The 54,943-nt window shown below is 71.4% G+C and carries 51 protein-coding genes, 1 other RNA gene and 6 pseudogenes (2 of these 58 only partly in view); 25 read left to right on the plus strand and 33 right to left on the minus strand.

Going from position 1 to position 54,943, the window contains the following annotated elements; translation table 11 throughout:
- The 4 genes and pseudogenes from ACZ5NH_RS08810 to ACZ5NH_RS08825 form a co-directional block, all read right to left on the minus strand.
- Nucleotides 1–1,266: the 5' portion of an MFS transporter gene (locus ACZ5NH_RS08810; protein WP_468773688.1), read on the minus strand. It extends 144 nt beyond the left edge of the window; the window shows 1,266 of its 1,410 coding nt (coding positions 1–1,266); its start codon is at nt 1,264–1,266; the stop codon falls past the left edge of the window.
- A 128-nt stretch (nt 1,267–1,394) separates the two neighbouring features.
- Nucleotides 1,395–1,475: pseudogene (locus ACZ5NH_RS08815) on the minus strand (glutamine synthetase); the annotation flags it as partial.
- Between the two features lie 223 nt (nt 1,476–1,698).
- Nucleotides 1,699–1,857, minus strand: a complete 159-nt coding sequence (locus tag ACZ5NH_RS08820; RefSeq protein WP_451553360.1) for a hypothetical protein — start codon at nt 1,855–1,857, stop codon at nt 1,699–1,701.
- A gap of 421 nt (nt 1,858–2,278) precedes the next feature.
- A complete protein-coding gene (locus ACZ5NH_RS08825) occupies nt 2,279–3,940 on the minus strand; it encodes an alkaline phosphatase family protein (protein WP_468773691.1) in 1,662 nt (553 codons plus the stop codon).
- A gap of 477 nt (nt 3,941–4,417) precedes the next feature.
- Between ACZ5NH_RS08825 and ACZ5NH_RS08830 the strand changes: the two genes are divergently transcribed.
- Nucleotides 4,418–4,762 carry a hypothetical protein gene (locus ACZ5NH_RS08830; protein ID WP_468773692.1) on the plus strand — a complete coding sequence of 115 codons (345 nt, stop codon included), beginning with the start codon at nt 4,418–4,420 and terminating at the stop codon, nt 4,760–4,762.
- Between the two features lie 72 nt (nt 4,763–4,834).
- Here the strand turns inward: ACZ5NH_RS08830 and ACZ5NH_RS08835 are convergent, their stop codons facing one another.
- Nucleotides 4,835–5,803: a ferritin family protein gene (locus ACZ5NH_RS08835; protein WP_468773693.1), complete on the minus strand. Its 969-nt coding sequence runs from the start codon at nt 5,801–5,803 to the stop codon at nt 4,835–4,837.
- An 850-nt stretch (nt 5,804–6,653) separates the two neighbouring features.
- Complete coding sequence (gene glnA, locus ACZ5NH_RS08840; protein ID WP_451553356.1) at nt 6,654–8,015, minus strand: type I glutamate--ammonia ligase; 1,362 nt, start codon at nt 8,013–8,015, stop codon at nt 6,654–6,656.
- Between the two features lie 324 nt (nt 8,016–8,339).
- On the opposite strand from glnA, the gene ACZ5NH_RS08845 reads away from it, so the two are divergent.
- Nucleotides 8,340–9,524, plus strand: a complete 1,185-nt coding sequence (locus tag ACZ5NH_RS08845; RefSeq protein ID WP_468773696.1) for a globin domain-containing protein — start codon at nt 8,340–8,342, stop codon at nt 9,522–9,524.
- Between the two features lie 384 nt (nt 9,525–9,908).
- Here ACZ5NH_RS08845 and ACZ5NH_RS08850 read toward each other — a convergent pair whose 3' ends face one another.
- On the minus strand, nt 9,909–10,361 hold the full coding sequence (locus ACZ5NH_RS08850; protein WP_388621706.1) for an RrF2 family transcriptional regulator: 453 nt from the start codon (nt 10,359–10,361) through the stop codon (nt 9,909–9,911).
- Between the two features lie 151 nt (nt 10,362–10,512).
- Here ACZ5NH_RS08850 and ACZ5NH_RS08855 point away from each other — a divergent pair, with 151 nt between their 5' ends.
- From ACZ5NH_RS08855 to ACZ5NH_RS08865, 3 genes are all read left to right on the plus strand, one after another.
- Nucleotides 10,513–11,190: a DUF3105 domain-containing protein gene (locus ACZ5NH_RS08855; RefSeq protein ID WP_450980835.1), complete on the plus strand. Its 678-nt coding sequence runs from the start codon at nt 10,513–10,515 to the stop codon at nt 11,188–11,190.
- Nucleotides 11,190–11,825, plus strand: a complete 636-nt coding sequence (locus ACZ5NH_RS08860; RefSeq protein ID WP_451553352.1) for a DUF305 domain-containing protein — start codon at nt 11,190–11,192, stop codon at nt 11,823–11,825. The genes ACZ5NH_RS08855 and ACZ5NH_RS08860 overlap by 1 nt, the downstream gene beginning before the upstream one ends.
- 256 nt (nt 11,826–12,081) lie before the next feature.
- Entirely contained in the window at nt 12,082–14,019 is a 1,938-nt protein-coding gene (locus ACZ5NH_RS08865; RefSeq protein ID WP_468773698.1) for a S53 family peptidase, read from the plus strand.
- Between the two features lie 77 nt (nt 14,020–14,096).
- Here ACZ5NH_RS08865 and ACZ5NH_RS08870 read toward each other — a convergent pair whose 3' ends face one another.
- Nucleotides 14,097–14,384 (minus strand): DUF397 domain-containing protein, encoded by a 288-nt coding sequence (locus ACZ5NH_RS08870; RefSeq protein WP_468773700.1) that lies wholly within the window; start codon nt 14,382–14,384, stop codon nt 14,097–14,099.
- Complete coding sequence (locus ACZ5NH_RS08875; RefSeq protein ID WP_468773701.1) at nt 14,356–15,219, minus strand: helix-turn-helix domain-containing protein; 864 nt, start codon at nt 15,217–15,219, stop codon at nt 14,356–14,358. Before ACZ5NH_RS08875 ends, ACZ5NH_RS08870 begins: the two co-directional genes overlap by 29 nt.
- A gap of 112 nt (nt 15,220–15,331) precedes the next feature.
- Here ACZ5NH_RS08875 and ACZ5NH_RS08880 point away from each other — a divergent pair, with 112 nt between their 5' ends.
- Both ACZ5NH_RS08880 and ACZ5NH_RS08885 read left to right on the plus strand, forming a co-directional pair.
- Entirely contained in the window at nt 15,332–15,556 is a 225-nt protein-coding gene (locus ACZ5NH_RS08880) for a hypothetical protein (RefSeq protein WP_468773703.1), read from the plus strand.
- Complete coding sequence (locus ACZ5NH_RS08885; RefSeq protein ID WP_468773704.1) at nt 15,553–15,909, plus strand: ATP-binding protein; 357 nt, start codon at nt 15,553–15,555, stop codon at nt 15,907–15,909. Before ACZ5NH_RS08880 ends, ACZ5NH_RS08885 begins: the two co-directional genes overlap by 4 nt.
- Before the next feature lie 1,064 nt (nt 15,910–16,973).
- On the opposite strand, the gene ACZ5NH_RS08890 is transcribed toward ACZ5NH_RS08885, so the two are convergent.
- The 4 genes from ACZ5NH_RS08890 to ACZ5NH_RS08905 all read right to left on the minus strand — a co-directional run bounded on the left by ACZ5NH_RS08890 (nt 16,974) and on the right by ACZ5NH_RS08905 (nt 21,867).
- Entirely contained in the window at nt 16,974–18,197 is a 1,224-nt protein-coding gene (locus ACZ5NH_RS08890) for an MFS transporter (RefSeq protein WP_468773706.1), read from the minus strand.
- 121 nt (nt 18,198–18,318) lie between these two features.
- A complete protein-coding gene (locus ACZ5NH_RS08895; protein WP_468773708.1) occupies nt 18,319–19,368 on the minus strand; it encodes an endonuclease/exonuclease/phosphatase family protein in 1,050 nt (349 codons plus the stop codon).
- Nucleotides 19,369–19,556: 188 nt separating this feature from the next.
- On the minus strand, nt 19,557–20,186 hold the full coding sequence (locus tag ACZ5NH_RS08900) for a TetR/AcrR family transcriptional regulator (RefSeq protein ID WP_388621724.1): 630 nt from the start codon (nt 20,184–20,186) through the stop codon (nt 19,557–19,559).
- Nucleotides 20,187–20,280: 94 nt separating this feature from the next.
- Nucleotides 20,281–21,867, minus strand: a complete 1,587-nt coding sequence (locus ACZ5NH_RS08905) for an MFS transporter (protein ID WP_468773710.1) — start codon at nt 21,865–21,867, stop codon at nt 20,281–20,283.
- Nucleotides 21,868–22,064: 197 nt separating this feature from the next.
- Between ACZ5NH_RS08905 and panB the strand changes: the two genes are divergently transcribed.
- The 3 genes from panB to ACZ5NH_RS08920 all read left to right on the plus strand — a co-directional run bounded on the left by panB (nt 22,065) and on the right by ACZ5NH_RS08920 (nt 24,981).
- A complete protein-coding gene (gene panB / locus ACZ5NH_RS08910; RefSeq protein ID WP_450980846.1) occupies nt 22,065–22,931 on the plus strand; it encodes a 3-methyl-2-oxobutanoate hydroxymethyltransferase in 867 nt (288 codons plus the stop codon).
- Nucleotides 22,932–23,140: 209 nt separating this feature from the next.
- Nucleotides 23,141–24,166, plus strand: a complete 1,026-nt coding sequence (locus ACZ5NH_RS08915; protein ID WP_451553345.1) for an ATP-binding cassette domain-containing protein — start codon at nt 23,141–23,143, stop codon at nt 24,164–24,166.
- Entirely contained in the window at nt 24,163–24,981 is an 819-nt protein-coding gene (locus tag ACZ5NH_RS08920; RefSeq protein WP_468773713.1) for an ABC transporter permease, read from the plus strand. Before ACZ5NH_RS08915 ends, ACZ5NH_RS08920 begins: the two co-directional genes overlap by 4 nt.
- An 18-nt stretch (nt 24,982–24,999) precedes the next feature.
- On the opposite strand, the gene ACZ5NH_RS08925 is transcribed toward ACZ5NH_RS08920, so the two are convergent.
- Nucleotides 25,000–28,263 (minus strand): BTAD domain-containing putative transcriptional regulator, encoded by a 3,264-nt coding sequence (locus ACZ5NH_RS08925; protein WP_468773714.1) that lies wholly within the window; start codon nt 28,261–28,263, stop codon nt 25,000–25,002.
- 14 nt (nt 28,264–28,277) lie between these two features.
- Complete coding sequence (locus ACZ5NH_RS08930; protein WP_468773717.1) at nt 28,278–28,754, minus strand: DUF6578 domain-containing protein; 477 nt, start codon at nt 28,752–28,754, stop codon at nt 28,278–28,280.
- Between the two features lie 107 nt (nt 28,755–28,861).
- On the opposite strand from ACZ5NH_RS08930, the gene ACZ5NH_RS08935 reads away from it, so the two are divergent.
- Nucleotides 28,862–29,662 carry a site-2 protease family protein gene (locus ACZ5NH_RS08935; RefSeq protein ID WP_388621736.1) on the plus strand — a complete coding sequence of 267 codons (801 nt, stop codon included), beginning with the start codon at nt 28,862–28,864 and terminating at the stop codon, nt 29,660–29,662.
- On the opposite strand, the gene ACZ5NH_RS08940 is transcribed toward ACZ5NH_RS08935, so the two are convergent.
- Both ACZ5NH_RS08940 and npdG read right to left on the minus strand, forming a co-directional pair.
- Entirely contained in the window at nt 29,652–29,894 is a 243-nt protein-coding gene (locus tag ACZ5NH_RS08940) for a hypothetical protein (protein ID WP_468773719.1), read from the minus strand. The genes ACZ5NH_RS08935 and ACZ5NH_RS08940 overlap by 11 nt on opposite strands.
- 4 nt (nt 29,895–29,898) lie before the next feature.
- Nucleotides 29,899–30,612: an NADPH-dependent F420 reductase gene (gene npdG, locus ACZ5NH_RS08945; RefSeq protein ID WP_388621740.1), complete on the minus strand. Its 714-nt coding sequence runs from the start codon at nt 30,610–30,612 to the stop codon at nt 29,899–29,901.
- 410 nt (nt 30,613–31,022) lie between these two features.
- Here npdG and ACZ5NH_RS08950 point away from each other — a divergent pair, with 410 nt between their 5' ends.
- Nucleotides 31,023–31,625, plus strand: a complete 603-nt coding sequence (locus ACZ5NH_RS08950) for a hypothetical protein (protein ID WP_468773721.1) — start codon at nt 31,023–31,025, stop codon at nt 31,623–31,625.
- Nucleotides 31,626–31,696: 71 nt separating this feature from the next.
- The gene (locus ACZ5NH_RS08955) at nt 31,697–32,974 is read left to right on the plus strand and encodes an MFS transporter (protein ID WP_468773723.1); all 1,278 of its coding nucleotides are present in this window, start codon (nt 31,697–31,699) and stop codon (nt 32,972–32,974) included.
- Here the strand turns inward: ACZ5NH_RS08955 and ACZ5NH_RS08960 are convergent, their stop codons facing one another.
- Nucleotides 32,975–33,208 (minus strand): hypothetical protein, encoded by a 234-nt coding sequence (locus ACZ5NH_RS08960; protein ID WP_468773725.1) that lies wholly within the window; start codon nt 33,206–33,208, stop codon nt 32,975–32,977.
- Nucleotides 33,209–33,265: 57 nt separating this feature from the next.
- Between ACZ5NH_RS08960 and map the strand changes: the two genes are divergently transcribed.
- Together map and ACZ5NH_RS08970 are read left to right on the plus strand one after the other, a co-directional pair.
- On the plus strand, nt 33,266–34,123 hold the full coding sequence (gene map / locus ACZ5NH_RS08965; protein WP_388621748.1) for a type I methionyl aminopeptidase: 858 nt from the start codon (nt 33,266–33,268) through the stop codon (nt 34,121–34,123).
- Between the two features lie 104 nt (nt 34,124–34,227).
- Nucleotides 34,228–34,878 carry a biliverdin-producing heme oxygenase gene (locus ACZ5NH_RS08970; RefSeq protein ID WP_468773727.1) on the plus strand — a complete coding sequence of 217 codons (651 nt, stop codon included), beginning with the start codon at nt 34,228–34,230 and terminating at the stop codon, nt 34,876–34,878.
- Between the two features lie 13 nt (nt 34,879–34,891).
- Here ACZ5NH_RS08970 and ACZ5NH_RS08975 read toward each other — a convergent pair whose 3' ends face one another.
- Entirely contained in the window at nt 34,892–35,536 is a 645-nt protein-coding gene (locus ACZ5NH_RS08975) for a PhzF family phenazine biosynthesis protein (RefSeq protein WP_388621752.1), read from the minus strand.
- A complete protein-coding gene (locus tag ACZ5NH_RS08980; protein ID WP_468773728.1) occupies nt 35,529–36,410 on the minus strand; it encodes a hypothetical protein in 882 nt (293 codons plus the stop codon). Before ACZ5NH_RS08980 ends, ACZ5NH_RS08975 begins: the two co-directional genes overlap by 8 nt.
- A gap of 94 nt (nt 36,411–36,504) precedes the next feature.
- Here ACZ5NH_RS08980 and ACZ5NH_RS08985 point away from each other — a divergent pair.
- Nucleotides 36,505–37,035, plus strand: a pseudogene (locus tag ACZ5NH_RS08985) (FTR1 family iron permease); the annotation flags it as partial.
- Nucleotides 36,995–37,987, plus strand: coding sequence for an SCO2278 family lipoprotein (locus ACZ5NH_RS08990; RefSeq protein WP_468773730.1), 993 nt, complete (start codon nt 36,995–36,997; stop codon nt 37,985–37,987). The pseudogene ACZ5NH_RS08985 and the gene ACZ5NH_RS08990, both read left to right, overlap by 41 nt.
- A gap of 29 nt (nt 37,988–38,016) precedes the next feature.
- Here the strand turns inward: ACZ5NH_RS08990 and ACZ5NH_RS08995 are convergent, their stop codons facing one another.
- The 5 genes from ACZ5NH_RS08995 to ACZ5NH_RS09015 form a co-directional block, all read right to left on the minus strand.
- On the minus strand, nt 38,017–38,751 hold the full coding sequence (locus ACZ5NH_RS08995) for a bifunctional DNA primase/polymerase (protein ID WP_468773732.1): 735 nt from the start codon (nt 38,749–38,751) through the stop codon (nt 38,017–38,019).
- A 49-nt stretch (nt 38,752–38,800) separates the two neighbouring features.
- A complete protein-coding gene (locus ACZ5NH_RS09000) occupies nt 38,801–39,445 on the minus strand; it encodes a TetR/AcrR family transcriptional regulator (RefSeq protein WP_468773734.1) in 645 nt (214 codons plus the stop codon).
- A gap of 26 nt (nt 39,446–39,471) precedes the next feature.
- Complete coding sequence (locus ACZ5NH_RS09005; RefSeq protein WP_468773736.1) at nt 39,472–40,461, minus strand: small ribosomal subunit Rsm22 family protein; 990 nt, start codon at nt 40,459–40,461, stop codon at nt 39,472–39,474.
- An 80-nt stretch (nt 40,462–40,541) separates the two neighbouring features.
- The gene (locus ACZ5NH_RS09010) at nt 40,542–41,723 is read right to left on the minus strand and encodes a serine hydrolase domain-containing protein (protein ID WP_388621773.1); all 1,182 of its coding nucleotides are present in this window, start codon (nt 41,721–41,723) and stop codon (nt 40,542–40,544) included.
- A complete protein-coding gene (locus ACZ5NH_RS09015; protein ID WP_468773738.1) occupies nt 41,663–42,967 on the minus strand; it encodes a multidrug effflux MFS transporter in 1,305 nt (434 codons plus the stop codon). The genes ACZ5NH_RS09010 and ACZ5NH_RS09015 overlap by 61 nt, the downstream gene beginning before the upstream one ends.
- Nucleotides 42,968–43,071: 104 nt before the next feature.
- Here ACZ5NH_RS09015 and ACZ5NH_RS09020 point away from each other — a divergent pair, with 104 nt between their 5' ends.
- The gene (locus tag ACZ5NH_RS09020; protein WP_388622329.1) at nt 43,072–44,085 is read left to right on the plus strand and encodes a Gfo/Idh/MocA family protein; all 1,014 of its coding nucleotides are present in this window, start codon (nt 43,072–43,074) and stop codon (nt 44,083–44,085) included.
- A gap of 94 nt (nt 44,086–44,179) precedes the next feature.
- A complete protein-coding gene (locus ACZ5NH_RS09025) occupies nt 44,180–44,938 on the plus strand; it encodes an SDR family oxidoreductase (protein ID WP_468773740.1) in 759 nt (252 codons plus the stop codon).
- A gap of 221 nt (nt 44,939–45,159) precedes the next feature.
- Here the strand turns inward: ACZ5NH_RS09025 and ACZ5NH_RS09030 are convergent, their stop codons facing one another.
- Nucleotides 45,160–46,377 carry a D-alanyl-D-alanine carboxypeptidase family protein gene (locus ACZ5NH_RS09030; protein WP_468773742.1) on the minus strand — a complete coding sequence of 406 codons (1,218 nt, stop codon included), beginning with the start codon at nt 46,375–46,377 and terminating at the stop codon, nt 45,160–45,162.
- A gap of 250 nt (nt 46,378–46,627) precedes the next feature.
- On the opposite strand from ACZ5NH_RS09030, the pseudogene ACZ5NH_RS09035 reads away from it, so the two are divergent.
- Together ACZ5NH_RS09035 and ACZ5NH_RS09040 are read left to right on the plus strand one after the other, a co-directional pair.
- A pseudogene (locus tag ACZ5NH_RS09035) lies at nt 46,628–46,828 on the plus strand (ABC transporter permease); the annotation flags it as partial.
- Nucleotides 46,829–46,905: 77 nt separating this feature from the next.
- Nucleotides 46,906–47,633 (plus strand): annotated as a pseudogene (locus ACZ5NH_RS09040) (ABC transporter ATP-binding protein).
- Nucleotides 47,634–47,654: 21 nt separating this feature from the next.
- On the opposite strand, the gene ACZ5NH_RS09045 reads toward ACZ5NH_RS09040, so the two are convergent.
- Together ACZ5NH_RS09045 and ACZ5NH_RS09050 are read right to left on the minus strand one after the other, a co-directional pair.
- Nucleotides 47,655–48,638: an aldo/keto reductase gene (locus ACZ5NH_RS09045; RefSeq protein ID WP_468773744.1), complete on the minus strand. Its 984-nt coding sequence runs from the start codon at nt 48,636–48,638 to the stop codon at nt 47,655–47,657.
- A gap of 52 nt (nt 48,639–48,690) precedes the next feature.
- Nucleotides 48,691–49,017 carry a nuclear transport factor 2-like protein gene (locus tag ACZ5NH_RS09050; protein ID WP_468773746.1) on the minus strand — a complete coding sequence of 109 codons (327 nt, stop codon included), beginning with the start codon at nt 49,015–49,017 and terminating at the stop codon, nt 48,691–48,693.
- Between the two features lie 139 nt (nt 49,018–49,156).
- Between ACZ5NH_RS09050 and ACZ5NH_RS09055 the strand changes: the two genes are divergently transcribed.
- Together ACZ5NH_RS09055 and ACZ5NH_RS09060 are read left to right on the plus strand one after the other, a co-directional pair.
- A complete protein-coding gene (locus ACZ5NH_RS09055) occupies nt 49,157–49,702 on the plus strand; it encodes a DoxX family protein (protein ID WP_468773748.1) in 546 nt (181 codons plus the stop codon).
- Between the two features lie 223 nt (nt 49,703–49,925).
- Nucleotides 49,926–50,279 (plus strand): MazG-like family protein, encoded by a 354-nt coding sequence (locus tag ACZ5NH_RS09060; RefSeq protein ID WP_388621783.1) that lies wholly within the window; start codon nt 49,926–49,928, stop codon nt 50,277–50,279.
- 253 nt (nt 50,280–50,532) lie between these two features.
- Here the strand turns inward: ACZ5NH_RS09060 and rnpB are convergent.
- From rnpB to ACZ5NH_RS09080, 4 genes and pseudogenes are all read right to left on the minus strand, one after another.
- Nucleotides 50,533–50,935, minus strand: an RNA gene (rnpB, locus tag ACZ5NH_RS09065) — RNase P RNA component class A.
- A gap of 118 nt (nt 50,936–51,053) precedes the next feature.
- A pseudogene (locus ACZ5NH_RS09070) lies at nt 51,054–51,833 on the minus strand (DMT family transporter); the annotation flags it as partial.
- Between the two features lie 22 nt (nt 51,834–51,855).
- On the minus strand, nt 51,856–52,677 hold the full coding sequence (locus tag ACZ5NH_RS09075; RefSeq protein ID WP_450980882.1) for an AraC family transcriptional regulator: 822 nt from the start codon (nt 52,675–52,677) through the stop codon (nt 51,856–51,858).
- 112 nt (nt 52,678–52,789) lie between these two features.
- Nucleotides 52,790–53,209, minus strand: a pseudogene (locus ACZ5NH_RS09080) (RNB domain-containing ribonuclease); the annotation flags it as partial.
- Between the two features lie 74 nt (nt 53,210–53,283).
- Between ACZ5NH_RS09080 and yaaA the strand changes: the two are divergent.
- Entirely contained in the window at nt 53,284–54,066 is a 783-nt protein-coding gene (yaaA, locus tag ACZ5NH_RS09085; RefSeq protein ID WP_468774227.1) for a peroxide stress protein YaaA, read from the plus strand.
- Between the two features lie 69 nt (nt 54,067–54,135).
- Complete coding sequence (gene eda, locus ACZ5NH_RS09090) at nt 54,136–54,807, plus strand: bifunctional 4-hydroxy-2-oxoglutarate aldolase/2-dehydro-3-deoxy-phosphogluconate aldolase (protein WP_388621787.1); 672 nt, start codon at nt 54,136–54,138, stop codon at nt 54,805–54,807.
- Here the strand turns inward: eda and ACZ5NH_RS09095 are convergent.
- A protein-coding gene (locus ACZ5NH_RS09095; protein WP_468773751.1) for a bifunctional RNase H/acid phosphatase crosses the window boundary here: on the minus strand, nt 54,779–54,943 show its 3' end. Its footprint extends 1,011 nt past the window's final position; 165 of the gene's 1,176 nt are visible here — the last part of the coding sequence; its start codon lies beyond the right edge, outside the window — the gene reads right to left on this strand; the stop codon is at nt 54,779–54,781. The two genes, eda and ACZ5NH_RS09095, sit on opposite strands and share 29 nt — an antisense overlap.

The raw sequence follows: 54,943 nt of genomic DNA on the forward strand, positions 1-54,943 counted from the left end.
GGCGCTGCCGATCTGACGGGTGGTGTTGAACAGGGCGGAGGCGGCCCCCGCGTATGCCGGCGGTGCGGCGCCCATCACGGTGGCGGTCGAGCCGGTGAGGGCGAAGGACGTGCCGAACCCGGTGGCCATCATCGGGGCCACCAGCAGGGCGTAGGCCGGACGGGGTCCCGCCGCCGCCCAGCCGGCCAGCCCCAGGGCGCCCAGGAGCATCCCGGAGACCACCAGGGGGCGATCGCCGGTGCGGCGGCTCAGCCGTCCGGACAGGACGGAGGCGAACATGGTCATCGCCACCGCCGGGAACAGCGCCAGACCGGTCTCCAGGGCGCTGAGGCCGCGCCGGCGCTGGAAGTCCAGGCTGGCGGTGAACACCATGCCGTAGAAGGCGAAGTTGAACAGCAGGCCGACGACGGCGGCACCGCCCATCGGGCGCGATCGCAGCAGACACAGCGGAAGGGCGGGAGACCGGGCGACCCGCTCACGCAGGGCGAACGCCGCGACGGCCAGCACGGTCAGGCCCAGCCCGGCGAGTACGGCGGGATCGGACCAGCCGCGCCGTCCGGCCTCGTTCAGCGCGGCGGTCAGCAGGGCCACCGCCGCGACGACGGTGCACTGTGCCGGCCAGTCCAGGGCCCGGGCGGCGTTGCGCGGCGAGGGCGCGACGTACCGCAGTGTCAGCAGCAGGCAGGCCGCGCCGACGGGCAGATTGATGAGGAAGACCCACCGCCAGCCCACCGTGGACACCAGCAGCCCGCCGAGCAGCGGTCCGGCGGAGGCCGCGATGCCCGCCATCGACCCCCACAGCCCGAAGGCGCGCGAGCGCGCCGCCGGCGCCGGATAGGCCTGCTGGAGCAGGGCGAGGGAGCCGGGCACAATCAGCGCGGCGCCGCCCCCTTCCACCAGGCGCGCAGCCACGAGGACGGCGGCGCTCGGCGCGAGCGCGCAGGCGGCCGAGGACACCGTGAACAGCGCGACACCGCAGCAGAAGACGCGCCGGTTGCCCAGCCGGTCGCCCAGCGCGCCGCCGGTCATCAGGAGCCCGGCGAAGACCAGGGTGTACCCGTCCGTGATCCACTGGATACCGGTGAGCGAGGCCGACAGCTCCCGGCCCACCACCGGCACGGCCACGTTGATGATCGTGACGTCCAGGATGACCATGAAGTACCCGGCGCACACGGCCAGCAGCGGCGCCGGGGACCGCCGGGCGACCGCCGAGGCCGGTCCGGTGCGCCCGGGCGCACCGCCGCCCGCCGGCTCCGCGAAGGGCACGTCGCCGACTCCGTCCTGTCCGCGGAAATCCCTGAGCAGTGAGCATGCTAGGGCGCTCGGAGCGGCGAATCGACGATCTCCGGCCCTCCCACGGCCCGGGTGTCGGCGTGCTTCCCTCTGACCTGCCGCTACAGCACCGGCAGGTTCTTCCGCAGCTCGAAGGCGGTGACCTCGGAGCGGTACTCCTCCCACTCCTGGAAGTGACGTCGACCCGAACCGACCTCATGCCATCGACGTGGGCGCAGCCCTGACCTGTGCTCGCGGGGTGGTCATTGGTTGTTGATGGTCGCCGTGGGCCACCCTTCGACGGCCCACAGACGGCCCAGCCCTCACCTCGCGGCCCGATGGTCCACGGATGTGCGTGGTTGTCCGCCGGTGTACGCAGGCGTTGTCACTCAGTTAGACACTCACACGGAAGGCGTGGCGCCAGTTTCAGTCGCCTGCGAACCACAGATAGCTGCCTCGGGTGACCGCGCACTGTTGCAGCATCGTGGCGAGGTCGTCCAGTGCGGCGAGCTGACGCTCATCACCGCACCGCTGCCTTAGATCGTGGATGTCCCGGAGGGCGACTGCGGCCTCCTGCTCGTTCATCAACGTATCCCCGTACGGATCGATGGCAGTGAGCCTCCCGGATACCCCAAGGAGTTGGAGCGAGCCGAGTGCATCGGCCAGCGCGTCGCCGTGTCCGTAGGAGCTCCGCAGGAGCGTTGCGCGGGACTTCCGCCAGTTGTTGCGGGCCGGCCGTGCTGAGTGCAGCTCCAGATCAATCCCCATGCTTCATGATGCACACGCTGTGCCGCTGCACAGCCACAACTGATCACAGGCGGCCGTGACCTGCGGGCGCCTAACCGATCAGTGCCCTGACCTGCTGTTGAGTTGTCGGCACCTGTCGACGTTGGTCACCATTGAGCGCCCTTCCACGGCCCTAGGACGGCCCGGAAGGGCGCTCGCGCTTGAGCACCGCTTTAGGAGTTCGATCCGAGCCCGCCCACTCGGGGTCGTCGGCAGGCGGTCAGCGGACTGGCAGCGACTTGGTGTGCTCCTTCTGCACGGCCTGCAGGCTCTGCGGGTCAAGGCCGAGCAGGGTGAGGATGGTCGGCGCGATCTGGGCGGTCTCGACCTGGCCGGCCCTGGTCATGCCGGCCCTGGTGCCGGCACCGGAGATGACGAGCGGGACGTTCAGGTCGTCGGCGTGGGCGCCGCCGTGCTCAGCGATCTTCTTCTGGCCGCCGGTGTAGACCACGCCGTACTTGGCGATGCCGAACAGGTCCGGCACCCGAGCGTCACCGGGCTTGACGCCGAAGTACGCGGCGGTTTCCCTGCCCGCATAGACCTTGCTGAGGCCGCCGCTGGTGAACGCCTTGGCCCTGCCGTTGATGTCGTTGCCCTGGCCGCTCTGCACGAGCAGGTACTGCTTGGCGAACGACGTGGCCGCTTCGGACCGGTCGTTGAGCCACAGCAGCATGCCGTCGTCGTCGACGGAGTGCGCGACGAGGTCGCCGGCGCCCGGGTGGGCGGCCTTCCAGGCGGCGTTGAGCCCGTCGAGCAGCGGGCCGTCGTCGATACGGGTCAGGGCCTTGGGGTCGGTCGGCGACTGGCCGTGCTTGGCGGACAGGATGACGTCGGTGCTGGAGGCCAGGCCCTTGGCCTTGATCTCCTTGATCATCGCGCCGACCTCGGTGTCGACGAAGTCGAGGTTGCGCTGCAGAAGCGGGCCGGGGACGCCCTTGGTGGCGTAGCCGCCCTTCAGGCCGTCGGAGGAGGGGAGCTTCTGGGCGGTGGAGACCGACTGGAAGTTCATGCCGAAGACCGCCGGGGTGCCGACCTTGTGGGCGCCGGAGTGGTCGTAGCCGTCGATCTCGTTGAGGACGGCCTTGGCCTTGTAGTTGTCGTACTGCTCGGTGGCCTTGTTGTCGGTGGTCCAGTCGTTGCCGGCCGGGTAACCGACCGCGTCGCTGTTGATCTCCGGGGAGAACTGGTCCTGGATGCCGTCGCCGGAGGGGCCGTTGAGGATGTCGTAGGCGATGTGCTTGTCCGACCAGGCGGTGCGCAGACCGGCCTTGCGGGCCACGTTGAAGACGGTGTTCACCTGCAGGTAGGAGTGCGGGTAGACCGGCTTGCAGGTGGTGGGGTCGACCGGCAGCTTGCTCGGGTCGATGAGGCTCGCCGCGTCGCCCGTCATCTTCAGGATGCTGCCCGGCAGTCCGGTCAGGCCCTGGCCGGCGTCGATGGACGCCTTGTTCTTGTCGAGGTCCTCGGTGAGGTCCACCTCGGTGCCGGGCTTGGCGTTCTTGCAGTCGGTGGTGCCGGCCGGGAGCAGGGCGTGGTTGTACGTGTCGTCGTAGTACACCCCGGTGGTGCCCGGACCGCCGCCGGTGACCTGGGCGGTCATGCCGGGGAAGGAATCGGAGGGCGTGGTGGTGTGCGCGTTGGTGTACTGCACGCCGCCGTGCACCAGGTGGGCCAGTGCCGAGTCGGGGTGCTGTGCGACGTACCAGGTCAGGTCGGACTGGTGCAATCCATCGACGGACAGCAGAAGGACGTGCTTGGCGGCGGCCTTCCTGGCCGCCGCTGAAGAGTGGTCGGGCAGCTCCGACGCCGCGGCGAGGGAACCTCCGGCGAGGGTCACCGCGGCGCCGAGGATGGCCGCGAGTCGTATGGAACGGCGGTTCACGGGTGCTTGCTCCACTAGTCGTTGACGCGGGGGTGGCACCTGCAGGTGTATGTGTCATACATGTATCTGTGGGGGCAAAAGGCTGAACAGGCATGAACGAATGAGTGGTTAGCTGGAGTTCTTCCGCTGTTCTTACGGTGTTCTTGGTGACGGGAGCCCGTGAGACTCCCGTCGCCCGCCTCGCGGGCATCGTGTCAGATACCAGGCGCGAGCTGGGCCGGTGTCCGTAACGCTCCCTTCTGCGTCACTCGTCTGCATCGTCGGGGGTGACAGCGAGCAGCAATCCGCCGAGGCTGGACATGACACAAGTGCGGCGCGTTGCCGATCCTCACGCCTGACCGTACGACCTTGGATACGGCGCCTCAAACACGCACTGCCGATGGAAGTAAGAGGTGCCGTCGCATGTCACACCGCGCTGTGAGGGGGCGGGAGGCCACGTGGGTGGCCAGGTCGGCGGGGGCCCTACTGTGCCTCGCGGTGGCCGTCATCCATGTCAAGGATCAAGGCGGCGTCACGACGACGAGGGAGCCCCACTACATCGGTGTCGCCTACCACGTCCTGGAGATCGCGGCCGTGGTCGCTGCCGCGCTGCTTCTCGCCGGCATCGTCCGATCGGGGTGGCTGCTGGCGGCCGGGGTCGCCGCGGGCCCCCTGCTGGGATACATCCTCTCCAGGGGGCCGGGGCTGCCCCACTACAGCGACGACATCGGCAACTGGACGGAACCGCTCGGGCTGGTCAGCCTGGCCGTCGAAGGAGCCCTTCTCCTTTTGTCGGTTCCGCTCCTGGCGCGAAGTTTGCTACACCGCAGAACCTTGTACTAGGGCTGCGCGGTGCGACTTGGCCGAGCCGGCGGCCGGGTGCGGACGCACCCGGCCCACCAGGTGAGGCCCAGGTCAGCGCAGTTCGTTGAGTGCCTGCTGGAAGGCGGTCGCGTGTTTGGCCTCGTCGGCGGCTGTGTCGCGGAAGTAGGTGGCAACGGCAGCGTCACCGAAGGTCGCGGCTCGATTGGCGAACCCGGGGTACAGCGTGGTTGCTTCGTTGCGCTCCCCGGTGATGGCCTTGCTCAGGTTCGTCTTCGTCGTGCGGACCAGCCCGGCCAGGACCGCTTCGCCGGCGAAGTGCTCGTGCAGCTCGACCCCGGCGGTGCCTTCGAACAACCGGGCCAGTGCCGGGTTGCGGCTCTGCCGCGCCTGGGCGGCGTAGAGCATGTACTTGGCGTGGGCGAGCGCCTCGCCGTGCATGGCGGTGTCGAGGTTGGTCCGGGTGCGGGCCGCTTTCACCTGCGGAAGGCCGGCGGGCACGGACACCGTGTTGGCCGTCGGCGGCGCCGGGACGGTGCCGCGGCCGGTGGTCACCGCTGTCAGCGCGATGCGGTAGGCGTCGCGGTGGCGGCCCTCGTCGGCGGCGATCTCGGTGAACAGCTTGGCGGCCGCGAGGTCCCCGTCGGCGCGGGCCTGACTGGCGAAGCCGCGGTACATCACCTGGTGTTCGTACGTCTCGCCGTTGATGGCCTGGCGCAGGTTGGACGCGTTCGTGCCGACCGTGCCGGCCAGGGTGGCGGCCTGGTGCAGGTGCTCGTTCAGCTCCGTCTGCGCGGTGCTGCTAAAGAGCCGGCCGACGGCCGGGTGGCCCTGGCGGTCGGCCTCAGCGCCGAAAAGGCTGTAGGAGGCGTAGGCGAACGCTTCACCCTTCATGGCGGTGGTGAGGTCGGAGAGCGTCTGTGCGCGGAGAGCCTGGGTCACGGTGTGTGTGGCCCGCTGCTGGGCGCTTGGCCTGGCGAAAGCAACAGCCGTAGCCGCCTGGGACGCGGCGGTCAGCGTGCATACGCCGACCAGGAGCGTACGTATCGAATGGCGGACCATGATGTCTCCTTCGAGGGCGCGTTTGGAGTAAGGGCTCCCCTTCCTCATTGCGGCCCGCACAGGTGTGCCCCGCCCCTTCACGTAGCCCCTTCGGGTGAGTGCACACAGTGACCACAAATCCGACGTTTACCGCGTTTTACCTGGTCAAATACATGATCGGAGTATCCGCCCTCGATCGGTTCTTCGCTGATGCTGTGCTCCGCCGCCGCGCGTCAGCTGAAGCCGATCCGAGGCGTCGTCTAGGCCTGCGGCTGGGCACGATGGCCCTGCGGTGATCGAACTCCCCGGTCTACCCGTGGAGCGCGCCACTGTACGAACGACTGTGAGGCCAGAGGCCGCGTCTGCTCGGCTCTGCCTGGGTCGACGATGTGCGGGATGGGAGCACCCTCACGCACGCCACTACGGACCCGCGGCCGGGAACGGCGCTCCCTCCATCCCGGTGCCGGCCGATCCCCCGCCGGAGGCATCGTTCTGACCGTGGCCGGTCTCGTGCGGCACTCGACTCGTGGTCTTCGGCTCGCTGCTATGCGCGCGGCACCGGCCGGGCTGGAGCGGGGCGGGGACAGGAGCGCAGGCCCGGCCGGGGGACGGGCCTGCGCGGTGAGCGGAGCGAGCCGCCTCGATCGATGAAGCGAAAGTTCGAACAGCTCACTGCGAAGCAGCGGTAGCTGGATCTCTGGGACGCCCTGAAGCAACGCATGGCCGGAGCTCCCAGGATGGCTGCAGGGCGTCGGAGATTTACTCTGACGGCCCAGAGACGGCCCAGAGGCTGTGAGACACAGCGGGGCCGACGGTCCGCGACCGTCGGCCCCAAGGGATCATCTCGGCGGAAACCCGCCCTGACCTGCCCCTACAGCACCGGCAGGTTCTTCCGCAGCTCGAAGGCCGTGACCTCCGAGCGGTACTCCTCCCATTCCGAGCGCTTGTTGCGCAGGAAGAAGTCGAAGACGTGTTCGCCGAGGGTTTCGGCGACCAGGTCGCTGCGTTCCATGAGGGTCAGGGACTCGCCGAGGTTCTGCGGGAGGGGCTCGATGCCCATCGCGCGGCGCTCGGCGTCGGAGAGGGCCCAGACGTCGTCCTCGGCGCCCGGCGGGAGCTCGTAGCCCTCCTCGATGCCCTTCAGGCCCGCGGCCAGGAGCACGGCGTAGGCCAGGTAGGGGTTGGCGCCCGAGTCCAGGGAGCGGACCTCGACGCGGGCCGAGCCGGTCTTGCCGGGCTTGTACATGGGGACGCGGACCAGGGCGCTGCGGTTGTTGTGGCCCCAGCAGATGTACGACGGGGCCTCGCCGCCGGCGCCGGCCGTGCGCTCGGAGCCGCCCCAGATGCGCTTGTAGGAGTTCACCCACTGGTTGGTGACCGCGGAGATCTCCGCCGCGTGCTTGAGCAGGCCCGCGATGAAGGAGCGGCCGACCTTGGAGAGCTGGTACTCGGCGCCGGACTCGTAGAACGCGTTGCGGTCGCCCTCGAAGAGGGACAGGTGGGTGTGCATGCCGGAGCCCGGGTGCTCTGAGAAGGGCTTCGGCATGAACGTCGCCTGCACCCCCTGCTCCAGCGCCACCTGCTTCATGACCAGGCGGAACGTCATGATGTTGTCCGCCGTGGAGAGCGCGTCGGCGTAGCGCAGATCGATCTCCTGCTGGCCCGGCGCGCCCTCGTGGTGGGAGAACTCCACCGAGATGCCCATCGACTCCAGCATGGTGATCGCCTGGCGGCGGAAGTCCATGCCGACGTTGGTGGGCGTGTGGTCGAAGTAGCCCGAGTTGTCGGCCGGGGTGGGGCGGGAGCCGTCCAGCGGGCGGTCCTTCAGCAGGAAGAACTCGATCTCGGGGTGGGTGTAGAAGGTGAAGCCCAGGTCGGAGGTGCGGGCCAGGGCGCGCTTGAGCACATAGCGGGGGTCCGCGAAGGACGGGGAGCCGTCCGGCATGAGGATGTCGCAGAACATCCGGGCGGTGCCGGGGGTCTCCGCGCGCCACGGCAGGACCTGGAAGGTGGAGGGGTCCGGCTTGGCGATCATGTCGGACTCGTAGACGCGGGCGAAGCCCTCGATGGCCGAGCCGTCGAAGCCGATGCCCTCGTCGAAGGCCTGCTCCAGCTCGGCGGGGGCCACGGCGACGGACTTGAGGAAGCCCAGCACGTCCGTGAACCACAGGCGTACGAACCGGATGTCGCGCTCCTCCAACGTACGGAGCACGAACTCCTGCTGCTTGTCCATCTTCCGCTACCCCATCCTTGCTGGTCAGGCCGCCTGTCCCCCGTCCTGCGGGAGGCGGTCGGGCACCTGAGCATCCCACCACAACACCATTTCATGCGCGTTGCGGACCTTGATCGCGGATACGTCTTCGGCCTGAACGCCTCTCGTACGGCAGATGTACTGCCACTCGCCCATCTTGCCTGCTCGGACCGGTATGCGTAATGGCCGATCCGCTTCGGACGTGAGGGAAAGCACGTCTCGATAATTTGCATTTCAGATGCAACTTTTCATAGCGTTTCGATCAGCCGGGATGTGAAGAGATCCGACGAGATCCGAGGAGATCCGATGCTGACCGAACAGTCCGCAGCCACCGTCCGCGCCACGCTTCCCGCCGTCGGCGCGGCCATCGGCGAGATCACCGAGCGCTTTTACGCCCGCCTCTTCGCCGCCCACCCCGAACTGCTGCGGGACCTGTTCAACCGCGGCAACCAGGCCTCCGGCGCCCAGAAGCAGGCCCTCGCCGGATCCATCGCCGCCTTCGCCACGCACCTGGTCGACAACCCGGACCAGCGGCCGGACGCGATGCTCAGCCGCATCGCGCACAAGCACGCCTCCCTGGGTGTGGCCCCCGAGCACTACCCGATCGTGCACGAGCACCTCTTCGCCGCCCTCGCCGAGGTCCTCGGCGAGGCCGTCACGCCCGAGGTCGCCGCCGCCTGGACCGAGGTCTACTGGCTGATGGCCAACGCGCTCATCGCCATCGAGAAGCGGCTGTACGAGGAGAGCGGCAGCACCGAGCGCCGGCCCTGGGAGGTCGTGGAGCGCATCGAGGAGACGGCGGACGTCGTCACCTTCCGGCTGCGCCCGGCCGACGGCGGCCCGGTGAGCGACTTCCGCGCCGGCCAGTACGTCTCCGTCCAGGTCGAGCTGCCCGACGGCGCCCGGCAGATACGGCAGTACAGCCTCTCCGGCGCGCCCGGCGAGTCGCTCCGCCAGTTCAGCGTCAAGCGGGTGACCGGCGACGACGCCCCCGACGGCGAGGTCTCGAACCACCTCCACGCGGGCGTGCGCGCCGGTGACGTCCTGGACCTGTCCGAGCCGTACGGCGACCTCGTCCTGGACGCCGGTGCCGACACCCCCGTGCTGCTCGCCTCCGCCGGCATCGGCGTGACCCCCATGATCGCGATGCTGGCCGACCTCGCGGCGGGCGGCCACGGCGGCCCGGTCACCGTCGTCCACGGCGACCGCTCCCCCGCCGACCACGCCCTGCGCACCGACCACGAGACGTACGCCGGGAAGCTCGCGGACGCGTCCGTGCACTTCTTCTACGAGCGGGACGCCGAGCCGGGCACCCGCGCCGGCCTGGTCGACCTCGCCGACATCGCCGTACCGGCCGGCACGCGCGCGTACCTGTGCGGCCCGCTGCCCTTCATGCGCGCGGTGCGCACCCAGCTGATCGAGAAGGGCGTGGCCCCGGCCGACATCCACTACGAGGTGTTCGGCCCGGACCTGTGGCTGGCCCAGGGCTGAGCAGCGGCAGTTCCAGCGGCACGCCTGCGGCCCTACGGCCTCCGGATCACCGGGGCGGGGGCGCGGGCGCGAGACCAGGGCCCGAGAGGTGCCCATGCCCGAGGTGGGGCGACGCAGTGACCGGCGTCGCCCCACCATCACGAACCGGCCCTCGAACCAGCGGTCGAGGTGGGCCAGGCAGGCAGACGACAGGTTCCGCGCGTTCATAGCCGACCCGGACTCCGTCGTCGTCCTGCTCGATCGCGTTGACCGAGCCGGCGAGGACTTGGCGGACCACATCCGCCGTACGCGCGTGCGGGATGCGGGTCAACTCGTGCTTCGGCACTTCCAGTTCACCGGCGATATCCCCAGGCCTTCCAGCGCGTCGACTTTCGGCCACCGGCGTCAACCGCCCCGCGGCCCCCGGGAGATGCCCAGCAGCAGCGGGCCCGTCGGGTCGGTGACGAGTTCGTCGATCGTGACCGGGTCCAGCGCCGCGTAGAACGCCTCCTGGGCCCTGCGCAGCGCACCGCGCAGGCGGCAGGCGGAGTTCAGCGGGCACGGGGCCGTACCCGCCGTACCCTCGCAGTCGACCACGTCGCCCTCCCCCTCGAAGGTGCGCACCACCGCGCCGACCGAGGCGGAACGGCCCTTGGCGGTGAGGGCGAGGCCACCGCCCCGGCCGCGCCGGGCGTCGACGAGGCCCAGGTGCTGGAGTTCGGCGACGACCTTCGCGGCGTGCGTGTAGGGCACGTCCATGTCCGCCGCGACCTGGCGGGTGGTGGGCGTGGCCTCGGCAGCCACGGCCAGTCGCATCAGGACGCGCAGGGCCAGGTCGGTGGAGCGCAGAAGCCGCATATCACAAGCCTAGGTAATGCGCATCCACGGTTCAAATTATTGCTCGGCCGCCTCTTTGCCGCGCCCTGCCTTCGGAAGTCGCCCCCTTCCCCACTACGATCAGCGGGCCCCACCCTTCCCGTTGCCGGCCCTTTTCCCCAAAGGACACCTCATGGGTTCCGCCAAGAACAGCAGCGCGGCGCGCAAGGCGCGCATCGAGGAGATGCGCCGTGCCGAGCGTGCGCGCGAGCGCCGCAACCGCGTGCTGACCATCGCCGCGAGCGTGGTGGTCGTCGCCGGCCTCGTGGTCGGCGGTGTCGTCCTCGTGAACTCCCAGTCCGGGAAGAAGAAGGACACGGCGAGCGACTCCAAGGCCGCCGGGAGTTCCGGTGACTCCGGGCAGTGGACCACGGACAAGGACGGCGTGAAGGTCTGGTCCGGCAAGCTGGCGCGGACGCACGTGCAGACCAAGGTGTCGTACCCGATGCACCCCCCGGTCGGCGGCAACCACAACCCGGTCTGGGCGACCTGTGACGGCACCGTCTACACCAAGCCGCTGCAGGACGAGAACGCCGTGCACTCGCTGGAGCACGGCGCGGTGTGGGTGACGTACACCAGCAAGGCGAGCAAGGCCGACGTCGACGCGCTGGCGGCGAAGGTGAAGAAGACGCCGTACTCGCTGATGAGCCCGTACGAGAACCAGGCGGCGCCGCTGATCCTGTCGGCCTGGGGCCACCAGGTGACCGTCAAGAGCGCCGGCGACCCCGAGGTGGACAAGTTCTTCGCCACCTACGTCCAGGGCAAGCAGACCCCCGAGCCGGGCGCCGCCTGCACCAGCGGGGCGATGTAGTGAAGCGCCGGCACGTGGGCTGGATCGCCGGGGCCGCGGCGGCGGCGCTCGTGGCGGCCGGCGCGATCACCTACGCGGTCGCCGAGGACACGAGCGGCGGTTCGGCCGTGCGGACGCCGACCGCCGAATCGGCGGACGCCGGTTTCGCCCGGGACATGGCGGTCCACCACCAGCAGGCCGTCGAGATGTCGTACATCGTCCGGGACCGCACGAAGAACACGGAAGTGCGGCGGCTCGCCTACGACATCGCGCAGACGCAGGCCAACCAGCGCGGCATGCTGCTCGGCTGGCTGGACCTGTGGGAGCTGCCGAAGGTGTCGGCGAAACCGCCCATGGCCTGGATGGGCATGGGCGACATGCCCGAGCGCGGGGACGGCTCGCTGATGCCGGGCATGGCGACGAACACGGAGCTGAGGAAGCTCCAGTCGCTGAACGGCAAGCAGGCTGAGATCCTCTACCTCCAGCTGATGACGGACCACCACAAGGGCGGGATCCACATGGCCGAGGGCTGTGTCGCCAAGTGCACCGTCGGCGTGGAGAAGCGGCTCGCGCAGGGCATGGTCGACGCGCAGCAGTCCGAGCTCCAGGTGATGGCCCAGATGCTCAAGGAGCGGGGCGCCAAACCGCGTTCGTGAACGGAGCGGAACCGCGCTCGTGAACAGCGGGCAAGCCGTTTCGTAATCCGCCCGTAAGGATAAAAGCCGCAAATCGCCCTACCTGACGGTTACTTGAGCTTCTCTTGACCATTCCGTTCCCCTGGCATGAACGGTTCATCGAAAGAGTGACCCCCATCGTGTGATCCATACGGTCGGCCGAACCGCCGCGGGCCGGCACGCGGATGCATGACGTATCGACCACTACATGCATGCGAACCGCATCGCAGGGGGTTCTATGAGATCCAACCGCGCCAAGCTGCGCGCCATGAGCATGGCAGCGACACTGCCCATGGTCGCCGGCGCGCTGGCGCTGGGCATACCCGCGGCACACGCTGCGGACAGCCCCGCTCGTGAGGCACTGAAGGGCACCAAGCCGCTGTGGGCCACGGCCAAGGCGGACAAGGGCGCGACCTCGAACAGCGCCCAGGTGAACGCCCGGGTCTACCTGGCCGGCAAGAACGCGGCGGGCCTCGCCGGCTACGCCAAGGCCGTGTCCGACCCCAGCTCGCCGCTCTACGGCAAGTACCTGAGCGCCAAGAAGGCGCAGGCCGCCTTCGGGGCCACCAAGGCCCAGGTGGCCGCCGTCAAGTCCTGGCTGACGTCGGCCGGCCTGAAGGTCACCGAGGTCACCCAGCACTACGTCGCCGTCTCCGGTGACGTGGCCGCCGCCGAGAAGGCGTTCGGCACCCAGCTGCACAACTACGCCAAGGGCTCGGCGACTTACCGCGCCCCGGCGCAGACGGCAACCGTGCCGGAGGGCCTCAAGGGCACCGTCCTGACCGTCACCGGCCTGGACAACGCCCCGCACAAGGCCAACCACGACGACCAGCTCCCGCCGCCGGACGCCGTGTTCAAGAACTCCGGGCCGTTCTCCTCGTACTTCGGCTCGAACATCGCGACGACCCTCCCGGACGCGTACGGCGGCAAGATCCCGTACGCGATCAAGGGCTACACCGGCAAGCAGCTGCGCGCCGCCTACGGCGCGGGCGACTACACCGGCAAGGGCGTCCGCGTCGCGATCACGGACGCCTACGCGTCCCCGACGATCGCCTACGACGCGGGCACGTACGCGGTCAAGCACGGTGACGCGGCCTGGAAGACCAGCCAGCTGCACCAGGCACTGCCGAAGAACTACACCAAGACCAAGGAGTGCGGCGCGGCCGGCTGGTACGGCGAGGAGACCCTCGACGTCGAGGCCGTGCACGCGGTGGCTCCGGACGCCGACGTCACGTACGTCGGTGCGGCCTCCTGCTACGACGACGACCTGCTGGACTCGCTCAGCAAGGTCGTGGACAACCACCTGGCCGACATCGTCTCCAACTCCTGGGGCGACATCGAGGCCAACCAGACCCCGGACCTCGCGGCCGCCTACGACCAGGTCTTCCAGCTGGGCGCGGTGCAGGGCATCGGCTTCTACTTCTCCTCCGGTGACAACGGCGACGAGGTCGCCCACACCGGCACGAAGCAGGTCGACACCCCCGCCAACTCCGCCTGGGTGACGGCGGTCGGCGGTACGTCCCTGGCCGTGGGCAAGGGTGACACGTACGAGTGGGAGACCGGCTGGGGCACCGAGAAGGCGACCCTGTCGGCCGACGGCAAGAGCTGGACCAACTTCCCCGGCGCCTTCACCTCGGGCGCGGGCGGCGGCACCAGCAAGACGGTCGCCGAGCCGTACTACCAGAAGGGCGTCGTCCCGGACTCGCTCGCCAAGGCCAACAGCGCCGACGGCAACCGCGTCGTCCCGGACATCGCGGCCATCGCCGACCCGAACACCGGCTTCCTGGTCGGCCAGACCCAGACCTTCCCGGACGGATCGCAGCAGTACAGCGAGTACCGCATCGGCGGCACCTCGCTCGCCGCTCCGGTCATCGCGGCGGTCCAGGCCCTGGCCCAGGAGGCCCGCGGCGGCAAGGCGATCGGCTTCGCCAACCCGACGATCTACGCCAAGTACAACAAGGGTGTCTTCCACGACGTCACGGACAACCCGACCGGCTCCGGCCTGGCGGTCGCCCGCGTGGACTTCGCCAACGGCTTCGACGCGTCGGGCGGCCTGCTGTACTCGGCCCGCAGCCTCGGCAAGGACAGCTCCCTGTCGGCGGTCAAGGGCTACGACGACGTGACGGGCGTCGGCTCGCCGGCGAACGGGTACGTGCAGTCGTACAAGAGGCACTGACACAGCGCTGACGCTCCGCTGAGGGGCGGGGGGCGTGGGGTCCTGAGGACCTCACGCCCCCTTTGCTGTGCGTTGCTTTACGCGGACTTCGACTTCAGTGCGGTGATGAAGGGGGCCCAGGCGGTGGGGGGAAGGAAGAGGACCGGGCCGCTGGGGGTCTTGGAGTCGCGGACGGGGACTAGGGCAGGAATGTTGTCGGCTACTTCGACACAGTTGCCGCCGTCACTGTTGCTGTGGCTCGACTTTCGCCAGAGGGCGGCACCGGGGAAGTCGCTCGCGATCTCGACGCAATCTCCGCCGTCACCATTGCTGTAGCTGCTCTTGAACCAGAGAGCGTCACTCAAGTCGATCCGGTTGCTTGCCATTTCGGTAATCCTCTGCCGCTGCCTTGATCATGGCGAGGGACGTGTCTGGTGACAGCGCGACGGCCCTGAGCCGATCGTATGCCTTGCGGTACTGCTTCACGAGGGCCGGATCGTCGATGGTGTCCCCGCTGTACGACGCCTCGACGTAGAGCAGCGGCGGCGCGTCCGGAAAGGTCATGACCTTGATGGAGGCGGCCATCAGGGGATACGCACCGCACGTCCGCAGGACGATTTGCGGTGTGATCCGGCGCCGCTCGGCCAATTCCACGACCCGGTCCAACTGCTCGGCCGTCTCCAGCGATGGAAGGACCGGGTCCCTGATCAGCGACTCGTGCAGGATCGCCCAGTACTCCGGGGTGGAGTGGTCCTCCTCGAAGAGGCGGGCACGAGCGAGCCGGGCGGTCACCTTCTCCTCGACCCACTCGTCGGAGGTCGCCGGGTGGGCCGACCGGACCAGCGCTCGTGCATACGGCGCCGTCTGGAGCAGCCCAGGAAAGGTGATGGGGCACCATTCCTCAATGGATTCCGCGTACTTCTCGGCCTCCAGGACCTTCTCGAAGTACGCGGCATGGGGCCCTCGCCGCGCCTTCCGCACATCCTCGCAATGCCGCTCGAAGAACCCGTCGGTCTTCAGGACCCGATCCGCATGCCGGGCCAAATCCAACGGCATCCTCCGCTCGCCGCGCTCGATGTCGCTGAGGTAGGTCTTGCCGTAGAAGCTGCCTTCGAGGAACGCCTCCAGCGACAGCCCCGCCGCCTCCCTCTTCCAGCGCAACTCCGCGCCGTAGAAGGTCGGGACGCTCATCGAGCCGTCGATGTCCTTGCGCCGTGCCATCGCTCACCTTTCGCTGCGCCGGTCGCGAACGCGAAACCACTTTTACGGTAGCCAGCAGAGGGACAGTCTGTGAGGAGTCCGTCACACACCGCACAGAAGGGCGCAGGAGTCCATGCCCGACCACCGCTCCCCCACCGCCTACGACGTCACCCTCTGCGTGGAGGAACTCCGCTCGGCCCTCACCCTGCACGGCATCACGCTCCCGTCGCTCCGCGTGGATCTGCCGAGTTTCGCGGGCACGTACGCCCGGCCCGCCGGACTCGTCACGCTCGGGAACTGCAACACGGCCACGGCGCGGGCACTGGCCGCCGCGCTCAGGAAGACGGCGGGCCGGTGAGGACGGTGCTCGAACTCCGCCTGCTCGCCACGCCGAAGGCCGCGCCGGAGCTGCGGCACCGGCTCCGTGAGCACAGGTACGACATCCGGCTGTGCGCGACGGAGTTGCTGACGAACGTCATCGACCACCTGGGCGAGGGCACACCGGTGACCGTACGCGTCATCGGTACGGCGGCGGATCACGGCCGTACCCGCATCGAGGTGACCGACCCCGCGCCGGGTGCCCTGCCTGTTCTGCTGTCCGCCACGGAGGCGGAGGAGTCGGGGCGCGGCTTGGCACTGCTCGCGGCGCTCGCCGAGCGGTGGGGCGTGGAGCAGTGGGCGGACAGGAAGACGGTCTGGTGCGAGCTATGAAGTTGCCGTGGGGCCGCCCGCTTCTTGGCCAGTGTCGTGCTTCCGCGAGGTGCGTCAAGGGCGCTATGCGTCGGCTTCGCCGATGGCCCTCCGGGCCACCCTTGACACACCTCACTCCAGCACGGGGAAGAAGCGAGCGAGCAGCCCGGGAAAGTGGCCGCCTTACCGGTACCGGCCCCTTGGGTCAGCTGAGCACGCGCCCTGGGTTACGGGGTCGCGCTCGCGCCTCGCCTGCACGCCGGGTCGGCTAGGCGGCTTGCGGCCGGTGGGTGGGGCGCCCTCGGGGGGCGGCGGCACGCCGGGGCGGCATAGCGGCAAACGGCCGGTGGGTGGGGCGCCCTCGGAGGTGGCGGCACGCCGGGCAGGCTCAGCGACTTACGGCCAATAGGCGGCGCGCCCCCGGCCGACGGCGGCAGCCGGATGGACTCAGCGACTTGTGGTTGGGGGTGGGGGTGGCGGCGGTGGGGAGTCACATCCGTCCCATGGGTCACGCGCAGGCAGTGATTGGCAGATCTGGTCCACTCCTTACCGCCTCTCGACCGCCTGACCTGGGACTTCGGAGCGCCCCTTGGCTCAAATCTTCCAATCACCGCCGGGGCCACGCCGATTGGGCCTCCGTCGCAACTCGGGAGAGCCGCCGATCGCCACCGATCCCACCCGGCGGTCGCCGCCAAGCCCACCCGGCGTGCATGCGAGGCGCGACCGCGCACCCCACCCACGAACCCGCAAGCCGCTGAACCGGCCCGGCGTGCATGCGAGGCGCGACCGCGGCCCCCGCCGACGGGGTCCGGTCAGCGCCCTCGGGGCCGGTGCCGGTCGGGGCCACCGCTCTTTCGGGGCCGCTCGCTCGCTTCTTTCCCGGGCTGGAGTGAGGTGTGTCAAGGGTGGCCCGGAGGGCCATCGCCGAAGGCGACGCGAATGCGCCCTTGACTCACCTCACGGAAGCCCGACAATCGCCGAGAAGCGAGCGGCCCAACGGCAACTGGCAAGCCTGGCCCGGCGGCAGCCGACCCGTCGCTCGCCTCCCGGCCGACCGCGTCGGGTGGGCGGGTGGGCAAACGAGGTCAGTGGTGCAACACCCCCGACTCCTCCGGCAAGTGGGCGGCAACCACCCTCTCCCGCCCCACCGACGGAGTCCCCCGGCGGCGGTCCACCGCGTACGCCACGCTCGCCACGCCCAGCCCCAGCACCGCCAGCATCGCGCCGGCCAGCGCCGGGGACGTCGTACCGAAGCCCGCCGCGAGCGCCAGGCCGCCGGTCCAGGCGCCGCCGGCGTTGGCCAGGTTGAAGGCCGCCTGGTTGGCGGAGGATGCCAGGGACGGGGCCGCCGCAGCCTTCTCCATCACCATCAGCTGCAGCGGCGAACCCGTGATGAACGCCGCCATACCCAGCAGCGTCACCGCCAGCGCCGCGCTCCACTCCGCCCGCATCAGCACCGGGAACAGCAGCAGCACGACACCCAGTGACGCCAGCCCGCCGAACAGCGTCCCCCGCAGCGAGTGGTCCGCCAGGCGGCCGCCCAGCAGGTTGCCCGCCGTGGCGCCCACCCCGAACAGGGCCAGGAGCAGCGTCACGCTGCCCTCCGCGAACCCGGCCGACTCCGTCAGCATCGGGGTCACGTAGCTGTACGCCGCGAAGAGCGCGCCGAAGCCCGCCACCGTCGTACCCAGTGCCAGCCAGACCGGCACGGACCTGAGCGCGGCCAACTCGCCGCGCAGGCCCGTCGACGAGGCGGCCTGCCCCCGGTCGTGCGGGATCAGCAGCGCCAGCGACGCGATCGCCGCCAGGCCGATCGCGCTCACGCCCAGGAAGGTGGCCCGCCAGCCCAGGTGCTGGCCCATCAGCGTGGCCACCGGCACGCCCGCGATGTTGGCGACGGTCAGGCCGAGGAACATCAGGGAGACCGAGCGGGCCTTGCGCTCCGGCGGGACCATGGTCGTGGCGACGACCGCTCCTACGCCGAAGAAGGCACCGTGCGGCAGGCCGCTGAGGAAGCGGGCAGCCAGCAGCGAGTCGTTGCCGGGGGCGAACGCCGAGAGCGCGTTGCCCGCGACGAACAGCGCCATCAGGGCGATCAGCACCGTGCGGCGGGACATGCGGGCCGTGAGCGCGGCCAGCAGCGGGGCGCCGATCACCACGCCCAGCGCGTACGCCGACACCAGGTGCCCGGCGGTGGGGATCGAGATGTGCAGGTCGTCCGCGACGTCGGGCAGCAGGCCCATCATCACGAACTCGGTCGTACCTATGCCGAAAGCGCCGACGGCCAGAGCGAGCAGGGCCAGGGGCATGAAGGGCCTGTGCCTTTCAACGTGAGAGTCGACTCGACGTGAGAGTCAACGAGAGCGGAGTTCCGTCACAGCATATGTTCAGCTACGGAACAAAGCCTCTCAGGCCCAGTATTCCAGCGGGTTACGACGACGTGTCCAGCTTCACACGCGCAGCCACCGGCAGATGGTCGCTGCCGGTGCGCGGCAGGGTCCAGGAGCTCTCCGGTTCGACACCCTTGACCATGATCTGGTCGATCCGCGCCATCGGGAACGCCGCCGGCCAGCTGAACCCGAAGCCGCTGCCCGCCGCGCCCTGCGTGGAGCGCATCTGGGAGGTGACGGCGTTGAGCGAACGGTCGTTCATCGTGCCGTTCAGGTCACCGAGCAGCACCACCCGCTTCAGCGGCTCGTCGGCGATGGCCTCGCCGAGCGCGTCGGCGCTCTTGTCGCGCTCCCGGGCGGTGAACCCGGCCTTCACCTTCACCCGCACCGAGGGCATGTGGGCGACGTACACGGCGACGGGGCCCTGCGGGGTGGCGACGGTGGCCCGCATCGCGCGCTTCCAGCCGAGCTTGATGTCCACCGCCCGCACATCGCTCATCGGGTACTTGCTCCACAGGCCGACCGTGCCCTCGACCCCGTGGTACTTGAAGGTCGGCGCGAGCGCCTTCTCGTAGGTGGACACGGCCGTCCCCGGGACCTCCTCCAGGGCGAGGACGTCGGCGCCGGAGGCGGCCACCTCGCGGGCGGTCCCGGCGGGGTCGGGGTTCTCGGCGTTGACGTTGTGGGTCGCCACCATCAGGTCGCCGCCCGAACCGGTCTTGTCGGTGAGCAGCCCGCCGAAGAGGTTCAGCCACACGATCGCCGGAAGGAGTACGGCGATCAGCGCGGTCGCCGACCTCCGCAGCAGCCCGAGGAGCAGCAGCACCGGGATGGCGAGGCCCAGCCACGGCAGAAACGTCTCGGTGAGGCTGCCGAGGTTGCCCACCCGGTTCGGGATGCGCGAGTGCAGCAGCATCACCAGGGCGAGCAGGAGGGCGAGGACCGCGAGGACGATGCCCCGGCGCCAGATGAGTGGGTCGCCGCGCCAGCCGGCGAGCAGGCGGTGCAGCAGGCGCCGAAGCCGGGATCCGGGCCGCTCGGGCCCCGAGCCGCCGTTGTCCGTCTCCGTCATGTACGCCTGCTGCGCCATACCGTCTGCCTCACTGCCTGCCGTGCACACCGTCGTTCCCCCCGTGTTCTTCCGACCCTAGGGGATGATCGGCTCCGCTCCCGCCGTCCCATGACGGCCGTACGGAAGACGAGGACGAAGGAAGCGGGACAGAGAGTTCCGTTACCCCCGGGGCACCAGGGGTTTGTGACGAAACGCGCACATAAGTGCTACGAGGCTGTCGAGCTGACGGGCCGTAGGCCTTCCAGGACCGTGTCGACGATGTGTTCCGCCAGGCCCTCGGGCAGGTCGCCCTCGGGGCGCAGGACGGTGCGTACGAGCATGGGGCCGACGAACAGGTCGTTGGCCAGGTCCAGGTCGACGTCCGGCCGCAGTTCGCCGTTCTCCCGGCCCCGGCGCAGCACCTCCATCCCGAGTTCGCGGCGCGGCGCGATGACACTGGCCTGGTACGCCGACCAGACCTTCGGGCTGTGCTTCATCTGCGCGTAGACGTTGTGCAGGAGCGCCGAGGAGCGGTGCACGAGTCCGCGCTGGCGCATGGACTCCAGCAGCACGACGAGGTCGTCCCGCAGGGAGATGCCGGGGAGTTCGGGGTCGGGGGGTTCGGCGGCCCGTACGACGTCGACGAACAGTTCCTCCTTGCCGCTCCAGCGGCGGTAGATGGTGGCCTTGCCGACCCCTGCCGTGCGCGCGACGCGTTCCATGGAGAGTTCGGCGAGCGGTACGCCGTCCTCCAGGAGCTTCATCACGCTTTCCAGAATGGTCCGTTCCAGGGCCTCGCTGCGGGGGCGTCCCCGCACGGGCCCGTCCGGTCGCGGCCGGCTCTCGGCAAGGCTCACGTCGTCCGTCCTCTCAGTCTGCTGAGGGAATTGTCCCGCAGCCACCTCCCTCCCCCGTGGAATCCCGGTCCGAACCGTGGCCGGTCGGTCCACGTCAGTCCGCGGCCGCGACCAACTCCGCCTCGCGTTCGTCCGCTTGAGCGGCGGGCGGCTTGCCGGGCAGGAACAGGGCCGTCACCACGGCGCCGATCAGCGCGACACCCACTCCGCACAGGGCGGTGACGTGCATGGCGTGCAGGAACGCGTCGTCGGCCGGGGTGACCAGAGCCTTGCCCCGCGGGCCGAGCTTGCCGGCGATGCCGAGGGTGGCCTCGATGGACTCGGCCGCCTTGTCGCGCAGGGCGGGCGGCAGCATGCCGAGCTTGCCCTCGATGCCGTTCCGGTAGGACGTGGCGAGCACCGAGCCGAGTACGGCGATGCCGAGTGCGCCGCCGACCTGGCGGAAGGTGTTGCTGAGCGCGGAGGCGGAGCCCGCCTTCTCGCGCGGCAGCGCCTGCATGATGACGACCGAGGTCGGCGTCATGATGTGCGCCATGCCGGTGCCCATGAGGAAGAAGACGACCTCCAGGATCCAGATCGGGGTGTCGGCCTGGAACGTGGCGAACGCGGCCAGCGTGGCGGCGATCAGCACCAGGCCGGCGGTGGTGGTGGCCTTGTTGCCGAACCGGTCGACCAGCAGCCGCGCGCGCGGCGCGAAGATCAGCTGGGAGCAGGCGAGCGGCAGCATCAGCACACCGGACTCCAGCGGCGAGTAGCCGCGCACGCTCTGGGTGTAGAAGACACCGAAGAACGTGACGCCCATCAGCGCGAAGAAGACCAGCGCGATGGCGCTCATGGCGGCCGAGAAGGCCTTGTTCTTGAAGTAGGTGACGTCGAGCGACGGGTGGTCGCTGCGCTTCTCGAAGATGACGAACCCGGTGAGGACGGCGAGACCGGCGACGATGGTCGCCAGCACCTTGGCGTCGGTGAAGTCGGCGAGTTCGCCGCCCTTGATGATGCCGTAGACCAGCAGGACCAGGCCGACGACGGACAGGACGACGCCGACGGGGTCGAGGCGGCCGGGCTTGGGGTCGCGGGAGTCGGGCACCAGCCAGGTCATCAGGATCAGCGCGACGATCACGATCGGCACGTTGACGAAGAAGACCGAGCCCCACCAGAAGTGGTCGAGGAGCGCGCCGCCGGTGATCGGCCCGATGGCGATGGCGAGGCCGACGCCGCCGGCCCAGATGCCGATGGCCCTGGGCTGCTCCTCGCGCTCGAAGACGTTCATCAGGACGGCGAGGGTGGCGGGCATGACGAAGGCGGCGCCGAGGGCCATCAGGGCGCGGAAGGCGATCAGCTGGCCCGGCGAGCCGGACTCGGCGGCCAGGGCGGAGCCGATGCCGAACACGGCGATGCCGCCGAGCAGCACCTTCTTGCGGCCGAGGCGGTCGCCGATGAGGCCCGCGGTGAACAGCAGGCCGGCGAAGACGAGGGTGTAGGCGTTGATCGCCCACTCGATCTGCCCCTGGGAGGCGCCGAGGCCGGTCGGCGCGGGACTGGAGATGGTCTTGATGGCGACGTTCAGGATCGAGTTGTCGAGCACCACGATCAGCAGGCTCAGCATCAGCACGCCGAGGATCGCCCAGCGGCGCCGGTGCACCGCTTCCGGTATCCGGGAGGCAGGGACGGGACTTGTCATGTGATCGAGCCTACGACCATTTCGATACGGAACGGTCTCGTATCTTAGTTCTTTACCAAGGCCTTACACAGCTCGGTCTCAGCCACGGTTGTGGATCACAGGCGGTCCCCCTGGCCCTGACTGGCACGAGGTGCCACCATGGAGGCGATCCGGGGACGCCGTCAGGGCGCCTCGAGATGACTGAAGGAGCCGTTGCCATGACGCAGCTTTCGGCTGCCCAGAACAAGCCCTCCGACGGCAGCAAGACGCTGTACGGGGGGAAGGGCACTCGCCGCATCACCGTCCGCGACATCGCCCTCGCCAAGGAGCGGGGCGAGAAGTGGCCCATGCTCACCGCCTACGACGCGATGACCGCGTCCGTCTTCGACGAGGCCGGGATCCCGGTGCTCCTGGTCGGCGACTCGGCGGGCAACTGCCACCTCGGGTACGAGACGACCGTGCCCGTCACCCTCGACGAGATGACCATGCTGTCGGCGGCCGTGGTACGCGGCACGCAGCGCGCCCTGATCGTGGGCGACCTCCCCTTCGGCTCCTACCAGGAGGGCCCGGTGCAGGCGCTGCGCTCGGCGACCCGGCTGGTGAAGGAGGCCGGGGTCGGCGCGGTCAAGCTGGAGGGCGGCGAGCGGTCGCACGAGCAGATCCGGCTGCTGGTCGAGTCCGGCATCCCGGTCATGGCGCACATCGGGCTGACCCCGCAGTCCGTCAACGCGATGGGCTACCGCGTGCAGGGGCGGGGCGAGGAGGCGGCACAGCAGCTGCTGCGCGACGCGAAGGCGGTGCAGGACGCCGGCGCCTTCGCCGTCGTCCTGGAACTGGTCCCGGCGGAGCTGGCGGCCGAGGTGACGCGCGTGCTGCACATCCCGACGGTCGGGATCGGCGCCGGGCCCGAGACGGACGCGCAGGTCCTGGTCTGGACGGACATGCTGGGCCTGACCTCCGGCCGGGTGCCGAAGTTCGTCAAGAAGTACGCCGACCTGCGTGAGGTCATGGGCGACGCGGTGAAGACGTTCGCCGAGGAGGTCGTCTCCGGGGCGTTCCCGCTGGAGGAACACTCCGTCCACTGAGCCATCGCGGCAACACCCCGGCAGCCCCGCTGATCTTCCCCCGTCAGCGGGGCTGCCCTTTTTGCGCCTGAACCGGCGCCGCTCTCGGGGAGGTGGTTGCTCGCCGTCGTGGTTCCTCAATTGATGGTTGCGGTGGTCGTCGGTGAGTTGTCGGTGGCTGTCGGCGGCCTGTCGGTGGTTTGTCGGTGGCCCCTGGCACCGTCTTCCGCATGACGCGAATCCATGAAAACCCCGTCGGCGCGAGCCACGCAGTGACGGTACGGGGACTGGTCAAGCACTACGGCGAGACCAAGGCGCTGGACGGTGTCGATCTGGACGTGCGCGAGGGCACCGTGATGGGCGTGCTCGGTCCGAACGGCGCCGGCAAGACCACCCTCGTACGGATCCTGTCCACCCTGATCACCCCGGACGCCGGCCAGGCCACCGTGGCCGGCTACGACGTCGTACGGCAGCCCCGCCAGTTGCGCCGGGTCATAGGGCTCACCGGCCAGTACGCCTCCGTCGACGAGAAGCTCCCCGGCTGGGAGAACCTGTACATGATCGGCCGGCTGCTGGACCTGTCCCGCAAGGACGCCCGCGCCCGTGCCGACGAGCTGCTGGAGCGGTTCTCCCTCACGGAGGCGGCCAGGCGGCCGGCGAGCACGTACTCCGGCGGTATGCGGCGGCGACTCGATCTCGCCGCCTCGATGATCGGGCGCCCGGCCGTCCTCTACCTCGACGAGCCGACCACCGGACTCGACCCCCGCACCCGCAACGAGGTGTGGGACGAGGTGAAGGCGATGGTCGGCGACGGCGTCACCGTGCTGCTGACCACCCAGTACATGGAGGAGGCCGAGCAGCTCGCCTCCGAGCTGACCGTGGTCGACCGCGGCAAGGTCATCGCCACGGGCGGTATCGAGGAGCTGAAGGCCCGCGTCGGCGGCCGTACCCTCCGCGTCCGGCCCGTCGACCCGCAGCAACTGCGCCCGCTCGCCGCCATGCTGGACGAACTGGGCATCACCGGGCTCGCGACCACCACCGTGGACACCGAGGCCGGGACCCTGCTGGTGCCGATCCTCAGCGACGAGCAGCTGACCGCCGTGGTCGGTGCCGTCACCGCGCGCGGCATCACGATCTCCGCCATCACCACCGAACTGCCCAGCCTGGACGAGGTGTTCCTGTCCCTCACCGGCCACCGTGCCAGTGCCCACCAGGACACCACGCCCGCCGACTCCCGCGAGGAGGTCGCCGTATGAGCGCCGCCGCCCCTACGATCACCGCCACCGCCGACGTCCGGATCCCGCTGCGCGGGCATCTGCGGCACACCGGCGCCCTCATTCGCCGCAATCTGCTCTGGATCCGCCAGGACCCGGAGTCGATGTTCGACGCGCTGCTGATGCCGGTCGTCTTCACCCTGCTGTTCGTGTACGTCTTCGGCGGGTCCATCGGGCAGGCGCTCGGCGGCGGCCAGGGCCAGTACGTGCAGTACGTCATCCCGGGCATGATCGCCATGATGAGCATGACGCTGTCCCAGGGCGTGGGCACCGGGTTCAGCCAGGACTTCAACAGCGGTGTCATGGACCGCTTCCGGTCACTGCCGATCGGGCGCGGGTCCGTGCTGTTCGCGAAGATCGCCGTCGAGCTGATCCGGATGCTGTTCGCCACGGCCGTGCTGATGGTCGTCGCCGTGCTGGTCGGCTTCCACATCCACCACTGGGCCGGCCTGTTCGCGGCCGTCGGACTGTCCGCGCTGTTCGCCTCCTCGATCATGTGGGTGTTCCTCACCCTCGGCGTGATCCTGAAGAACGCGCAGTCCGTGCAGGCGATGGGCTTCCTGGTGCTGTTCCCGCTGCAGTTCGGCTCGTCGATCTTCGCGCCGACGAAGTCGATGCCGGGCTGGCTGCAGCACTTCACCGACTACAACCCGCTGTCCACGCTCGCGGACGCGGCCCGCGGTCTGATGATCGGCGGCCCGGTGGCACACGACCTGTGGGTGACCGTGGCCTGGTCGGTGGCGATCACGGCGGTCATGGGACCGGTCGCGATCCACAAGTTCCGCACCAAGACCTGAGCCGGCCCGCGCCGTGCGTCAGACCAGGGCGGTGGCCTCCGCGAGGGAGAGGCCACCGCCCTCGGCGTACGCGGCCCGGTAGTCGGGTTCGTCCAGGATCTGACGGATCCGGGCCTCGGTCAGGTCGCGGCACCGCAGCTCGACGCCGGAGAGGATGTGGCCGGCCGGCAGCAGGGCGTGGGCGGCGCCCAGGCAGCGGGCGGCGTCGGCGGCGCGGTTGCCGCCGTCCAGGGCCGCGAGGGCCATCGCCGCGGCGGTGAGGCACACGGAGTGCAGGTGCGGGGCGATGGTCTGGGTCAGCGGGTCGCGGGCGAGGCGCATGGCCCGCCGGGACCGGTCCAGAGCGGCCTCGGCTTGGCCGTCGAGAGCGTCCAGCCAGGCCTCCTGGCAGAGGATCATGGAGTCGAAGACGACGAAGTGCGCGATCTTGAATTCCTCGCGCAGCAGCCGCAGTTGCTCCCGGGCCTCGGCGGTACGGCCCGTCAGGCCGAGCCAGCAGGCGAGGAACAGCCGGGCGGCGGGCATCGCCTCGTTGTGGGAGCCCTCCTGGCTCGCGACGACGTCCCGGAGCAGTTGCTCGCCCCGCTCGAGGTCACCCGTCTCCATGAGGACGCTGCCGAGGCGGGCGTGCAGAATGGCCACCTGGCCGCGGGCGCCCAGGCGTTCGGCGTGTCCGATGGCCGCCCGGTAGTCCGCGGCGGCCTCACGGTAGGCGCCCTGGCGTTCGTGGGCCTCGCCGCGGGCGGACAACGCCTCGGCGAGGCCCCAGATGTCCCCGAGGCGGCGGAAGATCTCCAGCGATTCCTCGGCGTCGCGGGTGGCGTTGCCGGCCCATTCGGCCCGGTTGGCGAGGAGGTTGGCGCGCAGCTGCAGGGTATTGGCCAGGTCCCACTCGAACCCGGGGGTGTCGCGGCAGGTCTGGACGCAGGCGTCGATGGCGGCCCACATCTGCTCGGCGCCGCCGGTCAGCATGACGGCGAAGAACCAGAGCAGGCCGGGCACCCGGCAGGTCTGCGGCAGGCCGGGCTCGTAGGCCTCCGCGATGGCGCGCAGCTTGGCCTGTGCCTCGGGCGTCTGCCACGACTCCAGGTCGTGGTCCATGCAGGCGAGGTGGGCGAGGTGGACACCGCGCCGGGCCTCGGCGAGGACCTCGCCGGTGTACGGGGGCGGGGCGTCGGTGCAGCGCTGCCACAGCGGCAGGGCCGGCCGTACGGGTGCGGCGAAGGGCTCGGGGCCGAGCGCCATGACCTCCTCGCACCAGGCGCGGGTCTCGATGCGCTGGTCCCGCATCTGCCAGAAGACCACCAGGGACAGCACCAGGCACAGCGCCTCCTGCTCGTCCCCCGCGGCGACGGCGTGCCGCAGCGCGGTGCGCAGGTTCTCGTACTCCAGCTGGAACCGGTCGATGGCGGTGCGCTGTTCGGGGCCGCGCAGCAACAGGTCGGTGGTGCGGGCGAGTTCGCGGTAGTACGTCAGATGGGCGCGCTCGGCCTCGCTGCGGCGCCCGGTCTCGTCGAGCCGTTCGCCGGCGTACTCGGCGACGGTCTCCAGGAGCCGGTAGCGCATCCCGGCGTCGGCCGAAGGGGCGGCCACCACCAGGGACTTGTCGACCAGGGAGCCGAGCGCGTCCAGCGCGACGGGCCCGCACACGGCCTCGGCGGCGGCCAGGTCGCAGCCGCCCGCGAAGACCGACAGCCGGGCGAGGACGTCCCGCTCGTCCGCGTCCAGCAGCTCCCAGGACCAGTCCACGACGGCCCGCAGGGTCTGCTGGCGGGGCAGGACGGTGCGGCTGCCGGAGGTGAGCAGCCGGAACCGGTCGTCGAGGCGGTCCGCTATCTGGCGTGGGCTCAGCATCCGCAGCCGGGCCGCCGCCAGCTCGATCGCGAGCGGGAGTCCGTCGAGCCGCCGGCAGATCTCCGCACAGGCCCCGGGGTCGTCCTCGACGCGGAATCCGGGCCGGGCCGCCGCGCCCCGGTCGGCGAGCAGCCGCAGCGCGACCGGCTCCGGCAGCGGCTCCACCGGGCGCACCAGCTCCCCCGGCACGCCGAGGGGTTCTCGGCTGGTGGCGAGGACGGTCAGCTCGGGGCAGCGGGCCAGCAGCCGCTCGGTGAGGTGGGCGGCGGCCTCGATCACATGCTCGCAGTTGTCCAGGACGATCAGCATCCGGCGCCGGGCGCAGTGCTCCACGATCCGTTCGAGGGGGTCGTCGTGCCGGTCGGTGACCGCGCGGATGCTCTCGGCGCCGGCGCCGTGCAGCACGGTGTCACGGGCACCGATGGCGGTGAGCACGGCCTGCGGTACGGCCTCGGGGTCGTCCACGGGAGCGAGTTCGGCCAGCCACACCCCGTCCCGGACGGTGTGCCGTACCGCCTCGGCGGCCTCCTGGGACAGCCGGGTCTTCCCTGCGCCGCCCGGACCGAGCAGGGTGACCAGGCGGGCGGCGGCCAGATCGGCGCCGATGGCCTCGATGTCGGTCTCCCGGCCGACGAAGGAGGTGAGCCGGGCGGGCAGATTGCCCACGGCCGCCGGCCCGGGCCGCGGCGCCGGGGGTTCCTCGGCGGCCAGCAGCTCGGCGTGCAGGGCGCGCAGTTCGGGGCCTGGGCCGGAGCCGAGCCGGTCCGCGAGCAGCCGTCGTACGTCCTCGTAGGCGGCGAGCGCCTGGGCCGGGCGGCCGGCATCGCGCAGGGCCCGCAGCCGCAGCGCCTGGAGCGGCTCGTCCAGCGGATGGTCGTCGCACAGGGCGGTCAGCTCGGGCAGCACCTGCTCGGCGTGGCCGAGGGCGAGGGCGGCGGTGTGCCGGGCGCGCAGCGCGTCCAGCCGGCGGGTCTCCCAGCGGGCCGCCTCGGCGTGGTGGTCGGGCAGGTCGGCGAGCGCGGGGCCGCGCCACAGGCCGAGCGCGTCGTCCAGGACGGTGGCGGCCTTGGCCGGGTCGCCGTCGGCGAGGGCCCGAAGGCCGTCGCCGGTCAGCCGCTCGAAGCGGGTGAGGTCGACGTCGTCGGGCGCGGCGGTGAGGCGGTAGCCGCCCTCGGCGGAGGCGACGGCGTCCGCGCCGAGGGTACGGCGCAGCCGGCCGACCAGCGCCTGGAGCGCCCCGGCGGCGTCGGCGGGCGGGTCCGCGCCCCAGACCTCGTCGACCAGCACGCCCACGGGCACGGTTCGCCCCGGCCGGAGCGCGAGCACGCCCAGCAGGGCACGCAGCCGCGCCCCGCCGACCGGGACGGCCGTGCCGTCGGGGCGGAGTACCTGGGTGGTGCCGAGCAGCGAAAAGCGCACGGGGTCCATTCTCGCCGGTGCGGTCACCGATGGTCACCGGGTTGCGGCGGCGTGCCGTCGGGGACGTCCAGGGTGACGAGAGCGCCCCGGGTGCGGCGCACCCTCCCGAGGCCGTCCACCGTGCCGCGGTCCACCTCCTCGAACCACCTCGGACAGCTGTCGGAGGACTCCAGCGTGAGAGTGCCGGGCACCGGTTCGAGGCCGCGTCCCGTGCTCCGGAGCACGACTCCCCGCGGCGGCTCCACGGGTTCGGGCTCCGGATCGGGCAGGCGGAAGCGGTACTCCTCGCGGACCAGGTCGACGGCGTGGACCCTGCCGGTGGTCGGCCGGTCAGGACCGCCGTGGTTCTCCACCCACGCCTCGGCGCCGTACCCACGGCCCTCCCGGACGGCTTCGGCGTCGTAGGCGACCAGCTTCCAGGACACCTCGTCGCCCACCGCGAACGGGGCGCCGCAGCACTCCATCTGCCAGTCCTCGTAGAACACCCTCATCCGTGGCATCCCCCCAGGGTCCAGGAACCGGACGGCGAGTGCGAGACGTTTCCCCCGCGTGGGCGCGGCCGGTACGGTCGCACTCCGCACCGTCCCCACCGCACAGGAGCCCGCCGATGACCACCGCCACCACTCGCCGCGGCGACCGCCGGGTCAGTCCCGTGTTCGTCGGGATCCTGGCCGTGACGGCGGTGACGGGCTGGGCCACCTGGACGGGGTATGCGGCACAGCCGGGCATCGCGGTGTTCCTGTTCGTGACGGCCGCCTGGATCGTCTCCCTGTGCCTGCACGAGTACGCGCACGCTCGCACGGCCCTGCACAGCGGCGACATCACGATCGGCGCGAAGGGCTATCTGACCCTGAACCCGCTGAAGTACACGCACGCGCTGCTGAGCATCGTGCTCCCGGTGCTCTTCGTGATCATGGGCGGTATCGGTCTGCCCGGCGGCGCGGTGTTCATCGAGCGCGGCCGGATCCGGGGCCGCTGGCGGCACAGCCTGATCTCGGCGGCGGGCCCGCTGACGAACGCGCTGTTCGCGGCGGTGTGCACGGCACCCTTCTGGCTGCACGCGCTGGACGGCGTGCCCGCCGGCTTCCAGTACGCGCTGGCGTTCCTGGCCCTGCTCCAGGTGACGGCGGCGATCCTGAACTTCCTGCCGGTGCCGGGCCTGGACGGCTACGGCGTCATCGAGCCCTGGCTGTCGTACAGGGTGAAGCGGCAGGTGGAGCCGTTCGCGCAGTTCGGCCTGCTGTTCGTGTTCGCGCTGCTGTGGGTGCCGTCGGTCAACACGGTGTTCTTCGACCTGATCGACGCCATCCTGCGTCATCTGGGCGTGGGCGACTTCCCGCGCTACTGCGGCCAGGAGCTGTACCGCTTCTGGCAGGGCACGCCCGAGATCTGCCAGGTCAGCCCGTGACGGACTTGCCCTGCGCGGCGCCGGCCCGGTCGCGCTTGACGTAGTACCAGGTCATATTGGACGTCAGGCCCGCCAGCAGCACCCAGACGATCCCCAGCCAGCTGCCCTGGACGAACGAGACGACGGCGGCGGCCACCGCGAGCACGCAGACGACGAGGGTGCAGAGGGCGATGCGGGGCATGGGGGTCGGCTCCTTGCGGGGGACACTGCTACGACGAACAGTGTCCCCCATCCGCTCAGACGTCGGTGACGCGGAGCCCGGCGTGTGCCTTGTAGCGGCGGTTGACGGAGATCAGGTTCGCGACCAGCGACTCGACCTGGTGGGCGTTGCGCAGCCGCCCGGCGAAGACGCCGCGCATGCCGGGGATGCGCCCGGCGAGGGCCTGCACGATCTCGACGTCGGCCCGCTCCTCGCCCAGCACCATCACATCGGTGTCGATCTGCTCGATCTCCGGGTCCTGGAGCAGCACGGCGGACAGGTGGTGGAAGGCGGCGGCGACCCGGGAATCCGGCAGCAGGGCGGCGGCCTGCTCGGCGGCGCTGCCCTCCTCGGGCCTGAGCGCGTAGGCGCCCTTCTTGTCGAAGCCGAGCGGGTTGACGCAGTCCACGACGAGCTTGCCGGCCAGTTCGTCGCGCAGTGCCTTCAGCGTGTCGCCGTGGCCGTCCCACGGTACGGCGACGATCACGATGTCGCTGCGGCGCGCGGCCTCGGCGTTGTCGGCGCCCTCTACGCCGTGGCCGCACTCCTGGGCGGCGGCCTGGGCGCGGTCGGCGGACCGGGAGCCGATGATCACCTTCTGGCCGGCCCGGGCGAGCCGGTAGGCGAGGCCCTTGCCCTGCGGCCCGGTGCCGCCGAGCACGCCGACGACCTGGCCGGAGACGTCGGGCAGGTCCCAGGGGTCCTTGGCGGGGGCCTTGGCCGGGGTCTGTGCACTGTCGGTAGAGGTCATGGGGCGAGCCTACGTCCGTGGCGCTTGCGGCACGCTCAAGTGAGGCGCCCACGGGCACCCGGCGGAAGGTGATGGTCTCGTAGGCGGTCAACTACTCGGCCGTCAGGGGCCGAGCGTGTTGGCTTGGTCCGGCAGAGCTCCGTTTATGCCCCCGACTGCCCCTGACCCCGGCGACGACATCGGCCGGCCCAGCGAGGCCGCACCGACGACAGCGGAAGGTGTCCCGGCATCCGGTACGAGCTTGACCTGCACCACCAGCTTCACGATTACCGAACGTACACATCCGTGCGACGTCCCACCACACGTTCCAAACCCACCACCCCAAGGAGTGAACCCGGCGCCTGGATAGTTGGGCGAGTTCGGGGTGAACTCCGCGTCAAGAGTGACCGGTTGCGGCAGGATGCGGGCGCATGGACGCCGTACGGGTCGCGCTGCTGCGGGAAGTGCTCGCCGGGACCGAGTGGCTGATGGCCACCCGGAGATTCGCGGGGGTGCTGCGCGGGTCGGTGGTGGCGCACGGGGGCGGGCTGCTGCTGGTGGGCACGCCGGAGTACGAGCCGTGGCATCTGGCGGCGCATCTGGTGGACGAGGCCGCGTGGTCGGGGACGCCCGAGCTGGCGCCGACCCTGGTACGACATCACGCGCGCCCCTGCGACCCGGCCCATCTGGCCGTGGGGCCCGGCCGGATCGAAGCGGCGCGACGGGGTGAGACCCTGCTGGTCGTGGCTCCCTCGGAGCCCGCGCCGCTCCTTGAGCGGGTGCACGACGCCCGCCGGGCCGGGGTGACCGTGCTGGCCCTCGGGCCTTGCGCCGGCGACCTCGCGGCGCTGGCCCATGACTCCCTGGCCGTACCGGAGGGGGCGGAGCTGGACCTGGACACCGTCCAGCACCTGGTCAGCGCGGCGGCCGGCGAGAACGGGGGCGGGGCCTCTCCGAGGGTTCGGCGGAGCTTCCGGGACCGTCTGTCGAGGCTGGCGGAGATCCTGACGGCCCCGCCACCTGCCCCCTGGTGACCTTGCTCGGCCGGCCGTGCCGTCGGGGAAAAACAGTTGCCCGGTGATCCCGGCCCGCAGAACATGCCTCAGTGACCCGCGCCCTCCTCCCCGACCTCTCCCCCTGGAAGGCCTCCGCGGACTTCCGCCGCCTCTGGAAGTCGGGCCTGATCAGCAACTTCGGCAGCTTCCTGACCTTCGTCGCGCTGCCGGTCCAGCTGAAGGACCTGACGGAGTCGACCGCAGCGGTGGGCGCGATCGGGGCCGTAGAGCTGCTGCCGCTCATCATCTGCGGACTCTACGGCGGTGCCCTCGCCGACGCGCTCGACAAGCGGAAGCTCATCGTGTGGACGGAGGCCGGGCAGGGCCTGCTCAGCGCAGCCCTGCTGGTCGACGCGCTGCTCCCGCACCCGGCGGTCTGGCCGCTGTACGCCGTCGCCGCCCTCTCCTCCGCCCTGGTCTCCGTCCAGCGCCCGGCCCTCGACTCCCTGTGGCCCCGGATCGTCGCCCACGCCGACATGCCCGCCGCGGCCTCGCTGAACTCCCTGCGCTGGACCGTCGGCGGAGTCGCGGGACCGGCCGTCGCGGGCGTGGTCGTCGCCTACGCGGGCCTCGGCTGGGCGTACGGCGCCGACCTGCTGACCTTCGTCGTCTCGCTGGCGTACATCGTCCGGATCGCCCCCTCCCCCGCCTCCCACGAGGCCTCGAAGCCCTCTCTGCAGGCGATCCTGGAAGGCGCCCGGTACGCCTGGAGCCGCAAGGAGCTCCTCGGCACCTACGTCGTCGACCTCGCGGCGATGTTCCTGGCCATGCCGCTCGCGGTGCTGCCGTTCCTCGCCGACGAGCTGCACGCCGACTGGGCGCTCGGCCTGATGTATGCCGCCGTGCCGGCCGGCGCGATGCTGGTGAGTCTGACCAGCGGCTGGGCGTCGAGGATCCACCGGCACGGTCTGATGGTGGTGCTGTCGGCGGCCGGCTGGGGTCTCGCGGTCGCGGCGGCCGGCCTGTGCGGGAACGTGTGGCTGGTCCTGCTCTTCCTGACCGCCGGCGGTGGCTTCGACATGGTCAGCGGGATCTTCCGGTCGGCCATGTGGAACCAGACGATCCCGGACGAGCTGCGCGGCCGGCTCGCCGGGATCGAGCTGCTGTCCTACTCGGTCGGCCCGCAGCTCGGCCAGGTCCGGGCGGGCGGCCTGGCCGCCTGGGCGGGCGTGCGGACCTCCGTCGTCTCCGGCGGGCTGGCGTGCGCGGGCGTGATGGGACTGCTCGCGCTGTGCCTGCCGGGACTCATGACGTACGACGCCCGCACCAACGAGCACGCGGTACGGATGCGCGAGCGCCGTGCCGCCGCCGTACCCACTCAGGCGTGATCACTCCTCGTCGCTGCTCCCGCCGTCCGGCGCGTCGTGCCAGCGCGGGTCGTTCTCCCACTGGAGGTTGCGCTCGGCGGCGGTCTCCATCGCGTGCCGGGCCTCCTCCGGGGAGGCGTACGGCCCGAACCGGTCCTTGCCCGGGCACTCCGGGCCCTCCTCGACCTTCTTGTGCTCCAGGCAGTAGAACCACTCGCCCGGCTTGCCGACGGTGCGCTTCTTGAACAGGGGCATGGACAGCTCCTCTCGCCAACGACATGATCCCCCAACTCCGCTCGATAGACTCGCCGCATGTCTGGCCAGTCGCTGCTCGTACCGGGGGAGCTGTCCCCCACCCGCTCGGTCCCCGGAAACATCCGCCGCCCCGAGTACGTCGGCAAGCCCGCGCCGGCGCCGTACACCGGCCCGGAGGTGCAGAGCCCGGAGACCATCGAGGCGATGCGGACCGCCGGCCGTATCGCCGCGCAGGCGATGGAGGAGGCCGCGAAGATCATCGCGCCGGGGGTCACCACGGACCAGCTGGACAAGGTCGCCCACGAGTACATGTGCGACCACGGCGCCTACCCGTCCACGCTCGGCTACCGCGGCTTCCCGAAGTCCCTGTGCACGTCGGTCAACGAGGTCATCTGCCACGGCATCCCGGACTCGACGGTCCTCAGGGACGGGGACATCGTCAACCTGGACGTGACGGCGTACATCGGCGGGGTGCACGGCGACAACAACGCCACCTACCTGGTCGGGGACGTGGACGAGGAGTCACGGCTGCTGGTTGAGCGGACCCGGGAGTCCCTGAACCGCGCGATCAAGGCGGTCCGGCCGGGCCGGCAGATCAATGTCATCGGCCGGGTCATCGAGTCCTACGCCAAGCGTTTCGGCTACGGAGTCGTCCGTGACTTCACCGGCCACGGCATCAGCACGTCCTTCCACTCCGGGCTGATCATCCCGCACTACGACAGCCCGCACGCGACGACGGTGATGCAGCCGGGCATGACGTTCACGATCGAGCCGATGCTGACGCTGGGCACCCATGAGTACGACATGTGGGACGACGGCTGGACGGTCGTGACGAAGGACCGCAGGCGGACGGCCCAGTTCGAGCACACGCTGGTGGTGACGGAGACCGGCGCGGACATTCTCACCTTGCCGTAGCGCCGCGCTCGCCTCTGCCACGACCGCACGGCCCGCCCTCTGCGAGGGCGGGCTTTCTCTTGTACTCTTTTACCGACAGGATGTCGGCAAGATGGGACGGCCTGATGGACTCCTCCTTCTCGACCCTCATCCGCACCGCGTCCCATGAGGCGCACGTGGAGGCGGAGACATCGTCGTTCATGAGCGACCTGCTGGGCGGCCGGCTGGGCGTGAGCGCCTACGCGCGCTACACCGAGCAGCTGTGGTTCGTGTACGAGGCGCTGGAGAGCGGCGCCGGACGGCTGGCGGCGGACCCGGTGGCGGGGCCGTTCGTCCGGCCCGAGCTGTTCCGGCTGGCGGCGCTGGAGCGGGACCTGGCGCATCTGCGGGGGCCGGAGTGGCGGGCGACCCTGAGCGCCCTGCCCGCCACGCGGGAGTACGCGGCCCGGGTCCGCGAGTGCGCCGAGCGCTGGCCCGGCGGCTATGTCGCCCACCACTACACCCGGTATCTGGGCGACCTGTCCGGCGGCCAGATCATCCGCGACCGGGCGGAGAAGACCTGGGGCTTCGCGAAGAAGGGCGACGGCGTCCGCTTCTACGTCTTCGAGGCCGTCTCCAACCCGGCCGCGTTCAAGCGGAGTTACCGTGAGCTGCTGGACGCCGTGGACGTGGACGAGTTGGAGAAGCAGCGGGTGGTCGGGGAGTGCCAGCGGGCTTTCGCCCTGAACACGACGGTGTTCCGGGCGCTCGGGGACGAGTTCCCGCTGAGCGCCTAGCGTTCGGGGGCGGCTAACGCTCCAGGAACACCCGGCCCCCGACCTCCACCCACCCCTCCGGCTGGGGCGCGGTCAGGATCTGGGAGCCCTTGCCCTGGGTGATGTTCAGGGCACGGCCCAGCCGGTCGGTGAGGAGGAGGGCGGCGGCGCCGGTGGCCTCGTCCTCGTCGATGCCGTCGTTCCGGCCGGGGAAGGCGCGGGCGCGGATCCGGCCGGCCGCCTCGTCCTCCCAGGCCCAGGCGTAGATCCACTCCCCCGGCGGCGGTACGTCAAGGGCGTCGACCTCGGCGGCGCTGCCGTACTGGCGCAGGGTGCGCGGCGGCGCCCACTCCGCGCGCGCCTCGATCCAGCTGAACTCGCCGTCCAGCCGGGCGCCGACGATCCCGGCGGGCGTGACCAGTTCGGGCACGTCGAGCAGCCAGGCGGTGCCGACGCAGGGGTGACCGGCGAAGGGCAGCCGCAGGGTGGGCGTGTAGATGTCGATCACGCCGCGCTCGGGGTCGTCCACGAACACGGTCTCGCTGAAGCCGAGTTTGGCCGCCAGCTCCTGCCGGTCGCTCCGCTCGGGCAGCACCGAGCCGTCGCGGACGACGCCGAGCTCGTTGCCGTAGCCACCGTTCGGTCCGCAGAAGACGCGGAGTACGTCGTAGTCAGTCACGGGGGAATTGAAACATCGCGGCAACCGCGAGCGCGTCCCAGGCGGGGGCGCCGCCGGGCAGGGGCCAGGAGTAGGTGCGGGCCGGCTCGTAGGGCAGCGAGGACAGGGTGTCGGCGTACGTCCGCAGCATGGTCTCCCGCTGCCGCTCGACGCCGGGGGTGGCGGGGCGGGCGGCGAGCCGCGCCAGCCTCGTCTCGTGCCAGTCGGCCACTTCCTCGGCGGTGCGACGCCAGTCCTCGTCGTCCGGCAGACGGGTCAGCACCACGCAGGGCGGCGTCCGCCCCTCCGCGAGCGCCGCGACGGCCCGGTCGTGCCCGTCCAGGAGCAGCCAGCCGTCGAGGGCGGTGACCCACCACAGCAGAACCGGCGCCAGGGTGCCGTCACGGGCGTGCTTGCGGTAGGCCTTCACCCGCCCGGCGTCCGGCGGCGAGAGCGGGCGCAGGGGTACGACACCGTGCCAGCTCATGCCGGACCAGTCGAGATGGCAGGCGGGCCAGTCCCGGACGAAGTCCTCCGCATGCCAGACGTACGGCGGGAACTCGTCGCGCGCCCGCAGGTGCCAGCGCGAGTCGTGCAGGGGGCCTTCCTCCGCCTCCTCCATCCACCGCGCATACATGTGCACCCAGTTGACGGAACCTCGCATCGCCGCTGAGCGAATCGGCGGCAGGGCTGGGCGGTAGTTCTCGTACCGGTGCAGATGCACCCCCTGGTTCCACTCCTCGACCCGGCCCAGCAGTACGACGCGCCCGCCCTGCCGCAGCAGCATCCTGCCGCCGTCGGCCGCTTCAAAGCGGAGCGGCGGCGGTCCCGGACGCTGCCGCACATCCAGCACCAGGCCACCGGCCCCCAACGGCTCCCTGCGCGCGCTCCCCATGCCGGCCACCCTCCCACCGTCGGCGCTGTCAGCGCACGCGCCCGGGGTGGATCACGGACACGCGGATCTGCCGGTCGCTGACCTCGTACATCACGCGGTAGTCGCCACCGCCTTCCTGGCCGTCGGCCGGGAGGGCCTGGAGACCGCGCTGTTCGTATGGGCCTCGGTGCACGCGGCGTCCGACGGCACCCCGCGCCCGCTGATCGGCGTGGCGCTGGGCCTCGCCACGGCCGTACTCCTCGGCTGGCTGTTCTACCGGGGCGCCCTGAGGATCAACCTGGCGAAGTTCTTCACCTGGACCGGCGGCATGCTGGTCGTGGTCGCGGCGGGCGTCCTCGCCTACGGCTTCCACGACCTGCAGGAGGCGAACTGGCTGCCCGGCCTGACCAGCCTGGCCTTCGACATCGGCGGCACCATCCCGCCGGACAGCTGGTACGGCACCTTGCTGAAGGGCGTGTTCAACTTCCAGCCCGACCCGACCGTCCTCCAGGTCACGGTGTGGCTGCTGTACCTGATCCCGACGCTCGCGATCTTCCTGGCCCCGGTAGGGTTCGCCTCCGGAAAGGGGAAGGTGAAGGGACCGGATGAGCAGGGATCGCAGCCCGCGCAGGCTCCGCAGGCGTGACCGGAACGCACTCATAGCGGCCTCGCTGACCGCTTTGTCGCTGACGGCGAGCGGATGCGTGGTGGTGCACGGGGAGCGCGAGGTGCTCCCCGCCGCCACCCGCGCCGAGGCCGCCAAGGCGCTCACCGCGTTCACGGCCGCGTACAACAACGCCGACAAGGCCTACGACAACTCCCTGGACGCGCCCTACCTCACCGGCCCGTTCGGCGACATCACCGCCGCGCGGCTGAAGGCCGGGCACGCCAACAGCCCCTCGGGCAACCCGAATCACGTGCCACTGAAGCTGTCGGACGTGAAGATCACGATCCCCAAGAAGACGGGCTGGCCGCGCTGGTTCGTCGCCGACGCCCAGGGCAACAAGACCGGCACGGCGCGCTGGCTGATGGTGTTCACCCGGGGCGACCTGGGCCAGCGCTGGCGGGTGGCGTACATCACCCTCGTGGCGCCCACCGCCGTACCGCAGTTCAAGACGGACCAGGACGGCTGGGCCGAGGCGGTGCCGGCCGGGTCCGCTCAACTCGCCGTCGCGCCCGGCAAGCTGAGCCAGGAGTACACGACGTACCTGAAGAAGGGCGGCCAGGCCTTCGCCGCCGGCAGGTACACCAGCGTCGAGCGTGCCGACCGGGCCAAGCGGGCCCGCAAGCCGGGCCTGGTCACCCAGTTCATCGACGCGCCGCTGACGAACGGCGGCTACGCACCGGTGGCGCTGCGCACGGCGGACGGCGGGGCGCTGGTGTTCTTCACCACCCACCACTACGAGAAGCAGACCGCGGCCACCGGCACGACGGTGCCCCCTCAGGGCAAGGACGTCCAGGCCCTGACCAAGGGCGAGGTGAATCAGTCCCTGACGCTGGAGTTCATGTCGGCGGAGGTGGCCCTGGACCCGGCGGGCAGCGGCAAGGTGTCGGTGCTGGGGCGGGTGCCGGGTCTCACCTCGGCGCAGGGCGAGTAGAGCGCCCCGCCCGGCACCCCGGTCGGCGCCTAGTGCCGCAGTGGCCAGGCCGCACCCTGATGGCCGGCGCCCGTGGCAGCGAACCGCGCACACGCATCGGTGAGCGCTTCCAACAGGCTCAGGGGATCGGGCAGCGCATGCTCCGGCCCGCGCGCCCACCGCACCTGCTGATCGTCACCGGGCAGCCGAGCGGGCGGCACCAGGACGTACGACCCCCGGCAGTGCCAGCGCAGCCCCGGGTGCTCGTCCATGGTCTCCGGGTGGCAGTCCAGCTCGCACGGCCACCACTCGTCCTCGTCCTCGGGGGTGCCGCGGGTGAGGGTGAAGAACAGCATGCGGCCGTCGTCGCTCTCGGCGACGGGACCCACCTCGACGCCGGAGGAGAGCAGCCGCTCCAGGGCCTCCCGCCCGGCTGCCAAAGGGACGTCGAGGACGTCGTGGACCATTCCGGTCGCGGTGATGAAGTTGGCCTGCGGCTGGTGCCGGGACCAGCGCTCGATCTGCGCGCGATCGGTGGTGGACTGCGTCTGCCAGGCGAACGACACCGGGTGCCGGGCCGGGGTGGGACAGCCGACGCGGTCGCAGGAACAGCGGTAGCCGGGGGCGGGGTGCGCGGCGGGGGCGAGCGGCAGGCCCGCGGCAGCGGCGGCCAGCAGCAGGGCCTCACGGCCCCCGTCGTCGGCGGCCTCCTTCGGGCGGCGTCCGCGCAGCCACTGGGAGAGTTTGCCCTGCCGGCCGGACCGGCCGCCGAACGTCGCGCTCATCTATCCCCTCAGTCTGGTCGTCGCCTCGCTGGTGTGCGGACAGTGTGCCTTATCGTCCCATCTTCGTGTGCTTGGGGGTGTCTGGGGTCCCGATTCCATGCACCGCGTAGTCGACCAGCGTGTCCGTGTAGTCGTAGGAGATCGGCCCGGTCCGTTGCAGCCAGCGTTGCGCGAGCGGCGAGACGAACAGTTCCAGCGCGATCCGTGGATCGACGTCGGCCCGTACCGCCCCGGCGTCCTGCGCGGCGCGCAGCCGGTCGACGTACAGCTGGAGCTGGGGTTCGAGGAGTCCCGCGACGACCTGGCGGCCGAGCGGCTCGTTGACCAGGCCCTCGGCGGCCAGAGCGCGGGCCGGTACCGCGAAGCGCGGGTCGAGCAACTGGTCCACCGTGATCCGCAGCACCGCCTTGAGGTCGGCGGCGAGGTCGCCGGTGTCCGGGATGGTGTACGGCACCTGTCCCGCGTCCTGGGCCGCCTGCGTGGAGAGGTCGAGGAACGCCTCCAGCAGGACGTCCGCCTTGGAGGACCACCAGCGGTAGATCGTCTGCTTGCCGACCCCGGCCCGCGCGGCGATCCCCTCGACGGTGGTCCTCGGGTACCCGAACTCGCCGACCAGGGCGAGGGCGGCGGCGTAGATCGCTCTGCGGGACTTCTCGCTGCGGCGGGTGGCGTCGGGGGCCGGCTTGTTGACCATGGGGCGACGCTAACAAGCCCCGGCGGCTACGCGGACGGCTCCTGGGAGGAGTCCTCCGGCGGCCACCGGTCTCCCCACTCGGCGTCCCGGGCGGCCTTGTACAGGGGGCCGTGGCGTTTGGTGACGGTCGTACGGTCCAGCCGTTCGCCGGCCTCGCACAGGTCCAGGAGCACCTGGCCCTTGCGGATCTGCGGTCGCCGGATCACCCGGGAGGGAGCCGGCGCGGCGGGCAGGCGGGTGGCGGCGACGTACGAGAACTTCTCGTCCTCGTACGGCAGGGTGCCGCCCTTGACCTGGCGGTGCAGCGAGGAGCGGGCGACCCGGGCGGAGAAGTGGCACCAGTCCCGGCCGGGCTCTATGGGGCAGGCGGCGCTGTGCGGGCAGGGGGCGACGACGTGCAGTCCGGCACGGATCAGACGGTCGCGGGCCTCGATGACGCGGGCGTAGCCGGCCGGGGTGCCGGCCTCCACGATCACCACGGCCTGCGCGGCGGTCGCAGCGGCGTCGACGAGGGCGGCGCGGTCGGGCGCGGAGAGTTCGTTGAGGACGTACGACACCGTGACGAGGTCGGTGTCGTCCAGGGTGAGGTCGGCGCCGATCCGGGCGCGCTGCCAGCGGGCGCCGCGCAGGGCCGGGTTGGCGGCGGCGATCTCCCGGCCGAGGGCGAGGGCGGGCTCGGCCCAGTCCAGCACGGTGACGCCGCGCTCGCCGGGCCAGGTCGCGGTGACGGCCCAGGTCGCCGCGCCGGTGCCGCCGCCCACGTCGACATGGCTGCCGGGTGTCCAGTCGGGGACGGCCCGTGCGAACGCCTCCAGCGCCGAGTGGACCGCTTCGAAGGTGGCGGGCATGCGGTAGGCGGCGTAGGCGGCCACGTCGGCGCGGTCGCGGAGGATCGGGGCGTGGGTGGGGGTGTCGCCCCGGTAGTGGGCGATCAGCCGTTCCACCGCTCCGGCGGCCTGGGTGGGCGGGAGTCCGTCGAGAAGCTCCGCGAGTGCGCTACGGAGGGTGTCGTTCACCTGCCGATTGTATGGCTGGGCGGTGTGGGGCCGGGCCTGCTCCGCCCCCAGACCCCCGACCGTCGGCCGGAGGGCCGGACTCAGATCACCGCCCTCGCCAGCCGTGTCGCCAGTCTCGCCCTCGGCCCGCTGTCCGCAGGCCTGCGCCGCGGATGCACCGTGTTGGCCAGCAGGATCAGGAACGTGTCCGTCCTCGGGTCGAGGACGAGCGACGTACCCGTGAAACCCGTGTGCCCGGCCGCCCCGCTGCCCGCGAGTTCGCCCATGAACCACGGCTGGTCGACGGCGAAGCCCAGCCCCGGCGGGGTGAGCAGGAGCTCGACGAAGTCGGGGCCGAGGATGCGGGCGGGGCCGTAGGAGCCGCCGGCGAGCAGGGCGCGGCAGAAGACGGCCAGGTCGCGGGCGGTGGAGAAGAGCCCGGCGTGCCCGGCCACGCCGCCCAGCGCCCAGGCGTTCTCGTCGTGCACCACGCCCCGCAGCATCCCCCGGTCCGCCTTGGCCCAGGGCCGCCGCTGGTCCTCGGTGGCGGCCGCGCCGGGGCAGGGTCCGAAGCCGGTCGCCGTCATGCCGAGCGGCCGGGTGATGCCGTCCTGGACGAGGACGTCGAGGCTACGCCCGGTGATGCGCTCCAGCACGGACTGGAGGACGAGCATGTTCAGGTCCGAGTACAGATGGCGGCCCGGCTCACCCGTCGGGGCCTCGGCGCGCAGCAGGGCCAGCCGGCTCGCGTCGTCGGGGCAGTCGTACAGCGGCAGCTCGGGGCGCAGCCCGGAGGTGTGGGTGAGCAGTTGCCGCACGGTGATGCCGTGCGCGGCGGCGGCGTGGAAGTCGGGCAGGTAGTCGCCGACCCGGGCGTCCATGCCGAGGGTGCCGCGCTCGATCTGCTGCACGGCGGCGACGGAGGTGAACAGCTTGGTGAGGGAGGCCAGGTCGAAGGGCGTGTCGACGGTGGCCGGGACGCGGGCGGCGGGCGGCAGTTCGACACCGTTGTCGGTCTCGGGGTCGTAGCCGGAGTAGCGGACGGCCCAGCCCGCGGCCTCGGCCACGGCGATCACGGGTCCGCGGGCGGCCAGCACGACGGCGCCGGCCGCCCAGGGGCGGTCTCCGGCGGTGAGTGCGTGCACCTCGCCGACCAGGTGCCCGAGTTCGGCGGGGTCGAGCCCGGCCCGTTCCGGTGTGTCGGCGCGCAGTCTCGGTGCGCTCAGTTCTCGTCTCCCTCCGACCCCGCACGTGTGTTCCCACGTGTGCTCCAGGGACGGCACATTCCCATGAAGCAGGCTCCCGCGACCAGTGCTCCCACCAGTTGGACCACCGCCATGGGTACGGCGGTGTGCTCTCCGGCGACGCCGACGAGCGGTGAGGCGACCGCTCCGACGAGGAAGGAGGAGGTGCCGAGCAGGGCGGAGGCGGAGCCCGCGGCGTGCCGGGTGCGCAGCAGGGCGAGCGACTGGGCGTTGGGGAGGGTGATGCCCATGGCGGACATGAGGACGAAGAGCGCGGCGGCGACCGGCGGCAGAGCGACCTCGCCGAGGGCGCCGGTGGACATCAGCAGCAGGGCGGCCGCGGCGAGCACGATCACCGCGAGGCCGCAGGCCAGCACCTTCTCCAGGGCGACCCGGCCGACCAGTAGCTTGCCGTTGACCTGCCCGGCGATCACCAGGCCGACCGAGTTGAGGCCGAAGAGCAGGCTGAAGGTCTGCGGGGAGGCGCCGTAGATCTCCTGGATGACGTAGGGGGAGGCGGATATGTACGCGAACAGCGCGGCGAAGGCGAAGCCGCCGGTCAGCATGTAGCCGGTGAAGGGCGGGTCGGCGAGCAGGCCGCGCATCGCGCGCAGGGCCGCCCCCACTCCCCCGTCGTGCCGTTCCTCCGGCGGCAGGGTCTCCGGCAGCCGCAGCCGGACGAGCACGGCCAGCGCGACACCGACCATCGTCAGGACGACGAACACGCCCCGCCAGTCGGTCACCCGCAGGATCTGCCCGCCGATCAGCGGCGCCACGATCGGCGCGACCCCGGAGATCAGCATCAGGGTGGAGAAGAAGCGGGCCATGGCGTCACCGTCGTACAGGTCGCGTACGACGGCCCGGGCGATCACGATGCCGGCGGCGCCCGCGAGGCCCTGGGCCAGCCGGAGGGCGACCAGCGTCTCGACGTCGGGGGCGAGGGCGCACAGGGCGGTGGCGAGGAGGTAGACGGCGAGACCGGCGAGCAGCGGGCGGCGGCGGCCCCAGCGGTCGCTCATCGGGCCGACGACCAGCTGCCCGAGGGCCATGCCCAGCAGGCAGGCGGTGAGGGTGAGCTGGACGGTGGCGGCGGGTGCGTGCAGGGACCCGGTGACCTCCGGCAGGGCCGGGAGGTACATGTCCATCGCGAGCGGTGGTGTCGCGGTGAGGCCGCCGAGGACGAGCGTGACGAGCAGGCCGGTGCGGCGGGTGGCGGCGGACGGCCGGGCGGGCACGGACGTGGGCCGTGCCTGAGGTGTCGATGCCGCCGCGGGCTCGCGCATCCGTCCCCTCCCTCTGGTGAAGCGGCCGCCTGGCGAGAGCGACCGGCACCTATGCTCTCAGCTCGTACACACTGCCAGGGCACACATGACCGATGGGTGGGGCGATGGTGGAGCGGAAGGTGCGCTGGGGGATCCTGGCGACGGGCGGGATCGCGGCGGCGTTCGCGGCGGACCTGGTGGATCTGGCGGATGCGGAGATCGCGGCGGTGGCCTCGCGGCGCCGGGAGTCGGCGGAGGCGTTCGCGGAGCGGTTCGGGGCGGCGCGGGCCTACGGCGACTGGGAGTCGCTGGCGGCGGACCCGGACATCGATGTCGTCTACGTCGCCACTCCGCACTCGGCGCACCGCGCGGCGGCCGGGCTGTGCCTGGAGGCGGGCCGGAACGTGCTGTGCGAGAAGCCGTTCACGCTGAACCTGCGCGAGACGGAGGAACTCGTCGCGCTGGCGCGGCAGCACGACCGCTTCCTGATGGAGGCGATGTGGATGTACTGCAACCCGCTGGTCCGGCGGCTGAAGGCGCTGGTGGACGACGGGGCGATCGGCGAAGTGCGCACCGTGCAGGCCGACTTCGGCCTTGCCGGTCCCTTCCCGCCGGCGCACCGGCTGCGGGATCCGGCGCTGGGCGGCGGGGCACTGCTGGACCTGGGCGTGTACCCGGTGTCGTTCGCACAGTTGCTGCTCGGTGAGCCGGACGCGGTGGCGGGGAGCGCGCTGCTGTCGCCGGAGGGCGTCGATCTGCAGACGGGCGCGGTGCTGTCCTGGGAGAGCGGGGCGATGGCCGCGCTGCACTGCTCGATCGTCGGCGGTACGGGCGGCACGGCTTCGGTGACCGGTTCGCGCGGCCGGATCGATGTGCCGTCCGGCTTCTTCCACCCGGAGCGGTTCGTGCTGCGCCGCGACGGCCGCGATCCGGAGGAGTTCGCCGCCGCCCCGGCCGACGGGCCGCGCACCACCCTGCGGCACGAGGCGATCGAGGTCATGCGGGCGCTGCGGGCGGGCGAGAAGGAGTCGCCGCTGGTGCCGCTGGAGGGTTCGCTCGCGGTGATGCGGACGCTGGACGCGGTGCGGGAGCGGATCGGGGTGCGGTATCCAGGGGACGCGGTAGCGGTGACGGTGTGAACCGGTATCCCGGAGCGGCGGTGGCCGCCGCCGGATAACCGTATGGCGGACATGGCATTCCGCATGACGGACTTGCCGCCTACGCTGCGGTGCCATGACCGACAGGCAATCGAAGATCGCGGTGGTGACCGGCGCCGGCTCCGGCATCGGGCGGGCCGTCGCCCTGGAACTGCTGGGGGCCGGCTGGTCGGTGGCGCTGGCCGGCCGGCGCACCGAGACACTGGAGGCGACGGCGGCGCTGGTGCCGGAGGGCGCCTCCCTCGCCGTACGCACCGACGTGTCGCGGCCCGAGGACGTGGACGCGCTGTTCGCGGCGACGGTGGACCGGTTCGGCCGGGTGGACCTGCTGTTCAACAACGCGGGGACGTTCGGGCCGGGCGGGGTGCCGGTCGAGGAACTGTCGTACGACGCCTGGCGGCACGTGGTGGACACCAACCTCAACGGGGCGTTCCTGTGCGCCCAGGCGGCGTACCGGCGGATGAAGGAGCAGGAGCCGCAGGGCGGCCGGATCATCAACAACGGCTCCATCTCGGCCCACACGCCGCGCCCGCTCTCGGTGGCCTACACCGCGACCAAGCACGCCCTGACCGGCCTCACCAAGTCGCTGTCGCTGGACGGGCGGCCGCACCGCATCGCCGTCGGGCAGATCGACATCGGCAACGCGGCGACCGACATGACGGCCCGGATGCAGACCGGTGGCTTGCAGGCGAACGGCGAGGTGGTCCCGGAGCCGGTGATGGACGTGGCCGACGTGGCTCGGACCGTGCGGCACATGGCCGAGCTGCCGCTGGAGGCGAACGTGCAGTTCGCGACGGTGCTGGCGACGGCGATGCCGTACATCGGGCGGGGTTGACCCCATTACCACAACCGGAATTCGAACATCCGCGGTATTGCGGCCCGTCGGGCCTATATGCTCAACTTCCCTTCACGAGAGCTTCACAGTTGAAGCGCAACGGTTCCACAGCCACCGCCGAGGGGGGAAGGCGGCGGCCGTTCCACCCGACCGGAGTTGGGGGTGGACCTCGCCACGGGACGCGAGGTGCACGCCGGTCGGTGGAACGGCCGCCGCACTGTTCAGCGCCGGTGCCGGCCGCCGGGCTCCGCGCCCCCCTCGGCTCCCTCGGCCCCCTCTGACCTCTGCGCCGCCTCGGCCGTCGCCGCCGCGACCGCCCTGCGCCGCCGCTTGACCACCAGCGCCCCCGCCGCCGCAAGCAGCAGCGCCGTACCTCCCGCGCCCTCCACCAGCCGACCGGTGGAGGGGCCACCGGAGCCCGAGTCCGGCGCGCCGGTCGCCGCCTCCCCCGAGGGCTCCGGGCTCGCCTTCGCCCCGCCCTCGCTCAGCGGATCGACCAGCGTGCCCACCGCCCGCGCCGAACGCCCGCGGTCGAAGCCCCAGTCGAACAGCGCGGCGGTCTGCTCGTAGACGGCGTTGCTGCCGGTGGCCGGATGCATCACGGTGACCAGCAGGGTGCGCCCGCCCCGGGTGGCCGCGCCGGTGAAGGTGTTGCCGGCATGGCTGGTGTAGCCGTTCTTGACGCCGATCAGGCCGTCGTACGTCTTCAGGCCCCACGCCCCGGTCAGCAGGCGGTCGGTGTTCTGGATCTGGAAGGTCTTCTTGCCGCCCGCCGGGAAGTCGGCGGTCCGCGTGCCGCAGTAGCCGCGGAAGTCGGCGTTCTTCAGGCCGTGGCGGGCGAACAGCGTGAGGTCGTACGCCGAGGAGATCTGACCCGGGTGGTCGAAGCCGTCGGGGCTGACCACATGGGTGTCCAGGGCCTGCAGGTCCGCGGCCTTCGCCTGCATCTCGGCGACGGTCCTGGCGATGCCGCCGTTCATATGGGCGAGCACGTGCACGGCGTCGTTGCCGGAGCGCAGGAACACGCCCTGCCACAACTGCTCGACGGTGTAGGTGATGCCGGGCTTGATGCCGACCAGGCTGGAGCCGAACGGGATGTCGGCGACATCGGAGTCCTTGACGGTGTACCGCTGGGTGCGGTCGAACTTCTTCAGCACGGTGTCCGCGAACAGCATCTTCAGCGTGGACGCGGGCGGGAGCCGCCGGTGCGCGTTGAACGCGGCGAGCACCTCGCCGCTCGCGCAGTCGGCGATCAGCCAGGAGCGGGCGGTGAGCTTCTGCGGCAGCCCGGAGGCACCGCGCACCTGGACGCCGGTAAGGGCCAGTTGCTCGCCGCCGATCACCGTCGCGGCGGACGCGGGGGTGGTCGCGGACAGAGGGAGGGCGGCGGCCGTCAGTCCGAGGACGGCACGTCGGCTGAGCCGGGAACATTCGCGCACCCGGGGACGGTACACCGCGCCCAGCAGCGGATTCCGCACCGCGGGCCCGCCATCGCCGTGGAATTTGCCACCTTATGAAATTGCGATGAGTTACCCGCATTTCTCAGCACTCGCACACCTTTTGCCCAGGGCGGCTCAAAGGTTCCTCCCTGGTTCTGGCAGCGCCCACAGCGGGCGCCAAGAACCTTCGAGGAACGGGAGGTTTGGCATCTGTCTCAAGCGCGAGCTGAGCCGCCGCAAGTAGGCCGCTCTGGTCATCGCGATGGGTCTGGCGCTCGGTAGCGCGCTGGTCATCACCGTCAACTCGGTGTCGGCCGGCATGACGCAGGCACAGGACAAGGTCCTGAAATCGCTGTACGGCCTCGGCACCGACATGACCCTCACCAAGGCTCGGTCGGCGCCGACAGCGGGCAGCTCGCAGGGGCCGAGATTCGGGAGGCGCGCCAGCTCCTGACCCCCCAGTGCCGGGGCGCCGCCTCCGATTCCCCCCGGGAGGCGGCGCTCCACCCCATACCTTGTGGAGAACCCATGTACAGACTCACCGGCGTCACCAAGCGCTACACGCGGGGCAAGGAGACGGTGGAGGCGCTGCGCGGCATCGACCTCACCATCGCCGACGGCGACCAGTTGGTCATCCAGGACCCGACGGGCGGCGGCAAGTCCACCCTGCTGCAGATGATCGGCGGCCTGGACCGCCCGTCCTCCGGCAGCGTGGAACTGGACGGCGTCGACCTGGCGACCATCGGCGAGGCCCGGCTGACCCGGCTGCGCGCCGAGAAGATCGGCATCATCTTCCAGGCGTTCAACCTGATCCCGACGCTCACCGCGCAGGAGAACGTCGAGACCGCCCTGGTCCCGCTGGGCGTGAAGCCCGCCGAACGCCGGGAACGGGCGGCACAGGCCCTGCGCTCGGTCGGCCTCGGCGAACGCCTGACCCACGTTCCCTCGGAGATGTCCGGCGGCCAGCAGCTGGGGGTGCCCCCAGGCCCTTAAGGCACTGGGGGAGCGTCGCGATCGCCCGCGCGGTGGTGAAGAGGCCCACAGTGCTGCTCGCCGACGAACCCACCGGCAACCCCGACGAGGGCACCCGCGACGACATCGTGGCCCTGCTGGAGGGCCTGTGGCGGGAGCACGGCCTGACCTTCGTCATGGTCACCTACGACTCCTCCATCGCCCGCCGCGCCCCGCGCCTGGCCACGATCAAGGCGGGGCAGATCACGCTGACCGAGCAGCCGCAGTACAGCGGCTTCTACTGAGACCGGCTGGGGCGGGGTCGCTCACCTGCCGAGGATCCGATCGATCTCGGCCAGTTGCCCGGCGGTGAGCGGCCCCTTCCCGATCGCCCCCGCGTTCGCCTCGGCCTGCGCGACCGAACGGAAGCCCGGGATCGGCACGGTGCGCGGGCTGCGGGCCCAGATCCAGGCCAGGGCGCCCTGGGCGAGGGTGCGGCCACCGCTGGTGAGGACGTCCCGCAGGGCGTCGATCCGGGTCAGCCAGTCCTCGTCGGCCCCGGAGCCGTCACCGTCGTACCCCTGCATCCAGGCCGGCGGCCGGCTCCGGATGTCCCCGGCCTCCAGCGATCCGCTCCGCCTCCCGGCGAGCAACCCCATGGCCAGCGGGCTGCGGTTGATGCTCGCAAGCCCCATCCGCTCGCACAGTTCCAGGAGTTGCGGCGCGTCCTGCAGGACATTGAGGGCGTGCTGTACGGCCGTGCAGTTGGGCCCCTCGGCGAAGACGGCGGCGCGGTCGGGGTCGTCGGTGCTCCAGGCGTAGGCGCGGATGAGCCCTTCCTCGACCAATTCCTCGCACAGGTCCCGGAGTTCGGCGCCCCGCACCGGATCGGCGTCGGACAGATGGAACTGGTACAGATCGATGTGGTCGGTGCCGAGGCGGCGCAGGGAGGCGGTGAGGGCGCGCCGGGCGTACTCCGCGGTGTCGTCGCTGCCGGTGAGGGTGCGGGTGTCCGGGTCGAAGACGTTGCCCCACTTGGTGGCCAGCACGACGTCGTCGCGCCGCTTGCCGAGGGCACGCCCGAGGACTTCCTCGCTGTGCCCGGTGCCGTAGACGTCGGCGGTGTCGAAGAAGGTGACACCGAGATCGAGCGCACGGCGTACCGCCCGCACGGACTCCTCGTCGTCCACCTTCCCCCAGCCGAGCGGCTGTCCGTCGGCGGACTGCCACTCTCCGCCGATGGCCCAGCAGCCGAAGCCGAGCGGGCTGACGTCGATACGGCTGCGTCCCAGGGTCCTTGTGGTCTCCATGCCTGAGGACGGTAGGAGTTGGAGCGCACGCGAAGACAAGCCCTGGGACCTTTTACGCCTGCCCGGTCTCGAACCGCGAGATCCGCCCGTCGTCCTCCACGGTGAAGATCCACTTGGTGCGCATCTCGCCCCAGGTGTCGTTGCGGTAGCGGGCGATGAGGGCGCGGCCACCGGAGGACTCGTTGTCGACCTCCATGTGGCCGTGGGAGGCGAAGATCTCCTGGTCGATCCACTCGGCGAGGTCACGGTCGGAGCCGTCGTCGGCCATGGTGGCGCCGGGGGCGAGCAGCGCCATGAAGCCTTCTCTGTCGTGCGAGTTGACGGCGTGCACGAAGGCCCGGACGGCCGGATCGCTGAGCTTGGCTGGCTGAATCGTCATGGCGCCAGAGTCACACCGCCGCCCCGGCCCCGCCACCCGAACGCCATCCACGGCGGGCCGACGGGTGTCGGACCTGCGACGGTGGAAACACGAGCCCCTGCGCCTCTCCGTCTCTCCGCTTCTCCGCTTGGGAGTCACCGTGAGCTGTTTCGACCGACGTGATCTGGGCCTGCTGCTGCTCCGGCTGGGGACCGGCGGGGTGCTGGCCGCGCACGGCGCGCAGAAGCTGTTCGGCTGGTTCGGCGGGCACGGACTGGAGGGCACCGGCCAGTTCATGGAGTCCGTCGGCTATGCGCCCGGCAAGGCGAGCGCCATGGCGGCAGGCCTCGCGGAAGCCGGCGGCGGCACCCTCCTCGCCGTGGGCCTCGCGACCCCGGCGGCGGGTGCGGCGGCGGCCGGCGCGATGGCCGGGGCGGCGATGGTCCACATGCCCCACGGCTTCTTCGCCCAGGAGGGCGGCTACGAGCACGCCGCGAGCCTGGGCCTGGCGGCAGCCGGCCTCGCGGTGACAGGCCCCGGCCGCCTCTCCCTCGACCACGCCCTGGGCCACGTCTTCGACCGGGGCTGGATGGTGCCGGTGGCCCTCGGCGTCACGGCGGCGGCGACGGCGGTGGTGATCGGGGCACGCAACCAGCGGGTACGGGCGAAGGTGGAGGGGGAGCAGGAGGTGCTGTTCGAGGAGTAGCCGTACGGCGCAGTGACTCGAATGGGTGGCCGGTACGGCGGGGCGCCGGGACAGGGCGGCGGGTACGGCGCAGGGCCGGGGGCAAGGCGGCCGGTACGGCGCAGGGCCGGGGACAAGGCGGCCGGTACGGCGCAGGGCCGGGGACAAGGCGGCCGGTACGGCGCAGGGCCGGGGACAAGGCGGCCGGTACGGCGCAGGGCCGGGGCATGGGAAGCTGCCCGGCATGACCGATCAGGACACCACCGGCACCGCCGCCGCCCTCTGGCCGACGATCGACGAACTCTGGTCCCGCCTGGAGGCCACCCGTACCCACCCGGGCACCGAGGGCCTCCTCCTGCGCGTCCTGAAACTCTCGGAGGAGGTCGGCGAGGTGGCCGAGGCGATCATCGGCACGACCGGCCAGAACCCCCGCAAGGGCATCACCCACACCTGGGAGGACGTCCAGGCGGAACTGTGCGACGTGGTGATCACGGCGCTGGTGGCCCTGCGCACGCTGACACCTCAGGCGCGGGAGGTGTTCGAGGGACATCTGGCGCGTGTGAGCGCACGTCCGCTGCGGCCCGGCAACTCGGCGTGATCCAGGCCCGTCGAAGGCTTCGCCACATCCCGCCGCGACCCAGTGGCGGGTGGACAGTGCGCTGTCGCCCCGCCGGGCGATCCGGTAGACCACCTCCAGCAGGGGCTGGGCAGCGTGCGCGCGGCGCGCCCACGATCGAGTTCGACCCGCAGGTGGCGGCACGCGCCGATGCCGCCCTGGAAACCGTCGGCTTTTCGACGTGGACGGTGACGGACTCTGACCGGTGTTTCTACTGGTCAGAAGCCCTGAGTGGCAGACGAGTCGGGCTGTACGCCGGGTTCTGTTCCCCGGGGGCCTCGCGGCCCCCGGGGCGACGACCATCCATCTAGGGCCGGTGTTGCCACCGGCCTCGTGCGGTCTACCCGCGGACTCGGGCGGGCAGCCCTCGAGCGTCCGCGCAGAAACACCGGAGTGTTTCCTTTTGACCTTGCTCCGGGTGGGGTTTACCTAGCTGCCCAGGTCACCCTGGGCACTGGTGGTCTCTTACACCACCGTTTCACCCTTACCAGGGGCCGGAGCCCCGGGCGGTCTGCTTTCTGTGGCACTGTCCCGCGGGTCACCCCGGGTGGCCGTTAGCCACCACCCTGCCCTGTGGAGCCCGGACGTTCCTCGGGAAGCCCCCTAGGGGGACTCCACGCGGCCGTCCGCCCGGCTCGTCTGCCGTGTCGACCATGGTACCGGGCGCCGGGGGCGGCGCGGACCCGCAGCCGCCGTCGCCAGGACCGAGCCCGTCAGGATCAGGGCGAAGGCCATCAGGACCGTCGCGGTCAGGCGTTCGTTCAGGAAGATCGCGCCCGCTGCCACCGCCACCGCCGGGTTGACGTACGTGATCACCGTCGCCCGCGTCGGGCCCGCCTCCTTGATCAGTTCCAGGAACGCCACGAACGCCACCGCCGTGCAGAGCACGCCCAGGCCCGCCAGCGCCGCGAGGACCGAGGAGGAGGGGACGGAGGACGGGCGCGTCGCGATGGCCACCGGGGCGTAGACCACCGCCGCCAGGGTCAGGCAGGCCGATGTCAGATGGAGCGACGGGACGTCCTTCATCCGGCGCGCGGCTATCAGCGGAGCCGTCGCGTAGCCGACGACCGTCGCCAGGACCTCCACCAGGGAGCGGGCGTCGCCGCCGGTCAGGTGGGGCAGGGTCAGCACCGTCACGCCTGCCAGGCCGAGGGCGAGGCCCGTCAGGCGGCGGGCGCCCAGGTGTTCGGTGTCGCCGAGGAGCCGGACCGCGATCACGCCCACGATCGGCACCCCGGCGATCAGCAGGCCCGATGTCGAGCTGGACAGGTGCCGTTCGGCGTCGGTGAGGGTGAACCAGGGGATCATGATCTCCAGGCACGCGAAGGCCAGCATGGGGCGCCAGTGGGTGCGCACGCTCGCGAGCAGGCCCCCTTGGCGTACGGCGAACGGGAGCAGGAGGGCCGCGCCGAGCGCACAGCGTGTGAACACCAGCACCGGCGGGGACACCTCGGCCACCGCCACCTTGATCATGAGATAGGGGATGCCCCAGATCACTCCCATGAGGGAGAACAGGAACCAGCCGCGTGCAGTCATACGCCGAGTTTCGGCCGGTCCCTCACCTGGCGTCTTGAACGCTGTTGCGGTACGCCGCCGGCGTCACCCCGAGCACCCTGCGGAACCAGCGGGTCAGGTGCGCCTGGTCGGCGAAGCCCACCAGTCCCGCCACCTCCGCCGGGCGCAGGCCCGCCTCCAGCAACCCCCGTGCCCGGTGCACCCGGTACTGGGCCAGCCAGGCGTACGGCGGTATGCCCATCGTCGTACGGAAGGCCCTCAGGAGCTGGTAGCGGGACAGGCCCAGCTCGGCGGCCAGGCCGGCCAGCGATGGTGGCGCGGTGAGTTCGTCGGCGAGCCGGTCGCGCACTGTCAGGGCGATCGCGCCCGCGCCTGGGATCTCGTCGGACAGGGACCTGGCGGTGGAGTGGCGGCGGGCCAGGGCCGTCAGCAGCCAGGGCAGGCGGGATTCGGCCTCCAGCGGGTCGGGGCAGGCGCTGAGTTCGGTGTGGGCGAGGCGGAGGGCCGTGGCCAGTTCGGGGTCGTCGAGGAGTGGTTCGCGGAAGTGCGGGAGGCCGCCGAGGGTGCCGTCGGCCAGCAGGGACGGCTCGGCGTACAGGGCCCGGTAGGCGTAGCCGTCGGTGGCGTTGCCGGGGCCGCCGGTGTGCATCTCACCGGGGTCGAGGACGACGATCGTGCCGGGGCCGGTGCGGATGTGGCCGCCCCGGTAGTCGATCACCTCGGAGCCGCCCACGCAGACGCCGATCGTGTACTCGTCGTGGGCGTGCGGGGCGTAGGTGTGCCGTCGGAAGTTCGCGGTCAGCAGGTCCAGCGGCGGGCCGCACCGGCCCAGTCTCGCCCTGGTCCACCGTGCCTGTTCCGTCATGCGGCACCACCCCTTCCCTGGCGGTGCAACGCCTTCAGGCCCCGCTTCCATGCCGCGTCCAGGTCGGCGTCCGCGGGAAACCGGCCGTGGATCTCCAGGATGACCATGCCGTGTACAGGGTGTTCACCCGGCGGTGCGCCTCCGTGTCCAGCGCTCCACCGGGTACGACGAAGACGGCGACGTCGGCGATGGCGTACCGGACCCGGTAGCCGGTGCCCTGCCGGGCGAGGTGGGTGGCCCGGTCGAGGTCGGTGGCGGCCGGGGGATCCAGCGTGAAGAAGGGGATGTCCGTGGCGTCGTACGACGGCAGGGCGGGCGGCGTCTTCGCGGCGCGCTCGGCCTCCGCCTGTACCTGAGACGGGAAGGCGTCCGGGATGCCGAGTTCGGCGCGCAGGGCGGCCACGACGGCCACGACGGCCACGACGGCCACGACGGCCACGACGGCCACGACGGCCACGACGGCCACGACGGCCACGACGGCCCGCAACGGCGCCTCGGAGGCACCGGTCACGCGGATCTTGCGGCAGGGCATACAGCGAGCGTGGGTCGGGGGCGCCGGGGCGGCACGCCGTACCCTGTCGCGGAGGTCTACGTAAGGAGTACGTGTTGCTGGTCCTGCTGCCGCCCTCGGAAGGCAAGGCGAACTCGGGCGAGGGCGCCCCGCTGGAGCTTTCCTCGCTGTCCCTGCCGGGGCTGACCGCCGCACGGCAGGCAGCGCTCACCGAGCTGGTCGAGCTGTGCACCGGTGACGAGGAAAAGGCGCGCGAGGTGCTCGGGCTGAGCGAGGGGCTGCGCGGCGAGATCGCGAAGAACGCCGGTCTGCCGACGGCCGGCGCCCGCCCCGCCGGGGAGATCTACACCGGCGTGCTCTACGACGCCCTCGGCCTGGCCACGCTGGACGCGGCGGCGCGCGGGCGCGCGGCGGACTCGTTGCTGGTGTTCTCCGGGCTGTGGGGCGCGGTGCGGGTCACGGACCCGATCCCCTCCTACCGCTGCTCGATGGGCGTGAAGCTGCCGGGGCTCGGCGCGCTGGCCGGGCACTGGCGGGCGCCGATGGCTGACGTGCTGCCCGGGGCGGCCGGGGAGGGGCTGGTGCTGGATCTGCGTTCCTCCGCGTACTCGGCGGCCTGGAAGCCGAAGGGCGAGCTCGCGGGGCGCACGGCGACCGTACGGGTGCTGCACGCTCCGACCCGGAAGGTGGTCAGCCACTTCAACAAGGCGACCAAGGGCCGGATGGTACGGAGCCTGCTGACGGCCGGCGCCGCTCCGCAGGACCCCGCCGAGCTGGTCGGGGTGCTGCGGGAGCTGGGGTACGTCGTGGAGGCGGAGGCGCCGGGCAGGGCGGGCAGGGCGTGGTCGCTGGACGTCCTGGTGGAGGAGATCCACTAAGACCTTCACGCCATTGCAGCATGCGCAACGCTCATTGCGTGTGGTGCACCTGCTGGGCACGATGAGGCCATGACCTCACCGCTGCCCTCCTCTTCGGCTGCCTCCGTGCTGGATCTCGCCCCCGTCGTGCCCGTGGTGGTCGTCTCCGACGCCGCCGACGCCGTACCGCTGGCGCGGGCTCTGGTGGCGGGCGGGCTGCCGGCGATCGAGGTGACGCTGCGGACACCGGCGGCGCTGGACGCGATCCGCGCGATCGCCGCCGAGGTGCCTTCGGCGGTGGTCGGCGCGGGCACGGTGATCACGCCGGAGCAGGTGAGCGCGGGTACGGCGGCGGGGGCGCGGTTTCTGGTCAGCCCCGGGTGGACGGACGTGCTCCTGGCGGCGATGCGCGGGTCCGGGGTGCCGTTCCTGCCCGGGGTGTCGACCACCTCGGAGGTCGTGGCGCTGCTGGAGCGCGGGGTGCGGGAGATGAAGTTCTTCCCGGCTCAGGCGGCGGGCGGTGCGGCGTATCTGCGGTCACTGGCCGGGCCGTTGCCGCAAGCGCGTTTCTGTCCCACGGGTGGGATCGGTCCGGCGAACGCGCCCGAGTATCTCTGCCTTCCCAACGTCGGCTGTGTGGGCGGCAGTTGGATGGTCCCGGCGGACGCGGTGGCCGCCGGGGACTGGGCGCGGATCGAGGAGCTGGCGCGGGGCGCGGCGGGGCTCGCCGGACTCAGGGACGCAGGTGGGACGTGTCGTTGAAGAGCCGTACGCTCGCGTTGCCGTCCGCGTAGTACGCCACCGCCGACAGGGAGGCCGCCGACAGTTCCATCCGGAACACGGACTCGGGCGGGGCGCCGAGGGCGAGGCGGACGAAGGTCTTGATCGGGGTCACATG

Source organism: Streptomyces sp. NPDC031426 (assembly GCF_055581585.1).

Excerpts from the sequence above, each read along its gene's own strand:
- ACZ5NH_RS08820 (WP_451553360.1), bottom strand. The coding sequence starts at position 1,857 with ATGAACGAGCAGGAGGCCGCAGTCGCCCTCCGGGACATCCACGATCTA.
- ACZ5NH_RS08835 (WP_468773693.1), bottom strand. The coding sequence starts at position 5,803 with ATGGTCCGCCATTCGATACGTACGCTCCTGGTCGGCGTATGCACGCTG.
- glnA (WP_451553356.1), bottom strand. The coding sequence starts at position 8,015 with ATGGACAAGCAGCAGGAGTTCGTGCTCCGTACGTTGGAGGAGCGCGAC.
- ACZ5NH_RS08845 (WP_468773696.1), top strand. The coding sequence starts at position 8,340 with ATGCTGACCGAACAGTCCGCAGCCACCGTCCGCGCCACGCTTCCCGCC.
- ACZ5NH_RS08850 (WP_388621706.1), bottom strand. The coding sequence starts at position 10,361 with ATGCGGCTTCTGCGCTCCACCGACCTGGCCCTGCGCGTCCTGATGCGA.
- ACZ5NH_RS08855 (WP_450980835.1), top strand. The coding sequence starts at position 10,513 with ATGGGTTCCGCCAAGAACAGCAGCGCGGCGCGCAAGGCGCGCATCGAG.
- ACZ5NH_RS08865 (WP_468773698.1), top strand. The coding sequence starts at position 12,082 with ATGAGATCCAACCGCGCCAAGCTGCGCGCCATGAGCATGGCAGCGACA.
- ACZ5NH_RS08870 (WP_468773700.1), bottom strand. The coding sequence starts at position 14,384 with ATGGCAAGCAACCGGATCGACTTGAGTGACGCTCTCTGGTTCAAGAGC.
- ACZ5NH_RS08875 (WP_468773701.1), bottom strand. The coding sequence starts at position 15,219 with ATGGCACGGCGCAAGGACATCGACGGCTCGATGAGCGTCCCGACCTTC.
- ACZ5NH_RS08880 (WP_468773703.1), top strand. The coding sequence starts at position 15,332 with ATGCCCGACCACCGCTCCCCCACCGCCTACGACGTCACCCTCTGCGTG.
- ACZ5NH_RS08890 (WP_468773706.1), bottom strand. The coding sequence starts at position 18,197 with ATGCCCCTGGCCCTGCTCGCTCTGGCCGTCGGCGCTTTCGGCATAGGT.
- ACZ5NH_RS08895 (WP_468773708.1), bottom strand. The coding sequence starts at position 19,368 with ATGGCGCAGCAGGCGTACATGACGGAGACGGACAACGGCGGCTCGGGG.
- ACZ5NH_RS08905 (WP_468773710.1), bottom strand. The coding sequence starts at position 21,867 with ATGACAAGTCCCGTCCCTGCCTCCCGGATACCGGAAGCGGTGCACCGG.
- panB (WP_450980846.1), top strand. The coding sequence starts at position 22,065 with ATGACGCAGCTTTCGGCTGCCCAGAACAAGCCCTCCGACGGCAGCAAG.
- ACZ5NH_RS08915 (WP_451553345.1), top strand. The coding sequence starts at position 23,141 with ATGACGCGAATCCATGAAAACCCCGTCGGCGCGAGCCACGCAGTGACG.
- ACZ5NH_RS08920 (WP_468773713.1), top strand. The coding sequence starts at position 24,163 with ATGAGCGCCGCCGCCCCTACGATCACCGCCACCGCCGACGTCCGGATC.
- ACZ5NH_RS08925 (WP_468773714.1), bottom strand. The coding sequence starts at position 28,263 with ATGGACCCCGTGCGCTTTTCGCTGCTCGGCACCACCCAGGTACTCCGC.
- ACZ5NH_RS08930 (WP_468773717.1), bottom strand. The coding sequence starts at position 28,754 with ATGCCACGGATGAGGGTGTTCTACGAGGACTGGCAGATGGAGTGCTGC.
- ACZ5NH_RS08935 (WP_388621736.1), top strand. The coding sequence starts at position 28,862 with ATGACCACCGCCACCACTCGCCGCGGCGACCGCCGGGTCAGTCCCGTG.
- ACZ5NH_RS08940 (WP_468773719.1), bottom strand. The coding sequence starts at position 29,894 with ATGGGGGACACTGTTCGTCGTAGCAGTGTCCCCCGCAAGGAGCCGACC.
- npdG (WP_388621740.1), bottom strand. The coding sequence starts at position 30,612 with ATGACCTCTACCGACAGTGCACAGACCCCGGCCAAGGCCCCCGCCAAG.
- ACZ5NH_RS08950 (WP_468773721.1), top strand. The coding sequence starts at position 31,023 with ATGGACGCCGTACGGGTCGCGCTGCTGCGGGAAGTGCTCGCCGGGACC.
- ACZ5NH_RS08960 (WP_468773725.1), bottom strand. The coding sequence starts at position 33,208 with ATGCCCCTGTTCAAGAAGCGCACCGTCGGCAAGCCGGGCGAGTGGTTC.
- map (WP_388621748.1), top strand. The coding sequence starts at position 33,266 with ATGTCTGGCCAGTCGCTGCTCGTACCGGGGGAGCTGTCCCCCACCCGC.
- ACZ5NH_RS08970 (WP_468773727.1), top strand. The coding sequence starts at position 34,228 with ATGGACTCCTCCTTCTCGACCCTCATCCGCACCGCGTCCCATGAGGCG.
- ACZ5NH_RS08980 (WP_468773728.1), bottom strand. The coding sequence starts at position 36,410 with ATGGGGAGCGCGCGCAGGGAGCCGTTGGGGGCCGGTGGCCTGGTGCTG.
- ACZ5NH_RS08990 (WP_468773730.1), top strand. The coding sequence starts at position 36,995 with ATGAGCAGGGATCGCAGCCCGCGCAGGCTCCGCAGGCGTGACCGGAAC.
- ACZ5NH_RS08995 (WP_468773732.1), bottom strand. The coding sequence starts at position 38,751 with ATGAGCGCGACGTTCGGCGGCCGGTCCGGCCGGCAGGGCAAACTCTCC.
- ACZ5NH_RS09000 (WP_468773734.1), bottom strand. The coding sequence starts at position 39,445 with ATGGTCAACAAGCCGGCCCCCGACGCCACCCGCCGCAGCGAGAAGTCC.
- ACZ5NH_RS09015 (WP_468773738.1), bottom strand. The coding sequence starts at position 42,967 with ATGCGCGAGCCCGCGGCGGCATCGACACCTCAGGCACGGCCCACGTCC.
- ACZ5NH_RS09020 (WP_388622329.1), top strand. The coding sequence starts at position 43,072 with ATGGTGGAGCGGAAGGTGCGCTGGGGGATCCTGGCGACGGGCGGGATC.
- ACZ5NH_RS09025 (WP_468773740.1), top strand. The coding sequence starts at position 44,180 with ATGACCGACAGGCAATCGAAGATCGCGGTGGTGACCGGCGCCGGCTCC.
- ACZ5NH_RS09045 (WP_468773744.1), bottom strand. The coding sequence starts at position 48,638 with ATGGAGACCACAAGGACCCTGGGACGCAGCCGTATCGACGTCAGCCCG.
- ACZ5NH_RS09050 (WP_468773746.1), bottom strand. The coding sequence starts at position 49,017 with ATGACGATTCAGCCAGCCAAGCTCAGCGATCCGGCCGTCCGGGCCTTC.
- ACZ5NH_RS09060 (WP_388621783.1), top strand. The coding sequence starts at position 49,926 with ATGACCGATCAGGACACCACCGGCACCGCCGCCGCCCTCTGGCCGACG.
- ACZ5NH_RS09075 (WP_450980882.1), bottom strand. The coding sequence starts at position 52,677 with ATGACGGAACAGGCACGGTGGACCAGGGCGAGACTGGGCCGGTGCGGC.
- eda (WP_388621787.1), top strand. The coding sequence starts at position 54,136 with ATGACCTCACCGCTGCCCTCCTCTTCGGCTGCCTCCGTGCTGGATCTC.